This is a genomic window from Enterobacter cloacae complex sp. IR5403 (genome assembly GCF_049238705.1).
GTDB lineage: Bacteria > Pseudomonadota > Gammaproteobacteria > Enterobacterales > Enterobacteriaceae > Enterobacter > Enterobacter hormaechei_C.
Window position 1 is genome coordinate 226,859 of the sequence record NZ_JBMKHP010000005.1, and the last position, 56,440, is coordinate 283,298.

The 56,440-nt window shown below is 56.6% G+C and carries 55 protein-coding genes and 4 tRNA genes (2 of these 59 cut by a window edge); 39 read left to right on the forward strand and 20 right to left on the reverse strand.

The window, feature by feature from the left end:
* The 6 genes from wecG to ACOTW6_RS09885 all read left to right on the forward strand — a co-directional run.
* On the forward strand, window positions 1-339 hold the 3' portion of the coding sequence (gene wecG, locus ACOTW6_RS09860) for a lipopolysaccharide N-acetylmannosaminouronosyltransferase (protein WP_032104528.1). It extends 402 nt beyond the left edge of the window; the window shows 339 of its 741 coding nt (coding positions 403-741); its start codon lies beyond the left edge, outside the window; it ends in the stop codon at window positions 337-339.
* A 197-nt stretch (window positions 340-536) separates the two neighbouring features.
* On the forward strand, window positions 537-1,922 hold the full coding sequence (gene thrP, locus ACOTW6_RS09865) for a bifunctional threonine/serine APC transporter ThrP (RefSeq protein WP_047050403.1): 1,386 nt from the start codon (window positions 537-539) through the stop codon (window positions 1,920-1,922).
* A gap of 102 nt (window positions 1,923-2,024) precedes the next feature.
* Window positions 2,025-2,101, forward strand: a tRNA-Arg gene (locus ACOTW6_RS09870).
* Between the two features lie 67 nt (window positions 2,102-2,168).
* A tRNA-His gene (locus ACOTW6_RS09875) sits at window positions 2,169-2,244 on the forward strand.
* 21 nt (window positions 2,245-2,265) lie between these two features.
* Window positions 2,266-2,352 (forward strand) — tRNA-Leu (locus ACOTW6_RS09880).
* A 44-nt stretch (window positions 2,353-2,396) separates the two neighbouring features.
* Window positions 2,397-2,473 (forward strand) — tRNA-Pro (locus ACOTW6_RS09885).
* 537 nt (window positions 2,474-3,010) lie between these two features.
* Here the strand turns inward: ACOTW6_RS09885 and hemY are convergent.
* Genes hemY through hemC form a run of 4 tightly spaced genes read right to left on the reverse strand, consistent with a single transcriptional unit; the run spans window position 3,011 to window position 7,105 of the window.
* The gene (hemY, locus tag ACOTW6_RS09890; RefSeq protein WP_213789129.1) at window positions 3,011-4,210 is read right to left on the reverse strand and encodes a protoheme IX biogenesis protein HemY; all 1,200 of its coding nucleotides are present in this window, start codon (window positions 4,208-4,210) and stop codon (window positions 3,011-3,013) included.
* Window positions 4,211-4,212: 2 nt separating this feature from the next.
* On the reverse strand, window positions 4,213-5,406 hold the full coding sequence (gene hemX, locus ACOTW6_RS09895) for a uroporphyrinogen-III C-methyltransferase (protein ID WP_015570012.1): 1,194 nt from the start codon (window positions 5,404-5,406) through the stop codon (window positions 4,213-4,215).
* Between the two features lie 20 nt (window positions 5,407-5,426).
* Window positions 5,427-6,167, reverse strand: coding sequence for a uroporphyrinogen-III synthase (gene hemD, locus ACOTW6_RS09900; protein WP_213789116.1), 741 nt, complete (start codon window positions 6,165-6,167; stop codon window positions 5,427-5,429).
* A complete protein-coding gene (gene hemC / locus ACOTW6_RS09905; protein ID WP_023305227.1) occupies window positions 6,164-7,105 on the reverse strand; it encodes a hydroxymethylbilane synthase in 942 nt (313 codons plus the stop codon). The genes hemD and hemC overlap by 4 nt, the downstream gene beginning before the upstream one ends.
* A 349-nt stretch (window positions 7,106-7,454) precedes the next feature.
* On the opposite strand from hemC, the gene cyaA reads away from it, so the two are divergent.
* Window positions 7,455-9,998, forward strand: a complete 2,544-nt coding sequence (cyaA, locus tag ACOTW6_RS09910; RefSeq protein ID WP_017383591.1) for a class I adenylate cyclase — start codon at window positions 7,455-7,457, stop codon at window positions 9,996-9,998.
* Window positions 9,999-10,182: 184 nt separating this feature from the next.
* Here the strand turns inward: cyaA and cyaY are convergent, their stop codons facing one another.
* A complete protein-coding gene (gene cyaY, locus ACOTW6_RS09915) occupies window positions 10,183-10,503 on the reverse strand; it encodes an iron donor protein CyaY (protein ID WP_003860816.1) in 321 nt (106 codons plus the stop codon).
* A 135-nt stretch (window positions 10,504-10,638) separates the two neighbouring features.
* Between cyaY and lptM the strand changes: the two genes are divergently transcribed.
* From lptM to corA, 8 genes are all read left to right on the forward strand, one after another.
* Complete coding sequence (lptM, locus tag ACOTW6_RS09920) at window positions 10,639-10,842, forward strand: LPS translocon maturation chaperone LptM (RefSeq protein WP_003860815.1); 204 nt, start codon at window positions 10,639-10,641, stop codon at window positions 10,840-10,842.
* A 35-nt stretch (window positions 10,843-10,877) separates the two neighbouring features.
* Window positions 10,878-11,702 carry a diaminopimelate epimerase gene (dapF, locus tag ACOTW6_RS09925; RefSeq protein WP_017383590.1) on the forward strand — a complete coding sequence of 275 codons (825 nt, stop codon included), beginning with the start codon at window positions 10,878-10,880 and terminating at the stop codon, window positions 11,700-11,702.
* On the forward strand, window positions 11,699-12,406 hold the full coding sequence (locus ACOTW6_RS09930) for a DUF484 domain-containing protein (protein WP_121478485.1): 708 nt from the start codon (window positions 11,699-11,701) through the stop codon (window positions 12,404-12,406). The genes dapF and ACOTW6_RS09930 overlap by 4 nt, the downstream gene beginning before the upstream one ends.
* On the forward strand, window positions 12,403-13,305 hold the full coding sequence (gene xerC, locus ACOTW6_RS09935; RefSeq protein ID WP_017383588.1) for a tyrosine recombinase XerC: 903 nt from the start codon (window positions 12,403-12,405) through the stop codon (window positions 13,303-13,305). Before ACOTW6_RS09930 ends, xerC begins: the two co-directional genes overlap by 4 nt.
* Window positions 13,305-14,021 carry a 5-amino-6-(5-phospho-D-ribitylamino)uracil phosphatase YigB gene (yigB, locus tag ACOTW6_RS09940; RefSeq protein WP_015570005.1) on the forward strand — a complete coding sequence of 239 codons (717 nt, stop codon included), beginning with the start codon at window positions 13,305-13,307 and terminating at the stop codon, window positions 14,019-14,021. The genes xerC and yigB overlap by 1 nt, the downstream gene beginning before the upstream one ends.
* 79 nt (window positions 14,022-14,100) lie before the next feature.
* Window positions 14,101-16,263, forward strand: coding sequence for a DNA helicase II (uvrD, locus tag ACOTW6_RS09945; protein ID WP_017383586.1), 2,163 nt, complete (start codon window positions 14,101-14,103; stop codon window positions 16,261-16,263).
* A 149-nt stretch (window positions 16,264-16,412) separates the two neighbouring features.
* On the forward strand, window positions 16,413-16,469 hold the full coding sequence (gene ysgD, locus ACOTW6_RS09950; RefSeq protein ID WP_212743980.1) for a YsgD/CorL family protein: 57 nt from the start codon (window positions 16,413-16,415) through the stop codon (window positions 16,467-16,469).
* Between the two features lie 150 nt (window positions 16,470-16,619).
* A complete protein-coding gene (corA, locus tag ACOTW6_RS09955; RefSeq protein ID WP_003860807.1) occupies window positions 16,620-17,570 on the forward strand; it encodes a magnesium/cobalt transporter CorA in 951 nt (316 codons plus the stop codon).
* Between the two features lie 83 nt (window positions 17,571-17,653).
* Here corA and rarD read toward each other — a convergent pair whose 3' ends face one another.
* Together rarD and yigI are read right to left on the reverse strand one after the other, a co-directional pair.
* Window positions 17,654-18,550: an EamA family transporter RarD gene (gene rarD, locus ACOTW6_RS09960; protein WP_017694744.1), complete on the reverse strand. Its 897-nt coding sequence runs from the start codon at window positions 18,548-18,550 to the stop codon at window positions 17,654-17,656.
* Between the two features lie 51 nt (window positions 18,551-18,601).
* Window positions 18,602-19,069 (reverse strand): acyl-CoA thioesterase YigI, encoded by a 468-nt coding sequence (yigI, locus tag ACOTW6_RS09965; protein ID WP_006812366.1) that lies wholly within the window; start codon window positions 19,067-19,069, stop codon window positions 18,602-18,604.
* 160 nt (window positions 19,070-19,229) lie between these two features.
* Here yigI and pldA point away from each other — a divergent pair, with 160 nt between their 5' ends.
* The 3 genes from pldA (at window position 19,230) to rhtC (ending at window position 22,701) form a co-directional block, all read left to right on the forward strand.
* Window positions 19,230-20,099: a phospholipase A gene (gene pldA, locus ACOTW6_RS09970; RefSeq protein WP_003860803.1), complete on the forward strand. Its 870-nt coding sequence runs from the start codon at window positions 19,230-19,232 to the stop codon at window positions 20,097-20,099.
* A 90-nt stretch (window positions 20,100-20,189) separates the two neighbouring features.
* A complete protein-coding gene (gene recQ, locus ACOTW6_RS09975; protein WP_213789117.1) occupies window positions 20,190-22,019 on the forward strand; it encodes an ATP-dependent DNA helicase RecQ in 1,830 nt (609 codons plus the stop codon).
* Between the two features lie 61 nt (window positions 22,020-22,080).
* Entirely contained in the window at window positions 22,081-22,701 is a 621-nt protein-coding gene (gene rhtC / locus ACOTW6_RS09980; protein ID WP_006179256.1) for a threonine export protein RhtC, read from the forward strand.
* Here rhtC and rhtB read toward each other — a convergent pair.
* Entirely contained in the window at window positions 22,698-23,318 is a 621-nt protein-coding gene (gene rhtB, locus ACOTW6_RS09985) for a homoserine/homoserine lactone efflux protein (protein ID WP_006812363.1), read from the reverse strand. The genes rhtC and rhtB overlap by 4 nt on opposite strands.
* A gap of 111 nt (window positions 23,319-23,429) precedes the next feature.
* On the opposite strand from rhtB, the gene pldB reads away from it, so the two are divergent.
* From pldB to ACOTW6_RS10000, 3 genes are all read left to right on the forward strand, one after another.
* The gene (pldB, locus tag ACOTW6_RS09990) at window positions 23,430-24,422 is read left to right on the forward strand and encodes a lysophospholipase L2 (RefSeq protein ID WP_015570002.1); all 993 of its coding nucleotides are present in this window, start codon (window positions 23,430-23,432) and stop codon (window positions 24,420-24,422) included.
* Window positions 24,423-24,453: 31 nt separating this feature from the next.
* On the forward strand, window positions 24,454-25,254 hold the full coding sequence (gene yigL, locus ACOTW6_RS09995; RefSeq protein WP_015570001.1) for a sugar/pyridoxal phosphate phosphatase YigL: 801 nt from the start codon (window positions 24,454-24,456) through the stop codon (window positions 25,252-25,254).
* Between the two features lie 82 nt (window positions 25,255-25,336).
* Window positions 25,337-26,236, forward strand: a complete 900-nt coding sequence (locus ACOTW6_RS10000) for a carboxylate/amino acid/amine transporter (protein ID WP_213789118.1) — start codon at window positions 25,337-25,339, stop codon at window positions 26,234-26,236.
* On the opposite strand, the gene metR is transcribed toward ACOTW6_RS10000, so the two are convergent.
* Window positions 26,124-27,077 (reverse strand): HTH-type transcriptional regulator MetR, encoded by a 954-nt coding sequence (metR, locus tag ACOTW6_RS10005; protein WP_213789119.1) that lies wholly within the window; start codon window positions 27,075-27,077, stop codon window positions 26,124-26,126. The genes ACOTW6_RS10000 and metR overlap by 113 nt on opposite strands.
* A 116-nt stretch (window positions 27,078-27,193) precedes the next feature.
* On the opposite strand from metR, the gene metE reads away from it, so the two are divergent.
* Window positions 27,194-29,455, forward strand: coding sequence for a 5-methyltetrahydropteroyltriglutamate--homocysteine S-methyltransferase (gene metE / locus ACOTW6_RS10010; RefSeq protein WP_213789120.1), 2,262 nt, complete (start codon window positions 27,194-27,196; stop codon window positions 29,453-29,455).
* Between the two features lie 85 nt (window positions 29,456-29,540).
* Here the strand turns inward: metE and ACOTW6_RS10015 are convergent, their stop codons facing one another.
* Window positions 29,541-30,347: a dienelactone hydrolase family protein gene (locus ACOTW6_RS10015; RefSeq protein ID WP_213789121.1), complete on the reverse strand. Its 807-nt coding sequence runs from the start codon at window positions 30,345-30,347 to the stop codon at window positions 29,541-29,543.
* Window positions 30,348-30,606: 259 nt separating this feature from the next.
* Here ACOTW6_RS10015 and udp point away from each other — a divergent pair, with 259 nt between their 5' ends.
* From udp to tatD, 9 genes are all read left to right on the forward strand, one after another.
* Window positions 30,607-31,368 (forward strand): uridine phosphorylase, encoded by a 762-nt coding sequence (gene udp, locus ACOTW6_RS10020; RefSeq protein ID WP_003860792.1) that lies wholly within the window; start codon window positions 30,607-30,609, stop codon window positions 31,366-31,368.
* 139 nt (window positions 31,369-31,507) lie between these two features.
* On the forward strand, window positions 31,508-32,965 hold the full coding sequence (gene rmuC, locus ACOTW6_RS10025) for a DNA recombination protein RmuC (protein WP_023315189.1): 1,458 nt from the start codon (window positions 31,508-31,510) through the stop codon (window positions 32,963-32,965).
* A gap of 66 nt (window positions 32,966-33,031) precedes the next feature.
* The gene (gene ubiE, locus ACOTW6_RS10030) at window positions 33,032-33,787 is read left to right on the forward strand and encodes a bifunctional demethylmenaquinone methyltransferase/2-methoxy-6-polyprenyl-1,4-benzoquinol methylase UbiE (protein WP_003860790.1); all 756 of its coding nucleotides are present in this window, start codon (window positions 33,032-33,034) and stop codon (window positions 33,785-33,787) included.
* A 13-nt stretch (window positions 33,788-33,800) separates the two neighbouring features.
* Window positions 33,801-34,406, forward strand: a complete 606-nt coding sequence (ubiJ, locus tag ACOTW6_RS10035; protein ID WP_003860788.1) for a ubiquinone biosynthesis protein UbiJ — start codon at window positions 33,801-33,803, stop codon at window positions 34,404-34,406.
* Window positions 34,403-36,043 (forward strand): ubiquinone biosynthesis regulatory protein kinase UbiB, encoded by a 1,641-nt coding sequence (gene ubiB / locus ACOTW6_RS10040; protein WP_017694740.1) that lies wholly within the window; start codon window positions 34,403-34,405, stop codon window positions 36,041-36,043. Before ubiJ ends, ubiB begins: the two co-directional genes overlap by 4 nt.
* 76 nt (window positions 36,044-36,119) lie before the next feature.
* Window positions 36,120-36,374, forward strand: coding sequence for a Sec-independent protein translocase subunit TatA (gene tatA, locus ACOTW6_RS10045; protein ID WP_003860787.1), 255 nt, complete (start codon window positions 36,120-36,122; stop codon window positions 36,372-36,374).
* A gap of 3 nt (window positions 36,375-36,377) precedes the next feature.
* Complete coding sequence (gene tatB / locus ACOTW6_RS10050) at window positions 36,378-36,920, forward strand: Sec-independent protein translocase protein TatB (protein WP_213789122.1); 543 nt, start codon at window positions 36,378-36,380, stop codon at window positions 36,918-36,920.
* A gap of 2 nt (window positions 36,921-36,922) precedes the next feature.
* A complete protein-coding gene (gene tatC, locus ACOTW6_RS10055; RefSeq protein WP_015569997.1) occupies window positions 36,923-37,693 on the forward strand; it encodes a Sec-independent protein translocase subunit TatC in 771 nt (256 codons plus the stop codon).
* 41 nt (window positions 37,694-37,734) lie between these two features.
* Window positions 37,735-38,517, forward strand: coding sequence for a 3'-5' ssDNA/RNA exonuclease TatD (tatD, locus tag ACOTW6_RS10060; RefSeq protein WP_213789123.1), 783 nt, complete (start codon window positions 37,735-37,737; stop codon window positions 38,515-38,517).
* Here the strand turns inward: tatD and rfaH are convergent.
* Complete coding sequence (gene rfaH, locus ACOTW6_RS10065) at window positions 38,514-39,005, reverse strand: transcription/translation regulatory transformer protein RfaH (RefSeq protein WP_213789130.1); 492 nt, start codon at window positions 39,003-39,005, stop codon at window positions 38,514-38,516. The two genes, tatD and rfaH, sit on opposite strands and share 4 nt — an antisense overlap.
* 169 nt (window positions 39,006-39,174) lie before the next feature.
* On the opposite strand from rfaH, the gene ubiD reads away from it, so the two are divergent.
* From ubiD to ACOTW6_RS10080, 3 genes are all read left to right on the forward strand, one after another.
* Entirely contained in the window at window positions 39,175-40,671 is a 1,497-nt protein-coding gene (ubiD, locus tag ACOTW6_RS10070; protein ID WP_213789124.1) for a 4-hydroxy-3-polyprenylbenzoate decarboxylase, read from the forward strand.
* Between the two features lie 39 nt (window positions 40,672-40,710).
* Window positions 40,711-41,412 carry an NAD(P)H-flavin reductase gene (fre, locus tag ACOTW6_RS10075; RefSeq protein WP_003860778.1) on the forward strand — a complete coding sequence of 234 codons (702 nt, stop codon included), beginning with the start codon at window positions 40,711-40,713 and terminating at the stop codon, window positions 41,410-41,412.
* 215 nt (window positions 41,413-41,627) lie between these two features.
* A complete protein-coding gene (locus ACOTW6_RS10080; RefSeq protein WP_062933150.1) occupies window positions 41,628-43,247 on the forward strand; it encodes an ABC-F family ATP-binding cassette domain-containing protein in 1,620 nt (539 codons plus the stop codon).
* Between the two features lie 38 nt (window positions 43,248-43,285).
* Here ACOTW6_RS10080 and ACOTW6_RS10085 read toward each other — a convergent pair whose 3' ends face one another.
* Window positions 43,286-43,573, reverse strand: a complete 288-nt coding sequence (locus tag ACOTW6_RS10085) for an HTH-type transcriptional regulator (RefSeq protein ID WP_003860776.1) — start codon at window positions 43,571-43,573, stop codon at window positions 43,286-43,288.
* Between the two features lie 330 nt (window positions 43,574-43,903).
* Between ACOTW6_RS10085 and ACOTW6_RS10090 the strand changes: the two genes are divergently transcribed.
* Together ACOTW6_RS10090 and cspE are read left to right on the forward strand one after the other, a co-directional pair.
* The gene (locus ACOTW6_RS10090) at window positions 43,904-44,614 is read left to right on the forward strand and encodes a DUF3053 domain-containing protein (protein WP_017383576.1); all 711 of its coding nucleotides are present in this window, start codon (window positions 43,904-43,906) and stop codon (window positions 44,612-44,614) included.
* 243 nt (window positions 44,615-44,857) lie between these two features.
* Window positions 44,858-45,070 carry a transcription antiterminator/RNA stability regulator CspE gene (cspE, locus tag ACOTW6_RS10095; RefSeq protein WP_003860775.1) on the forward strand — a complete coding sequence of 71 codons (213 nt, stop codon included), beginning with the start codon at window positions 44,858-44,860 and terminating at the stop codon, window positions 45,068-45,070.
* Window positions 45,071-45,128: 58 nt separating this feature from the next.
* On the opposite strand, the gene ghrB is transcribed toward cspE, so the two are convergent.
* From ghrB to ACOTW6_RS10125, 6 genes are all read right to left on the reverse strand, one after another.
* Window positions 45,129-46,103: a glyoxylate/hydroxypyruvate reductase GhrB gene (gene ghrB, locus ACOTW6_RS10100; RefSeq protein WP_121478492.1), complete on the reverse strand. Its 975-nt coding sequence runs from the start codon at window positions 46,101-46,103 to the stop codon at window positions 45,129-45,131.
* A gap of 27 nt (window positions 46,104-46,130) precedes the next feature.
* A complete protein-coding gene (locus ACOTW6_RS10105) occupies window positions 46,131-47,411 on the reverse strand; it encodes an MFS transporter (protein WP_017694735.1) in 1,281 nt (426 codons plus the stop codon).
* Between the two features lie 117 nt (window positions 47,412-47,528).
* Window positions 47,529-48,467, reverse strand: coding sequence for a sugar kinase (locus ACOTW6_RS10110; RefSeq protein WP_121478493.1), 939 nt, complete (start codon window positions 48,465-48,467; stop codon window positions 47,529-47,531).
* A gap of 3 nt (window positions 48,468-48,470) precedes the next feature.
* The gene (locus ACOTW6_RS10115) at window positions 48,471-49,220 is read right to left on the reverse strand and encodes a sugar phosphate isomerase/epimerase family protein (protein ID WP_090280560.1); all 750 of its coding nucleotides are present in this window, start codon (window positions 49,218-49,220) and stop codon (window positions 48,471-48,473) included.
* A 102-nt stretch (window positions 49,221-49,322) separates the two neighbouring features.
* Window positions 49,323-50,339, reverse strand: coding sequence for a LacI family DNA-binding transcriptional regulator (locus ACOTW6_RS10120; protein WP_015569988.1), 1,017 nt, complete (start codon window positions 50,337-50,339; stop codon window positions 49,323-49,325).
* 179 nt (window positions 50,340-50,518) lie between these two features.
* Complete coding sequence (locus ACOTW6_RS10125; RefSeq protein WP_022650190.1) at window positions 50,519-51,181, reverse strand: OmpA family lipoprotein; 663 nt, start codon at window positions 51,179-51,181, stop codon at window positions 50,519-50,521.
* Between the two features lie 122 nt (window positions 51,182-51,303).
* Between ACOTW6_RS10125 and ACOTW6_RS10130 the strand changes: the two genes are divergently transcribed.
* Window positions 51,304-53,673 carry a molybdopterin guanine dinucleotide-containing S/N-oxide reductase gene (locus ACOTW6_RS10130; protein WP_213789125.1) on the forward strand — a complete coding sequence of 790 codons (2,370 nt, stop codon included), beginning with the start codon at window positions 51,304-51,306 and terminating at the stop codon, window positions 53,671-53,673.
* Here the strand turns inward: ACOTW6_RS10130 and ACOTW6_RS10135 are convergent.
* Together ACOTW6_RS10135 and tag are read right to left on the reverse strand one after the other, a co-directional pair.
* Complete coding sequence (locus tag ACOTW6_RS10135) at window positions 53,642-54,082, reverse strand: N-acetyltransferase (RefSeq protein ID WP_213789126.1); 441 nt, start codon at window positions 54,080-54,082, stop codon at window positions 53,642-53,644. The genes ACOTW6_RS10130 and ACOTW6_RS10135 overlap by 32 nt on opposite strands.
* The gene (tag, locus tag ACOTW6_RS10140; RefSeq protein WP_121478496.1) at window positions 54,060-54,641 is read right to left on the reverse strand and encodes a DNA-3-methyladenine glycosylase I; all 582 of its coding nucleotides are present in this window, start codon (window positions 54,639-54,641) and stop codon (window positions 54,060-54,062) included. Before tag ends, ACOTW6_RS10135 begins: the two co-directional genes overlap by 23 nt.
* 160 nt (window positions 54,642-54,801) lie before the next feature.
* Here tag and ACOTW6_RS10145 point away from each other — a divergent pair, with 160 nt between their 5' ends.
* Complete coding sequence (locus ACOTW6_RS10145) at window positions 54,802-55,344, forward strand: hypothetical protein (RefSeq protein ID WP_062933156.1); 543 nt, start codon at window positions 54,802-54,804, stop codon at window positions 55,342-55,344.
* Between the two features lie 237 nt (window positions 55,345-55,581).
* Window positions 55,582-56,440, forward strand: partial view of an L-lactate MFS transporter gene (locus ACOTW6_RS10150; RefSeq protein WP_023295746.1) — the 5' portion only. It continues 344 nt past the right edge of the window; the window shows 859 of its 1,203 coding nt (coding positions 1-859); the start codon lies at window positions 55,582-55,584; the stop codon falls past the right edge of the window.

Sequence of the window (56,440 nt, forward strand, 5' to 3'; positions counted from 1 at the left end):
AACATCGTGGGCAGTCAGGATGGCTATTTCAGGCCGGAAGATCGCCAGGCGTTATATGAGCGCGTGCGCGACAGCGGGGCGAAAATTGTCACTGTCGCCATGGGGTCGCCGCGCCAGGAAATTCTGATGCGCGATTGCCGTCTGGTCAGCCCGGATGCGCTCTATATGGGCGTTGGCGGCACCTACGACGTCTTTACCGGCCACGTTAAGCGTGCGCCCAAAGTCTGGCAAAACCTGGGGCTGGAGTGGCTCTACCGCCTGCTTTCTCAACCGACGCGTATCAAACGACAGATTCGTCTGCTGCGCTACCTCGCCTGGCACTACACCGGGAAAATGTAATCAATATGCAGCGCGTTCTGCTGTTCGCGCTGCAACTCCCCCTGCAAAGCTGCTGAATTTCTGTGCAATGCATTCATTTTTTTAATGCATTGTTTGCCATTTGCCAGAATTTAAGAAACCATTCGCTCCGTATTTCAGTACCCCTCAAAACAATACCCGGCAATAAGTCGGGAAACAGCAAACACAACCGAGGAATTATGGCAGAGAAAAAACCGGAGCTTCAGCGTGGGCTGGAAGCTCGACATATTGAATTGATCGCGCTGGGCGGGACTATCGGCGTTGGCCTGTTTATGGGCTCGGCAAGCACGCTGAAATGGGCGGGGCCTTCCGTCCTGCTGGCGTATATTATTGCCGGACTGTTCGTCTTCTTCATCATGCGCTCAATGGGCGAAATGTTGTTTCTGGAGCCGGTAACGGGCTCTTTCGCCGTTTACGCCCACCGTTATATGAGCCCGTTCTTTGGCTATCTCACGGCCTGGTCGTACTGGTTTATGTGGATGGCCGTCGGGATTTCGGAGATCACAGCCATCGGGGTCTACGTGCAGTTCTGGTTCCCGGAGATGGCCCAGTGGATACCCGCGCTCATCGCCGTAGGGCTGGTGGCGCTGGCGAACCTTGCCGCCGTTCGCCTTTACGGTGAAATCGAGTTCTGGTTTGCGATGATCAAAGTCACCACCATTATCGTGATGATTGTTGTGGGTCTGGGCGTCATCTTCTTTGGTTTCGGTAACGGCGGGCACGCGATTGGTTTCGGTAACCTGACCGGGCACGGCGGCTTCTTTGCCGGCGGCTGGAAAGGCTTCCTGACGGCGCTCTGTATCGTTGTCGCCTCCTATCAGGGCGTTGAGCTGATCGGCATTACCGCCGGTGAGGCGAAAAACCCGCAGGTCACGCTGCGTAGCGCGGTAGGCAAGGTGCTGTGGCGTATCCTGATTTTCTATGTGGGCGCGATCTTCGTTATCGTGACCATTTTCCCATGGAACGAGATCGGCACCACCGGCAGCCCGTTTGTCTTAACCTTCGCTAAGATTGGCATCACGGCGGCAGCCGCCATTATCAACTTTGTGGTGCTGACGGCGGCGCTTTCCGGCTGTAACAGCGGGATGTACAGCTGCGGGCGTATGCTTTACGCGCTCTCGCAAAACAAACAGCTGCCGGCGGTGATGGGTAAAGTCTCCCGCGTGGGTGTACCGGTGGCGGGCGTAGCGGTGTCGATTGTGATTCTGCTGATTGGTTCTTGCCTGAACTACATCATCCCGAATCCGCAGCGCGTGTTTGTTTACGTCTATAGCGCCAGCGTGCTGCCGGGGATGGTACCGTGGTTTGTCATTTTAATTAGCCAGCTGCGTTTCCGACAGGCGCATAAAAAAGCGATCGCCAGCCATCCGTTCCGCTCCATTCTGTTCCCGTATGCGAACTATTTGACGATGGCGTTCCTGATTTGCGTATTAATTGGAATGTACTTTAATGAAGATACCCGCATGTCGCTGTTTGTCGGGGTGATCTTCCTGGCTGCCGTCACAGCTGCATATAAACTTTTTGGCCTGGGGCGCCGTGGCTCCGCCCATAAAGTGGAGGAATAAGCGGCAAAATGTGCAAACCATAACCAAACGCGCATTTTTTTCAAAAAAGCACTAGACAGCGGGGACGGAGGTACGTAATATCCAGCCCCGCAACGGCGCTAAGCGCCCGTAGCTCAGCTGGATAGAGCGCTGCCCTCCGGAGGCAGAGGTCTCAGGTTCGAATCCTGTCGGGCGCGCCATTTTAGTCCCGGCGCTAGAGCTGCGGTGGTCTGAGAAGTAGTCAGAACCGCGTGAAAGAATACAGTGGTGGCTATAGCTCAGTTGGTAGAGCCCTGGATTGTGATTCCAGTTGTCGTGGGTTCGAATCCCATTAGCCACCCCATTATTGAAAGAGTTGTGAATTGCGAAGGTGGCGGAATTGGTAGACGCGCTAGCTTCAGGTGTTAGTGTTCTTACGGACGTGGGGGTTCAAGTCCCCCCCCTCGCACCACGACTTTTAATGAGTTGAACTAAAAATTCAAAAAAGCAGTACATCGGCGAGTAGCGCAGCTTGGTAGCGCAACTGGTTTGGGACCAGTGGGTCGGAGGTTCGAATCCTCTCTCGCCGACCAATTTTGAACCCCGCTTCGGCGGGGTTTTTTGTTTTCTGCGTTTTTTATCCTGTAGCCATTCCCCGACAATACTCTACATCCTTGTCGCGATTCAGCGACATATAAACCGTTAATATTAAAGATTTTATTATTTTACCTCTTAACCTGTCTCCTGGTGACGACAGAGCACCGTCTTTAGCGCAATGTTGTATGGCGTAAGGCGGCTCTTAACAGCATAATTTCCTTTTATCTTAAAATGTTGCGCGATGTAAAAGTTCTTCGTGTAAACCTGGCACATTACATGCAATAATATGCGTGTAGATGCTCATTCCATCTCTTATGTTCGCCTTAAGGCCTCATAAACTCAGGAATGACGCAGAGCCGTTTACGGTGCTTATCGTCCACTGACAGATGTCGCTTCGGCCTCATCAGACACCATGGACACAACGTTGAGTGAAGCACCAAATATGTTGTCTTACAGACCTGTTTTAACGCCTGCTTTTATAGCAGGCGTTTTTTTATGGGCGTAAAAAAGGAGGCCATCTGGCCTCCTGTTAATTACTGCTGCGTTCCGTTATTTTGCAACGTCAATAACAGCCCATCACGGCGCATGGCTGCGGCCTCTTCCGGCTTGTGCTGCTTGTCCAGCGAATCAGCAAGCCAGGCGTAATCAAATGCGTCCGGACGTTGCTTCAGCGCGGCGCGGAAGGCGAGACTCGCCTCCTGCCACTCGCCGTGTTTCATCAGAGACTGGCCCAGCGTACTCCACAGCAGCGGACGATCGCCCACGGTTTTGATCTGCTGGCGTAGCGCTTTTTCAATTTGTTCTGGATTGTTGGTTTTCAGACGCGGAATGACCATCACCAGGCGGTCATCATACTGTCGCTTGAGACCGTCGAGGAGGATCTCCTGCGCGGTGTCATGGTCGTCACACTCAATCAGATGTTCTGCCATCGCTACCTGAAGAGGAACCTGCTGGCGCGTTTTGCGGCTCTGGTTTTTCCACCAGGTTTTCAGGCCGTCGCTGCCGAGATCGGCGCGCGCCTGATCCATCAGGCCAATCCAGGCCAGACGCTGAAGTTCATCACGATGTTCATCATCGTCCACGTCGGCTTTCGCCATGGAAGGGATGATGTCCAGCAGCGAGCCCCAGGCACCGGTCCGAATGTATGCCTGCTCAGCCAGACGCAGCACTTCCGGGTGACGAGGAGTAATTTCCAGCAGACGGTCAACGCCGTGACGGGCGGCATGGTTTTCATTGCGTGCCAGTTGCAAACGAACGCGGGTGATCTCAACCGGAATCGGATCCTTAGTAGAGAGCTCAGACGCGCGTTCAAGATGCTGATTGGCGCGGGCCTCATCGCCTCGCTGTTGCGCCGCTTCAGCGGCCAGCAGATAGTTAACAACCGGCTGTTCTGCATGGTCGGCATTTTTCGACATCAGCTTTTCAACCTGCTGATAGTCGCCTTCGGCCAGCTTCAGCAATGCCTGCTCGGTCTGCTTACGGGCGCGACGGCGCTTACGGCCAACGAACCAGCCGCGCGTATGTACGCCGGTACGGAAAATACGACGCAGGAGCCACTCCACTGCCAGCAGAACGACCACACCCAGGATCAGGATAATCACCAGCCCTGTTACGCTGGTTTCGATATTGTAGTTATCGGTCTGGATCAATACATAACCCTGGTGACCCGCGAGCATCGGCCCCAGTACAATCCCGGCGATCAGCAGGATGAAGAGTAAGAAGACTTTTAGCATCATTACTCTCCTTGCGGCGCGCTTTCAGGCGCTGGCGCGGCGGCAGGTGCTTCAGCCGGACGCTCTGCCGGAACGCCCGGCTGGGCCAGCAGGTTACGCACGCGCGTCTGCATGAGCTTCTCCAGAATCGGCTGGCTTTCCAGCTTGTCCGGCACGTTCATGGTGATGTTTTGCTGGCTCAGCTTGTCGATATCCTCAAGGAACGCGGTCGTGGTGGCGTCATTGGTATCGTAGTAAGCACGTACCCAGGTTGAAACGTTATCCAGCGCCTGTTTGTAGGTCTCTTCCTGGTGACGCGGTACGGCCTGGGCAGCCACCAGCAGGCGGGAACGAATGTTTTCGCGCAGATAGACGTCCTGGTTCGGCGCCAGCAGCGGCACGGCAGTTTCATCGCGGCGGCGAATGGTAATAAAGCTGTCCATAAAGTTCTGCCAGCTCTTTTGCAGGTTGATACGCCATTCGCTCAGGGAGCTGGACAGCTCGGTACCGTCGGAATCCATCGGGGAGTCATCGTCGTTGTTATCGGCCAGCTGAAGGTTATCAATCTGGTTCGAGAGCTGATTCACCTTAAGGATGATACCGTCGTAGTCGACCTGAGAAACCGCAGACAGGCTGGCGATATCTTCCGTAATAGCGCGGCGTGCGTTGATGAGGCTCGGATCGTTCATGTCAGCCAGGCTTGCGTCGGCGCTTTTCAGCAGCGCGGCGGCGGTGGTGACATCCTGATCGCTCCAGAGCTTGCGCCCGGCCAGTTTCACCAGAAAATCGGCCTGTGAGAGTAGCCAGGTTTTGGCATCGGTTCCTGAAATTGTGGCGACTTTTTCCTGCACTTCGCTCAGCTGTTTGGTCAACTCTTCACGTTTGCTGTTCGCGTCGGCGAGGGCGGCAGCCTGCTGTTTGATCACGCCTTCCAGCTCAGCTTTTTGCGTCTCCTGCGCTTTCTGTAGGGCAGTGATTTGGTTAACCAGCGCGTCGCTGGTGGCCGTCTGGTTGGTGCCTTGTTTCTTCACCAGTCCGTAGAGACCCACGCCTGCGGCCAGCGCAATCGCGATGGCAATCACGCTCAGCGTGAGGCTGGTTTTGTTGCTGCCGTTTTTCTTCTCAACGGTTGTGTCTGTCGTCTCTGGCTGTGACGTGGTGTCCACAGTCTCCCTGGTCTCTTCAACCACGGCGGAGGATTTTTCGTGTTCCGTCATTATGGCTTCCCATTTGAGAGTTATTGTAATGCGCGCAGCAGCGCATCGTTGTCGGCGTTTTCAGCGATCCGAATATCCTGCCAGCCCAGTTCCCGGGCGTGGTTCGCCAGACGCTCACTGACGACCAGAAGCCGACAGCGGAGTAACCAGTTTTCGCGATACCAAAGCGGAATCAGCGACCAAAGCTGTTGTAACATTTCACCGCTGGTGACCACTAGCGTATTAATGCCGCGCGCGTGCCAGCGCATTGCTTCTTCCGCGCCATCATAGTGTTTCGCACAGCGCTGATAGCACTCCACAAACGTCACGTCTGCGCCGCGTTCGCGCAGCGTCTCGCCCAGCAGTTCGCGGCCACCGTTGCCGCGCAAAATGAGCGCGCGCTTTCCGGCAATGGTTTGTAATTCAGGTAATTGTAGCAAGACTTCGCTGATTTCCCGATCTAACGGGTAACGAACATCGATTCCGCTCGCGGTATGTAAGGCCAGCGCCGTGGTGCGCCCGATGGCGAAATAGCGGGGGGCGTGAGGCCAGATAACGCCCTGTTGTTGCAACTGCGCATGGGCAAACTCCACGGCATGCTGCGACAGCGCAAAGAGCAGATCGCCTTCCTGCAAGAGACGCATCTGGTCAGCGAGCGTAGGCAGCTCGCGACCGGGGGAGAATTCAATTAGCGGAAAACTCCAGGCCACCTGCCCCAGTGCGCGCAGACGGCTCACTAACTGCTCTCCTGCGGGAGAAGGGCGGGTGACAAGTATGCTCATGCAGGGGGCTCTCCGTTATAGACCTCGGCCAGAATTTCACGCGCGCCGTTATTCAGCAGCTCTTCCGCCAGCGATACGCCAAGCGCCTCGGCATCTTGCGGTTTGCCGCGACGTTCACCGCGAACCATCTGTGAGCCGTCCGGCGCGCCAACCAGTGCACGCAGCCACAGCTCACCGTCAGTTAATTCAGCATAGCTGCCAATTGGCACCTGACAGCCTCCTTCGAGGCGAGTATTCATCGCGCGCTCGGCTTTTACGCGAACGGCGGTATCGTCATGATTCAGCGGCGCGAGCAGTGCCTGAGTGCGCGCATCATCCAGACGACACTCAATGCCGACGGCGCCCTGGCCGACGGCGGGCAGCGACAGCTCCGGCGGCAACGCCACGCGAATGCGTTCTTCCAGCCCCAGGCGTTTCAGGCCCGCAACCGCAAGAATAATGGCATCGTAGTCGCCGTTATCCAGCTTGCCAAGGCGTGTGCCGACGTTCCCACGCAGCGAACGGATCACCAGATCCGGGCGACGTTCAGCCAGCTGACACTGGCGGCGTAAACTTGACGTGCCGACCACGCTGCCTGCCGGCAACGCATCAAGTGAGTCATAGCGGTTAGAGACAAACGCATCGCGCGGATCCTCGCGCTCGCAGATGGTCACCAGCCCCAGCCCTTCCGGGAACTCAACGGGCACATCCTTCATCGAATGCACGGCGATATCGGCGCGGTTCTCAAGCAATGCCAGCTCCAGCTCTTTGACAAACAGACCCTTTCCGCCCACTTTGGCCAGCGGCGTATCAAGAATGACATCGCCACGCGTGACCATTGGCACCAGCTCAACGCGTAATCCGGTGTGGCAGGCTTCCAGGCGCTGCTTAACATAATGTGCCTGCCAGAGCGCAAGAGGACTTTGGCGTGTGGCAATTCTCAAAACATTGTCTAACATGCTTGTTACCGTCATTATCAATCGCTAACCATCCTAACATTGTTGACACTCGGATGGCAGTTTTACGGTTGATGAAGAGTGAGAGGGACAGGGCGGCGTATTCGTCAGCCATCGCCGTATTCAGGAATTTACACGTACAGAACGGTGCTACACTTGTATGTAGCGCATCTTTCTTTACGGTCAACCGGCAAGGTGTTAAATTGATCACGTTTTAGACCATTTTTTCGTCTGTACCACCAGAAAAGCAAAAGGCGAAAAAGGGTAACGGTTATTTTTTGAAATACTGCGGGTCCGCTGCTTTTTCTGTTCTGACTGGCGTGCGACACCCGGAAACATCAGGCGATACGTCTTGTACCTCTATATTGAGACTCTGAAACAGAGACTGGATGCCATCAATCAATTGCGTGTGGATCGCGCGCTTGCTGCCATGGGCCCTGCTTTCCAGCAGGTATACAGTCTACTGCCGACATTGTTGCACTATCACCATCCGCTAATGCCGGGTTACCTCGATGGTAACGTTCCCCAGGGCATTTGCCTCTTCACGCCTGATGAAACCCAACAGCACTACCTGACTGAACTTGAACTCTACCGTGGTATGCCGCCGCAGGATTCGCCGAAAGGCGAGCTGCCGATTACCGGGGTTTACTCCATGGGCAGCACGTCATCGGTTGGGCAAAGCTGCTCTTCTGACCTGGATATCTGGGTCTGCCATCAGTCCTGGCTCGACAATGAAGAGCGCCAGCTGTTGCAGCGTAAATGCAGCCTTCTGGAGAGCTGGGCGGCGTCGCTCGGCGTGGAAGTGAGCTTCTTCCTGATTGATGAAAACCGTTTCCGCCATAACGAAAGCGGCAGTCTGGGTGGTGAAGACTGCGGCTCGACTCAGCACATCCTGTTGCTGGATGAGTTTTACCGTACTGCCGTTCGCCTGGCCGGGAAACGTATTCTGTGGAATATGGTGCCGTGCGATGAAGAAGAGAATTATGACGACTACGTCATGTCGCTTTACTCGCAGGGCGTTCTGACGCCAAACGAGTGGCTGGATCTGGGTGGCCTGAGCTCCCTGTCCGCCGAAGAGTACTTTGGCGCAAGCCTCTGGCAGCTCTATAAGAGCATTGATTCACCGTACAAAGCGGTGCTGAAAACCCTGCTGCTGGAAGCTTACTCCTGGGAATACCCCACGCCGCGCCTGCTGGCGAAAGATATCAAACAGCGTCTGCACGACGGGGAGATCGTCTCCTACGGGCTTGATGCCTACTGCATGATGCTGGAGCGCGTCACCGAATACCTGACAGCCATTGAGGACGCCACGCGTCTTGACCTGGTGCGTCGATGTTTCTATCTCAAAGTCTGTGAAAAACTGAGCCGCGAACGCGCCTGCGTGGGCTGGCGTCGTGAAGTCGTCAGCCAGTTAGTCAAAGAGTGGGGATGGGACGAAGAGCGTCTCGCCATGCTCGACAACCGCGCCAACTGGAAGATCGATCAGGTGCGTGAGGCGCACAACGAACTGCTTGATGCGATGATGCAGAGCTACCGCAACCTGATCCGCTTTGCCCGCCGTAACAACCTTAGCGTTTCTGCCAGCCCACAGGATATCGGGGTGCTGACCCGTAAACTGTACGCCGCGTTTGAAGCATTGCCGGGCAAGGTAACGCTGGTTAACCCACAGATTTCGCCTGACCTGTCTGAACCGAATCTGACCTTTATCTACGTGCCGCCGGGCCGCGCGAACCGCACCGGGTGGTATCTGTACAACCGTGCGCCAAGCATGGATTCGATCATCAGCCATCAGCCGCTGGAATATAACCGCTACCTGAACAAGCTGGTGGCCTGGGCCTGGTTTAACGGCCTTCTCACCTCACGCACCCGGTTGTTTATCAAAGGCAACGAGGTGGTCGATTTAGCCAAGTTGCAGGAGATGGTGGCGGATGTCTCGCACCACTTCCCGCTGCGTCTGCCTGCGCCGACGCCAAAAGCGCTCTACAGCCCGTGTGAGATTCGCCATCTGGCGATCATCGTCAACCTGGAATACGACCCGACGGCGGCCTTCCGCAATCAGGTCGTTCACTTTGACTTCCGCAAGCTGGACGTCTTTAGCTTTGGCGAGCAGCAAAACTGCCTGGTGGGCAGCGTGGATCTGCTGTACCGCAACTCGTGGAACGAAGTGCGTACCCTGCACTTCAACGGCGAGCAGGCGATGATCGAGGCGCTGAAAACGATCCTCGGCAAGATGCATCAGGACGCCGCGCCGCCGGACAGCGTGGAGGTGTTCTGCTACAGCCAGCACCTGCGCGGCCTGATTCGTACCCGCGTGCAGCAACTGGTGTCTGAGTGCATCGAACTGCGTCTCTCCAGCACCCGTCAGGAAACCGGGCGCTTTAAAGCGCTGCGCGTCTCCGGCCAGACCTGGGGGCTGTTCTTTGAGCGCCTGAACGTGTCGGTGCAGAAGCTGGAGAACGCCATTGAATTCTACGGCGCGATTTCACACAACAAACTGCATGGCTTGTCGGTTCAGGTGGAAACCAACCACGTTAAGCTGCCGCAGGTGGTGGATGGCTTTGCGAGTGAAGGGATTATTCAGTTCTTCTTCGAAGAGTCGGGCGATAACGCCGGGTTTAACATCTACATTCTGGATGAAACCAACCGTGCCGAGGTGTATCACCACTGTGAAGGCAGCAAAGAGGAGCTGGTGCGCGACGTCAGCCGCTTCTATTCGTCCTCGCACGATCGCTTTACCTACGGCTCAAGCTTTATCAACTTCAACCTGCCGCAGTTCTACCAGATTGTGAATGTGGATGGGCGAGCGCAGGTGATCCCGTTCCGTACGCAGGCGATTACCCCTGCGGCGCCCGCTAACCAGGAAACTGCGCCGCTGTTGCAGCAGTATTTTTCCTGAGGCTTTTCGCCGGGTGGCGCTATCGCTTACCCGGCCTACGGTTTGAGCCGTTGTTGCCGGGTTGCGCTGACGCTTACCCGGCCTATGTTTGAGCCGCTGTTGCCGGGTGGCGCTATCGCTTACCCGGCCTACGGTTCGAGTCGTTGTAGGCCCGGTAAGGCGTAGCCGCCACCGGGCAACGAAACTACCTGAAACTCACGTCCTCGCCCGCCTGCGCCGTCGCCGCCTGCTCCAGCAGATCCCAGAACGTTTCGCCGCTGCGATCGCAGACCCACTCGTCACCTTTCAGATCAAAGTGATAACCGCCCTGTTTCGCCGCCAGCCACACCTGGTGAAGCGGCTCCTGACGGTTAATAATAATCTTGCTGCCGTTTTCGAAGCTTAAGGTCAGGATCCCGCCGTTGATTTCACAATCGATATCGCTGTCGCCGTCCCAGTCGTCGATACGCTCTTCGATGGTCATCCACAGGGTATCGGCAAGGCGATGAAATTCACTGTCGTTCATGGTTTTATTCCTGTTTTTCGTGATGGCGGCAGTATAACGCTAAATAATTCCCGTTGCAGGAAAGCGGCAAACTCTTGCTTTTGTGTCTTCTCCTGCGATGATAGAAACAGATTTGAACTTACGGGCAACCTCTACATGAAAAACGTCTTCCGAACGCTTGTCGTTCTTGTCACTCTGTTTAGCCTGACCGGCTGTGGACTGAAGGGACCACTGTACTTCCCGCCAGAGGATAAAAACGCACCACCGCCGACAAAACCGGTGCAAAGTGGTATCGAGTCATCTACGCCGGATACCAACGATCGCGGCAATAACGGCGGCCCGACTCAGGTCAATCTCTGACAATTACGTTCTGTACCCGCGCAATGGAGCAAATGATGCAGTTCTCTAAAATGCATGGCCTTGGCAACGACTTTATGGTCGTCGACGCGGTAACGCAGAATGTCTTTTTCTCCCCGGAACTGATCCGTCGTCTGGCGGATCGACACGTGGGCGTGGGGTTTGACCAGCTGCTGGTGGTGGAGCCGCCTTACGATCCTGACCTGGACTTTCACTACCGCATTTTTAACGCCGACGGCAGCGAAGTTTCCCAGTGCGGCAACGGCGCGCGCTGTTTTGCCCGCTTTGTTCGGCTGAAAGGGCTGACCAACAAGCGCGATATCCGCGTCAGCACCGCCAATGGCCGGATGGTGCTCAGCGTCACCGACGACGAACTGGTGCGCGTGAACATGGGCGAGCCGAACTTCGACCCCTCTGCCGTGCCGTTTCGCGCCAACAAAGCGGAAAAGACCTATATTATGCGTGCCGCCGAGCAGACAGTATTGTGCGGCGTCGTCTCGATGGGTAACCCGCACTGCGTGATTCAGGTGGATGATGTGCAAACCGCGGCGGTTGAAACGCTCGGCCCGGTGCTGGAAAGCCACGAGCGCTTCCCGGAGCGGGCGAACATCGGTTTCATGCAGGTGGTGAAGCGTGAACACATTCGCCTGCGGGTTTACGAGCGCGGCGCGGGCGAAACCCAGGCCTGCGGAAGCGGTGCCTGTGCGGCGGTGGCCGTCGGTATCTCACAGGGGTTACTGGCAGAAGAGGTTCGCGTGGAATTACCGGGCGGTCGGCTTGATATCGCCTGGAAAGGAGCGGGTCATCCACTGTACATGACTGGCCCGGCGACACATGTTTATGACGGGTTTATCCATCTATGAAGCAACCAGGGGAAGAACTGCGGGAACCTGTAACGGAGCTGGACGACAGCGCCGTTGTGGATTACCTGCTGCACAATCCTGAGTTTTTTATCCGCAATGCACGCGTCGTCGAACGGATGCGCGTGCCGCATCCGGTTCGCGAGACCGTGTCGCTGGTTGAATGGCACATGGCGCGCTCGCGCAACCACATCAATCAGCTCGAAGAGAACATGACGTTGCTGATGGAGCAGGCCAGCAATAACGAAAGCCTGTTCTACCGTCTTCTGCACCTTCAGGCACGTCTGGCTTCCGCGCACAGTCTCGAAGATTTCCTCAACCGCTTCCACCGCTGGGCGCGCGAGCTGGGGCTGGCAGGCGCGACGATCCGTCTCTTCCCTGACCGCTGGCGCATTGGCGCGCCGTCCGGGTTTACCCATCTGGCGCTGAGCCGTCAGGCGTTCGAACCGCTGCGCATTCAGCGTCTGGGCCATGAGCACCACTATCTGGGGCCGCTTAACGGGCCAGAACTGCTGGTGGTGCTGCCGGAAGCCAAAGCTATCGGCTCGGTGGCGATGTCGCTGATGGGGCGCGATGGTGACCTGGGCGTGATGTTATTTACCAGCCGCGACGCGCATCATTATGAACAGGGGCAGGGCACGCAACTGTTGCAGGAGATCGCCCTGATGCTGCCTGAGCTGCTGGAGCGCTGGATTGAGCGCGTATGACGGACGGACTGCTCGCCACTGACGTCAACCGCTTTCTGCGCTATCTGGGTGTGGAACGCCAGCTCAGCCCTATTACGCTGCTCAACTATCAGCGTCAGCTTGATGCCATCATGCAGCTTGCCGATGAAATCGGCCTGAAAAGCTGGCAACAATGTGACGCCGCCACGGTACGCGGGTTCGTCGTGCGTAGCCGTAAAAAAAATCTCAGCCCGGCGAGCCTGGCGCTCCGGCTCTCTGCCCTGCGCAGTTTCTTCGACTGGCTGGTCAGTCAGGGCGGTCTGAAAGCCAACCCGGCGAAAGGGATCGCCACGCCGAAAGCCCCGCGCCATCTGCCGAAAAATATCGACGTCGACGACGTAAACCGCCTGCTGGATATCGATCTTAACGATCCGCTGGCCGTGCGCGACCGCGCGATGCTGGAGGTGATGTACGGCGCGGGCCTGCGTCTCTCTGAGCTGGTGAACCTCGACTTAAAGCACCTCGATCTGGAATCCGGCGAGGTGTGGGTAATGGGCAAAGGCAGCAAAGAGCGCCGCCTGCCGATTGGCCGCAACGCGGTCTCCTGGATTGAGCACTGGCTGGACCTTCGCGGGCTGTTTGGCGCCGACGAAGATGCGCTGTTCCTGTCGAAACTCGGCAAGCGGATCTCGGCGCGTAACGTGCAGAAGCGCTTTGCGGAGTGGGGCATTAAGCAGGGGCTGAACAGCCACGTTCACCCCCACAAGCTGCGCCACTCCTTTGCGACGCACATGCTGGAATCAAGCGGCGACCTGCGCGGCGTACAGGAGCTGCTTGGTCATGCGAATCTGTCGACCACCCAAATCTATACCCACTTAGACTTCCAACACCTTGCCTCGGTGTATGACGCGGCGCATCCACGCGCCAAACGGGGGAAATAATGCGTTTTTACCGCCCACTTGGTCAGATCTCAGCCCTGACGTTTGATCTTGATGACACCCTTTACGACAATCGTCCGGTGATCCTGCGTACCGAGCAGGAGTCGCTGGCGTTTGTGCAAAACTACCATCCTGCGCTGAAAGCGATGCAGAACAAAGACTTCCAGAAGCTGCGTCAGTCCCTGCGGGAAACCGAGCCGGAAATTTACCATGACGTGACCGAATGGCGCCGCCGTGCGGTTGAGCAGGCGATGCTCAATGCCGGCCTGAGCGCGCAGGACGCGGCCACGGGTGCCGAAGCGGCCATGGAAAACTTCGCCAAATGGCGCAGTCGGATCGACGTGCCGCAGGAGACCCACGACACGCTGGCGAAGCTCGCCGAAAAGTGGCCGCTGGTGGCCATCACCAACGGCAACGCTCAGCCTGAACTGTTTGGTCTGGGGAACTATTTTCAGTTCGTGCTGCGCGCGGGCCCGCACGGACGCTCGAAGCCGTTCAACGATATGTATCATCTGGCAGCGGAAAAACTGGATTTGCCGCTCGGTGAGATCCTGCACGTGGGCGACGACCTGACCACGGACGTCGCCGGGGCGATCCGCTGCGGCATGCAGGCCTGCTGGATCAAGCCGGAAAATGCCGATCTGATGACTACCCCGGATAGCCGTCTTCTGCCGCACGTGGAAATTTCACGGTTGGCATCCCTCACGACGCTGATATAATCATCAATTGTTCTGTATAAATTAACAGGGTTTTGGCGAATGGAAACATTTGCCTGCCCGACATGACGTGACGGTGCCAATGGACGTTTCTTACCTGCTCGACAGCCTTAATGATAAACAGCGTGACGCGGTTGCCGCCTCGCGTACAAACCTGCTGGTACTGGCTGGAGCGGGCAGTGGTAAGACGCGCGTGCTGGTTCACCGTATCGCCTGGCTACAGAGCGTGGAGAACTGCTCGCCGTACTCGATTATGGCCGTGACGTTCACCAACAAGGCGGCGGCGGAGATGCGCCACCGTATCGCACAGCTGATGGGCACCAGCCAGGGCGGCATGTGGGTTGGCACCTTCCACGGCCTGGCGCACCGCCTGCTGCGCGCGCACCATATGGACGCTAACCTGCCGCAGGATTTCCAGATCCTCGACAGCGAAGATCAGCTGCGCCTGCTGAAACGCCTGATCAAGGCGATGAATCTCGATGAGAAGCAGTGGCCGCCGCGTCAGGCGATGTGGTACATCAACGGTCAAAAAGACGAAGGGCTGCGTCCGCATCATATTCAGAGCTTCGGTAACCCGGTCGAGCAGACCTGGCAGAACGTCTACAAGGCCTATCAGGAAGCGTGCGATCGCGCCGGTCTGGTGGATTTCGCCGAGCTGCTGCTGCGCGCCCACGAGCTGTGGCTGAACAAACCGCATATCCTGCAACACTACCGTGAACGCTTTACCAACATCCTGGTGGACGAATTCCAGGATACCAACAACATCCAGTACGCCTGGATCCGCCTGCTGGCCGGGGATACCGGCAAAGTGATGATCGTTGGCGATGACGATCAGTCTATCTACGGCTGGCGCGGCGCGCAGGTGGAGAACATCCAGCGCTTCCTCAACGATTTCCCCGGCGCGCAAACCATCCGTCTGGAGCAGAACTACCGTTCTACCAGCAACATTCTGAGCGCGGCCAACGCCCTGATTGAGAACAACAACGGGCGCCTGGGTAAAAAGCTGTGGACCGATGGCGTAGACGGCGAACCGATTTCGATTTACTGCGCCTTCAACGAGCTCGACGAAGCCCGCTTCGTGGTGAACCGCATTAAAACCTGGCAGGAGAACGGCGGCGCGCTGGAGCAGTGTGCCATTCTCTATCGCAGCAACGCCCAGTCGCGCGTGCTGGAAGAGGCGCTGTTGCAGGTGAGCATGCCGTACCGCATTTATGGCGGCATGCGCTTCTTCGAACGTCAGGAGATCAAAGATGCGCTCTCGTATCTGCGTCTGATTGCCAACCGTAACGACGATGCGGCGTTTGAGCGCGTGGTGAACACGCCGACGCGCGGCATCGGCGATCGTACGCTGGACGTGGTGCGTCAGGCCTCGCGCGATCGTCAGCTCACGCTGTGGCAGGCGTGCCGCGAGCTGTTACAGGAAAAAGCCCTCGCCGGACGCGCCGCCAGCGCATTGCAGCGCTTCCTGGAGTTAATCGACGCGCTGGCGCAGGAAACCGCCGACATGCCGCTGCACGTCCAGACCGACCGGGTGATCAAAGATTCCGGCCTGCGCACCATGTACGAGCAGGAAAAAGGCGAGAAGGGCCAGACCCGTATTGAGAACTTAGAGGAACTGGTGACGGCAACGCGCCAGTTCAGCTACAACGAAGAAGACGAAGACCTGATGCCGTTGCAGGCATTCCTCTCTCACGCCGCGCTGGAAGCGGGGGAAGGGCAGGCGGATACCTGGCAGGATGCGGTTCAGCTGATGACCCTGCACTCCGCAAAAGGTCTGGAGTTCCCGCAGGTGTTCATCGTCGGGATGGAAGAGGGGATGTTCCCGAGCCAGATGTCGCTGGATGAAGGCGGGCGTCTGGAAGAGGAGCGTCGTCTGGCCTACGTGGGCGTGACCCGTGCGATGCAGAAACTGACCCTGACCTACGCGGAAACCCGCCGCCTGTACGGGAAAGAGGTATATCACCGTCCGTCGCGCTTTATCGGCGAACTGCCGGAAGAGTGTGTGGAAGAGGTGCGCCTGCGCGCCAGCATCAGCCGTCCGGTCAGCCATCAGCGTATGGGCTCGCCGATCTCTGAAACCGACACCGGTTACAAGCTGGGCCAGCGCGTGCGCCACTCGAAGTTTGGCGAAGGCACCATCGTCAACCTGGAAGGCAGCGGCGAGCACAGCCGTTTGCAGGTAGCGTTCCAGGGGCAGGGGATCAAATGGCTGGTGGCAGCCTATGCCAAGCTGGAAAGTGTGTAACTTTCAGAAAAATATCACTATTTTGTAATAATCTGCTAGCCTTATACGTTGAAGGTCAATTAATGCCCTTCAGCGTTCCGTTGCGTGTTGACGCCACAGTTATTGCTGGCGTAACATGCGCGCACGATTACGCTAAGAGGACATTCGCCTTGGACACACCCAGTAGATACTGGCTCAATTCCCTGTCATCCAGGAACAACTCCTAAGGCTATCTCCTCTTGCTGATGGCCTTAGTGGTTGTCAGCGACTGCATCATTCCCGTCGCGCTGAGTCAGGCTGTTTAATGGTCTGAAACCCAATTTGTTTCTGTGTGCCCACCGAACTGTCCGATATTTTTTGCATTGGGAGTCCCGGTCATGTTGAGCGCATTTCAACTCGAAAATAACCGACTGACTCGGCTTGAAGCCGAAGAGTCACAGCCCCTCATTGATGCCGTATGGGTGGATCTGGTCGAGCCGGACGACGATGAGCGCCTTCGCGTACAATCTGAACTGGGGCAAAGCCTGGCGACACGCCCGGAACTGGAAGACATCGAAGCATCCGCCCGTTTTTTTGAAGACGAAGACGGCCTGCACATTCACTCCTTCTTCTTTTTCGAAGATGCCGAAGACCACGCGGGGAACTCTACCGTGGCGTTTACCATCCGCGATGGCCGCCTGTTCACCCTGCGCGAGCGCGAACTGCCTGCGTTTCGTCTCTACCGTATGCGCGCCCGCAGCCAGGCGATGATGGACGGCAACGCCTATGAGCTGCTGCTGGATCTGTTCGAAACCAAAATCGAACAGCTGGCGGATGAAATCGAAAACATCTACAGCGACCTGGAAAAGCTGAGCCGCGTGATCATGGAAGGCCATCAGGGCGATGAGTACGACGAAGCGTTGTCCACGCTGGCAGAGCTGGAAGATATCGGCTGGAAGGTGCGTTTGTGTCTGATGGATACCCAGCGCGCGCTGAACTTCCTGGTGCGCAAGGCACGTCTGCCGGGCGGTCAGCTGGAGCAGGCGCGTGAGATCTTACGCGATATCGAATCCCTGCTGCCGCACAACGAATCCCTGTTCCAGAAGGTCAACTTCCTGATGCAGGCGGCGATGGGCTTTATCAACATCGAGCAGAACCGCATCATCAAGATCTTCTCGGTGGTGTCCGTGGTGTTCCTGCCGCCGACGCTGGTGGCGTCCAGCTACGGGATGAACTTTGAGTTTATGCCGGAACTGAAGTGGAGCTTTGGCTACCCGGGGGCGATTATCTTTATGATCCTCGCCGGGCTGGCGCCGTACCTGTACTTTAAGCGGAAGAACTGGCTGTAAAAATCTGGCGGGTGGCGCTGCGCTTACCCGCCCTACGATCGAATTCCCTCTCCCTGTGGGAGAGGGTTAGGGTGAGGGCAACATCACAGCCCTTTGCGTACCCTGCGCTGGGTATAAATCGCATCCGCAACGAAAATCGCCAGCGCCACCCAGATAAAGGCGAACGTCACCATCTTATCCGCACCCGGCACCTCGCCGTAAAACACCACCGCCAGCAGGAACATCAGCGTCGGGCCAATGTACTGGAAGAAGCCCAGCGTGGAGAGGCGCAGACGCGTTGCCGCGCCGGTGAAGCACAGCAGGGGGATCGTCGTGACCACGCCCGCGGCCATCAGCATCAGGTTCAGCGACCATGGGTTGCTGCCCATGTGGCTGGTGGCGCTGTCGGCAATACCGAACAGGTAGATCGCGGCGACAGGCAGCAGCCACAGGGTTTCAAACAGCATTCCTGTCTGCGCTTCCACGGCAATTTTTTTACGCACTAGGCCGTAGAAGGCAAAGCTGAACGCCAGCCCAAGGGCGATAACCGGCAGTGAGCCGAAGGTCCACAGCTGTACCAGCACGCCGCAGAAGGCCAGAATCACCGCTACCCACTGCATCCGGCGAAAGCGCTCGCCGAGGAAAATCATCCCCAGCAAAATATTGACCAGCGGGTTAATAAAGTAGCCCAGGCTGGCTTCGAGCATGTGATGATTATTCACCGCCCAGATAAACAGCAGCCAGTTTCCACCAATCAGCACCGCAGAGAGGGCGAGCAGGAAGACCTTCTTCGGGGTTTTCAGCAGCGTTTTGACGCCTGACCACTGACGGCTGATACTCATCAGCGCAATCATGAAGAAAAAGGACCAGATGACGCGGTGAGTGAGGATCTCGTCCGCCGGGACATAGGCGATAAGTTTGAAGTACGCCGGTGCGATACCCCAAATAAAATAAGCGGCAAGGGCGAGTAAAACGCCCTGCCGCGTCTGTTTAGCATCCATCGGGAAAATCCGTTACAAAAAAGTGAAGTAATTTTACCCGAATTTGCCGTCTCAACCCACCATATAAGTGGCGGTTGCGCTGGCGATATAAACCTGCTCCTCGTTATGCAGCTCAACGCGGGCGACGGCAACTTTATTCCCGGCGCGCAGCAGGCTGCTGGTGCAGGTGAAGCGGTTTCCGCGTCCCGGACGAAGATAGTCGACGCGTAAATCGATGGTGCCCATGCGCGACAGGCGCTGGCGTAACTCATCTTCGTTGATGGTGTCATGGCGCGTCAGCGTGCTGCCCACGCACACCAGACCGGCCGCCACGTCCAGCGCGGAGGCAATGACCCCGCCGTGCAAAATGCTTTGCGCCCAGTTACCGACCATCATTGGCTGATTATTGAAACTCAGCTGAGCGAAGTCTTTTTCGTATCGCTCCAGCTCAAGACCCAGTGCACGGTTGAACGGCATGTGGTACACAAAAATCTCGCCCACGAGCTTTAAGGTTTCTTCGGCGGTGAGTGTGGCTGACATCTGACGTGGCATCCTTGTTGTTAACAAAATGTTGATTTTATGCTTCAGGATAAAGGAATGCCACTTTAAGAAACGAGGAAGCGGAAGTTATCGCAGAAGTCTGTAGAATGCCCGGACAAAACTATTCATTAAATGTCACCATTTCAGGAGAACACCACCGATGCGGACGTATCTGGGTTGGTTACTGGCGGCGGTTGCGCTGCCCCTCACAGCATATGCGCAGGAAGCGACGATCAAAGAGGTGCATGATAAACCTGCCGTTAAGGGCAGCATCATCGCCAATATGCTTCAGGAGCATGACAATCCGTTCACGCTGTACCCGTATGACACAAACTACGTGATCTACACCCAGACCAGCGATCTCAACAAAGAGGCGATAAGCTCCTATAACTGGTCTGATAATGCGCGTAAAGATGAGGTGAAGTTCCAGCTCAGCCTCGCCTTCCCGTTCTGGCGCGGCATCCTGGGGCCGAACTCGGTGCTTGGCGCGTCTTACACGCAGAAGTCATGGTGGCAGCTCTCCAACAGCGGGGAATCTTCACCGTTCCGCGAAACTAACTATGAACCGCAGCTGTTCCTCGGTTTCGCCACCGATTATGAGTTTGCAGGCTGGACGCTGCGAGACGTGGAGGTGGGCTATAACCACGATTCCAACGGTCGTTCCGACCCAACCTCACGCAGCTGGAACCGCATCTATACGCGTCTGATGGCGCAGAACGGCAATTTCATGGTGGAAGTGAAGCCGTGGTACGTGGTGGGCAGCACCGATGACAACCCGGATATCACCAAATACATGGGCTACTATCAGCTTAAAGTGGGCTATCAGCTGGGTGACGCGGTGCTGAGCGCTAAAGGCCAGTACAACTGGAATACTGGCTATGGCGGCGCAGAGCTGGGCCTGAGCTACCCGGTGACGAAACACGTTCGTCTCTATACTCAGGTGTATAGCGGGTATGGCGAATCGCTGATCGACTACAACTTCAACCAGACCCGTGTCGGTGTGGGCGTGATGCTGAACGATATTTTCTAAGCTGCTCGAATGTTTTTGCGTTAAACGTTGAAGTTTCTCTCTCAGGCGCTGAAAATAGCGCCTGTTTCATTTCTGGCATATGGGGTTAACGTGGCGCAGGCGGAAGTATTGAATCAGGAATCGCTGGCTAAACAGGTTTTGCATGAAACCTTTGGCTACCAGCAGTTCCGTCCTGGCCAGGAAACCATCATTGAAACCGTGCTGGAAGGCCGCGATTGCCTGGTGGTCATGCCGACCGGCGGCGGTAAATCGCTCTGCTATCAGGTGCCCGCGCTGGTGCTTAATGGCCTGACGGTTGTGGTATCGCCCCTTATTTCCCTGATGAAAGATCAGGTCGACCAGCTGCTTGCCAACGGCGTGGCGGCGGCCTGTCTGAACTCGACGCAGACCCGCGAGCAACAGCAAGAGGTGATGGCCGGGTGTCGTACCGGGCAGATCCACCTGCTGTATATCGCGCCAGAACGCCTGATGCTGGACAACTTCCTCGATCATCTGGCGCACTGGAATCCGGTGCTGCTGGCGGTGGATGAAGCGCACTGTATCTCCCAGTGGGGGCACGATTTCCGCCCGGAATATGCCGCGCTTGGCCAGCTTCGTCAGCGCTTCCCCGAGCTGCCGTTTATGGCGCTTACCGCCACGGCGGATGACACCACGCGTCAGGACATCGTTCGCCTGCTGGGGCTGAACGACCCGTATATTCAGGTCAGCAGCTTCGACCGCCCGAACATCCGCTATATGCTGATGGAGAAGTTCAAGCCGCTGGATCAGCTCTTACGCTACGTGCAGGAGCAGCGCGGTAAGTCCGGCATCATCTACTGCAACAGTCGTGCGAAGGTGGAAGACACCGCCGCGCGTTTGCAAAACCGTGGCTTTAGCGCCGCGGCCTATCACGCCGGGCTGGAGAACCATATCCGCGCCGACGTGCAGGAGAAATTCCAGCGCGACGACCTGCAAATCGTGGTCGCAACGGTGGCGTTCGGGATGGGGATCAACAAGCCCAACGTGCGCTTTGTGGTGCATTTCGACATTCCGCGCAATATCGAATCCTACTATCAGGAAACCGGCCGCGCCGGGCGTGACGGCCTGCCTGCGGAAGCGATGCTGTTTTACGATCCGGCGGATATGGCGTGGCTGCGCCGCTGTCTGGAAGAGAAACCGCAGGGGCAGTTGCAGGATATCGAACGCCACAAGCTTAACGCGATGGGTGCTTTCGCCGAAGCGCAAACCTGCCGTCGTCTGGTGCTGCTCAACTACTTTGGTGAAGGGCGTCAGGCGCCGTGCGGCAACTGCGATATCTGCCTCGACCCGCCGAAGCAGTACGATGGCCTGATGGACGCGCGCAAAGCGCTCTCGACTATCGGACGCGTGAACCAGCGCTTTGGGATGGGCTACGTCGTTGAAGTGCTGCGCGGGGCTAACAACCAGCGTATCCGCGATATGGGTCACGACAAGCTGCCGGTTTACGGCATCGGGAAAGACCAGAGTCATGAGCACTGGGTGAGTATCATCCGCCAGCTGATCCATCTCGGCTTTGCCACGCAAAATATTGCCCAGCACTCTGCGCTTCAGCTGACCGAAGCGGCGCGACCGGTCCTGCGTGGCGAGGTTGAACTGAAGCTCGCCGTTCCGCGCGTCGTCGCCCTGAAGCCGCGCGTGATGCAAAAATCCTACGGCGGTAACTACGATCGCAAGCTGTTCGCCAAGCTGCGTAAGCTGCGTAAAGCCATTGCCGATGAAGAGAACATCCCGCCATACGTGGTGTTCAACGACGCGACGCTGATCGAGATGGCCGAGCAAATGCCGCTCAGCGCCAGTGAGATGCTCAGCGTCAACGGCGTCGGCACGCGTAAGCTGGAGCGCTTCGGTAAAGAGTTTATGGCGCTCATCCGTTCCCACGTTGATGGTGATGATGAGGAGTAGTCAGCCGGGCGAAAAAGTGCCAGGATGGTGACTCACTGTATTATTTCCCCGCGAGCTAATTATGTTAATGCTATTTCTCACCGTGGCGTTAGTGCACATCGTTGCGCTGATGAGCCCTGGCCCTGACTTTTTCTTCGTGTCGCAAACGGCCGTCAGCCGCTCCCGCAAAGAGGCGATGATGGGTGTGCTCGGTATTACCATGGGCGTCATGGTCTGGGCGGCGGTTGCGCTGCTCGGTCTGAACCTGATCCTGGCGAAAATGGCGTGGCTGCATAACATCATCATGGTTGGCGGCGGTCTGTACCTGTGCTGGATGGGCTACCAGATGCTGCGCGGGGCGCTGAAGAAAGAAGAGAAAAAGCCGGAAGAGCCAAAGGTCGAGCTGGCAACGGGCGGCCGTAGCTTTGTGAAAGGGCTGCTGACCAACCTGGCGAACCCGAAAGCGATTATCTACTTCGGCTCGGTGTTCTCGCTGTTTGTGGGGGATAACGTCGGCGCGGGCGCGCGCTGGGGGATCTTCCTGCTGATCGTTGTTGAGACGTTCGCCTGGTTTACCGTTGTGGCAAGCCTGTTTGCCTTACCGGCGATGCGTCGCGGCTACCAGCGCATCGCGAAATGGATCGACGGCTTTGCCGGCGCGCTGTTCGCCGGCTTCGGCATTCATCTCATCATTTCTCGCTAAGCATGACGCGCTGACGCAAGCAGCGCGCCAACCAGCATAAACAGCGAACCAAAGACTTTGTTCAGGGCCTTCATCTGCTTAGGCCCTTTGATCCACGCCGCAATTCGCTGCGCCAGCGTCGCGTAACCAATCATCACAATGATATCGACAATAATGGTGGTCGCGCCCAGCACCACGTACTGCATCACCTGTGGCTGATGGGGCACGATAAACTGCGGGAACAGGGCGGCGAGGAACACGATGCTTTTCGGGTTCGTCAGGTTCACAAACACCGCACGCTTAAACAGGTGCCCGCGCGTTTGCGTCCGGGAGAGCGTATGCAGATCAATCGAGCCTGCGGCGCGCCACTGCTGAATACCCAGCCAGATAAGATACGCTGCGCCAGCCCATTTCAGCACCTCGAAGGCCAGCACCGAACGGGAGAACAGCGTGCCCAGACCAATCCCCACCAGCACAATATGAATGCCAAGCCCGGTCTGTAAACCGGCGATTGACGCCGCCGCGCCGCGATAGCCGTGATTAATGGAGGTGGTCATGGTGTTGATTGCGCCCGAGCCAGGTGAAAGGCTGAGGATGATGGATGTCAGCAGGTAAGCGAACCACCACTCGAAGGTCATTTGAAACTCCCGGATCGTCTGTTTTTATGCCACAATACGCTATTGTTGAGTCATTTTGTGACCGGTGACGAAAAAAACGATATTCCCTGAATTACGGGGGGTGGAAACCCAATGTTTCAGCAGAAAAAGGACTGGGAAACACGAGAAAACGCATTTGCTGCTTTCTCCATGGGGCCGCTGACCGATTTCTGGCGCCAGCGTGAGGAAGATGAGTTTATGGGCGTCGGGGAAATCCCGGTACGCTTCGTTCGTTTCCGTGATGAAAAAAATGACCGGGTGATTGTGGTCTGCCCCGGGCGCATCGAAAGCTATATCAAATATGCCGAGCTGGCGTATGACCTGTTCCATCTGGGCTTTGATGTGTTAATTATCGACCATCGCGGGCAGGGGCTTTCCGGCCGGATGTTGCCGGATACCCATCGCGGCCACGTGGATAACTTCAGCGATTACGTCGACGATCTGGCCGCGTTCTGGCAGCAGGAAGTGCAGCCCGGACCGTGGCGCAAGCGTTATATTCTTGCCCACTCCATGGGGGGCGCGATCTCGACGTTGTTTTTGCAGCGCCATAAACACCAGTGCGATGCCATTGCGCTGACCGCGCCGATGTACGGCATTGTGATACGTTTTCCTGACTGGATGGTGCGCCATCTTCTCGACTGGGCTGAGGGCCATCAGCGCATTCGAGAAGGCTATGCCATCGGAACAGGACGCTGGCGGGCATTGCCGTTTGCCATCAACGTGTTAACCCACAGTCGGCAGCGTTATCGCCGCAACCTGCGCTTTTATGCCGATGAACCGCGTCTGCGGGTCGGCGGCCCCACCTGGCACTGGGTACGGGAAGGTATTCATGCCGGTGAGCAGGTGCTGGCGGGCGTAGGCGATGATGACACGCCGACGCTCCTGATCCAGGCGGAAGAAGAGCGTGTGGTGGATAACCGCATGCATGACCGCTATTGTGAACTTCGCGCCGCTGCGGGCCATCCCTGTGAAGGGGGTAAACCGCTGGTCATCAACGGTGCGTACCATGAGATCCTTTTTGAAAAGGACGCTATGCGCTCAGTCGCGCTCAACGCCATTGTTGAATTTTTCAACAGGCATAACTGATTATTGTTTTCCACCAGAGGTTGAAATCCCTATGTACCAGGTTGTTGCATCTGATTTAGATGGCACGCTGCTTTCCCCTGACCACACCCTGTCGCCTTATGCGAAAGAGACCTTAAAACTCCTGACTGCCCGTGGCGTGAACTTTGTGTTCGCCACTGGCCGCCACCACGTGGACGTGGGGCAGATCCGCGATAACCTGGAGATCAAGTCGTACATGATCACCTCCAACGGTGCGCGCGTACATGACACGGACGGCAACCTGATTTTTACCCACAATCTCGATCGCGACATCGCCACCGATTTGTTCGGCATCGTGCATAACAACCCGGATATCGTCACTAACGTTTACCGCGACGACGAGTGGTTTATGAACCGCCACCGCCCGGAAGAGATGCGCTTCTTCAAGGAAGCCGTATTCCAGTACTCACTGTACGAGCCGGGTCTGCTGGAGCCGGAAGGGATCAGTAAGGTGTTCTTCACCTGTGTAAATCATGAGGAATTACTGCCGCTGGAGCAGGCGATCAATGCCCGCTGGGGCGACCGCGTTAACGTCAGCTTCTCCACGCTGACCTGTCTGGAAGTGATGGCGGGCGGGGTGTCCAAAGGTCACGCGCTGGAAGCGGTAGCGAAACGGCTGGGTTTTGATCTGAAAGACTGTATCGCCTTTGGCGATGGCATGAACGATGCCGAGATGCTCTCCATGGCGGGTAAAGGCTGCATCATGCAGAACGCGCATCAGCGCCTGAAAGATCTGCACCCGGAGCTGGAAGTGATCGGCACCAACGGCGATAACGCCGTGCCTAAGTATCTGCGTAAACTGTTCCTTGAATAATCTTCAATTGATTGTTTATTGTTCAGATGTCAACTAAAGAGTTCGCTACAATGCCTCTCCTTCTTTCTGAGAGACAAGCATTGTGGCGCTACTCATTATCACCACTATCCTGTGGGCCTTCTCCTTTAGTCTGATTGGCGAATACCTTGCCGGATCGGTCGACAGCTACTTCTCAGTGCTGATGCGCGTGGGGCTGGCGGCGCTGGTGTTCCTGCCGTTCCTGCGTACCCGCGGGCAGTCGCTAAAAACCATTCTGCTGTACATGCTGGTAGGCGCGATGCAGCTCGGCATCATGTACCTGTTCAGCTTCCGGGCCTACGTTTACCTGTCCGTCTCGGAATTTCTGCTCTTCACCGTGCTGACGCCGCTCTACATCACGCTGATTTATGACTTGCTCAGCAGACGCCGCCTGCGCTGGGGATATCTGCTGAGCGCTGCGCTGGCAGTCATTGGCGCGGCGATTATTCGCTATGACAAGGTAAGCGATCACTTCTGGACCGGGCTGATGTTCGTCCAGCTGGCCAATATCAGCTTCGCCATCGGGATGGTGGGTTATAAACGCCTGATGGAGACCCGCCCGATGCCGCAGCATAACGCGTTTGCGTGGTTCTATATGGGCGCGGCGATTGTCGCGGTAGCGGCATGGTTTATGCTCGGCAACTCGCAAAAGCTGCCGACCACCTCCGTGCAGTGGAGCGTTCTGGTCTGGCTGGGCGTGGTGGCGTCGGGGCTGGGCTACTTTATGTGGAACTACGGCGCTACGCAGGTAGACGCCGGAACGCTGGGGATCATGAACAACGTGCACGTACCGGCGGGGCTACTGGTGAACCTCGCCATCTGGCAGGAGCAGCCGCACTGGCCAAGCTTCCTTATTGGGGGAGCGGTGATCCTGGCTTCACTGTGGGTCCATCGCCGCTGGGTCGCTCCGCGCTCCGCACAAACGGAAGATGGTCGCACGCGTGGTTCCGCGCTGAGCGAATAAACGCTTCCGTAATCGGCTGACGCTGCTCGCCGTCGCGCACGGCGGCGTACAGCCGGCTCCACAGTCCTTCCCCCAGGGTTTTGGTGACCACCAGACCCTGGCGTTCAACCGTCTCGACCACCCAGTGCGGCAGCGCCGCAATCCCCATTCTGGCCGCCACCATCTGAATTAACAGCAGCGTGTTATCCACGCTTTTCAGCTGTGGGCTGATGCCCGCGGGTTGCAGGAAATGGCGCCAGATATCCAGACGACTGCGCTGTACCGGGTAAATCAGCAGCGTCTCCGTTGCCAGATCTTCCGGCGTGATGCGCGTTTTGGCGGCCAGCGGATGGTCCGGGGCCAGCACCAGACGCACCTCAAAATCAAACATTGGCGAATAGTGCAGACCGCTGCGCGGCAAAATATCTGAGGTCATCACCAGATCCAGCTCACCCTGCTGAAGCGACGGCTGCGGATCAAACGTGACGCCGGATTTGAAGTCCATCTCCACCTGCGGCCACTTCTGGCGGAAGTTCTCAAGCGCGGGGGTCAGCCACTGAATACAGCTGTGACACTCAATGGCGATGCGCAGGGTGGTCTGCTGCGGCTCGTTGCAGGACTGCAACGCGCTGGCAATCTGCGGCAGCACCTGGTTCGCCAGCTGAAGCAAAATTTCGCCCTGCGGCGTAAAGCGCAAAGGCTGGCTCTTACGCACAAAAAGACGAAAGCCGAGGCGTTGTTCCAGATCGCTGAACTGGTGAGAAAGGGCAGACTGAGTCTGGTGCAGCGTGGCCGCTGCCGCCGCAAGAGAACCGCAGTTCCGCAACGCTTGTAGCGTTTTCAGGTGTTTTATCTCGATCATGAAAGTCCTTCACTTCGCCATGAACATTTTGCGCTTGAGGAATATACAGTACCTGCCAATTATAGAAGTGTAAACATCTGGACGTCTAAATAACGAATTTCTACAAGGGGTATGCCATGACAATCCGCACTCACACTCTCGGTTTCCCTCGCGTTGGCCTGCGTCGCGAGCTGAAAAAAGCGCAAGAAAGCTACTGGGCGGGTAACGCCACCCGCGAAGAACTGCTGGCCGTGGGACGCGAGCTGCGCGCGCGTCACTGGGAGCAGCAAAAACAGGCGGGCGTAGACCTGCTGCCGGTGGGCGATTTCGCCTGGTACGACCATGTTCTGACCACCAGCCTGCTGCTTGGCAACGTGCCGGCTCGTCATCAGAACAACGATGGATCGGTGGATATCGATACCCTGTTCCGCATCGGCCGTGGCCGCGCGCCAACGGGTGAGCCAGCGGCAGCGGCGGAAATGACCAAGTGGTTTAACACCAACTATCACTATATGGTGCCGGAGTTCGTTAAGGGCCAGCAGTTCAAACTGACCTGGACCCAGCTTCTGGATGAAGTGGACGAAGCGCTGGCGCTGGGTCACCAGGTGAAACCCGTGCTGCTGGGGCCGGTCACCTACCTGTGGCTGGGCAAAGTGAAAGGTGAGCAGTTCGACCGCCTCAGCCTGCTGAATGATATTCTGCCGGTTTATAAGCAGGTGCTGATTGAACTGGGTAAGCGCGGTATTCAGTGGGTGCAAATCGATGAACCGGCGCTGGTGCTTGAGCTGCCGCAGGCGTGGCTGGATGCCTTCAAACCGGCGTATGACGCGCTCACGGGCCAGGTGAAGCTGCTGCTGACCACCTATTTCGAGGGCGTAACGCCGAACCTCGACACCATTACCGCGCTGCCGGTTCAGGGTCTGCACGTTGACCTCGTTCACGGCAAAGACGATGTGGCAGAGTTGCACAAGCGTCTGCCTGCGGAGTGGCTGCTCTCTGCCGGTCTGGTGAATGGTCGTAACGTCTGGCGTGCCGATCTCACCGGGAAATATGCACAAATCAAGGACATTGTCGGTAAACGTGAATTGTGGGTAGCCTCTTCCTGTTCCCTGCTGCACAGCCCGATCGACCTGAGCGTGGAGACCCGACTCGACCCTGAGGTGAAAAGCTGGTTTGCCTTCGCCCTGCAAAAATGTGAGGAGCTGGCTCTGCTGCGCGACGCGTTGAACAGCGGCGACACGGCAGCGATTACCGACTGGAGTGCTCCGATCCAGGCGCGCCGTCACTCGACGCGCGTGCATAACCCGGCAGTGGAAAAACGTCTGGCGGCCATCACTGCCCGGGACAGCCAGCGCCAGAGCCCGTATGAAGTGCGCGCCGAAGCCCAGCGTGCGCGCTTTAACCTGCCCGCGTGGCCGACCACAACCATCGGCTCCTTCCCGCAGACTACCGAGATCCGCGGCCTGCGTCTGGACTTCAAAAAGGGCAATCTGGATGCGAATCACTACCGCACCGGCATTGCGGAGCACATCAAACAGGCGATCGTCGAGCAGGAACGTCTGGGTCTGGACGTGCTGGTGCACGGCGAGGCCGAGCGTAACGATATGGTGGAATACTTCGGTGAACACCTGGACGGCTTCGTCTTTACCCAGAACGGCTGGGTGCAAAGCTACGGCTCCCGCTGCGTGAAGCCGCCGGTGGTGATCGGCGACGTCAGCCGCCCGGAAGCGATCACCGTGGAGTGGGCGAAGTATGCCCAGTCTCTGACCGACAAACCGGTAAAAGGCATGCTGACGGGGCCGGTGACCATTCTCTGCTGGTCGTTTCCGCGTGAAGATGTCTCCCGGGAAACCATCGCCAAACAGATCGCCCTGGCGCTGCGTGATGAAGTGGCGGATCTGGAAGCGGCGGGGATTGGCATTATTCAGATCGACGAACCGGCGCTGCGTGAAGGCCTGCCGCTGCGTCGCAGCGACTGGGATGCTTATCTGACGTGGGGCGTGGAGGCGTTCCGCCTCAACGCGGCCGTCGCGAAGGACGACACGCAGATCCACACCCACATGTGTTACTGCGAATTTAACGACATCATGGACTCGATTGCCGCGCTCGACGCCGATGTGATCACCATCGAGACCTCGCGTTCAGACATGGAGCTGCTGGAGTCGTTCGAAGAGTTTGACTACCCGAACGAAATCGGGCCGGGCGTGTACGACATTCACTCTCCTAACGTGCCGAGCGTGGAGTGGATTGAAGCGCTACTGAAAAAAGCGGCCCAGCGCATCCCGGCGGAACGTCTGTGGGTAAACCCGGACTGCGGCCTGAAAACCCGCGGCTGGCCTGAAACCCGCGCGGCGCTGGCGAACATGGTGCAGGCGGCGCAGAATTTGCGTCAGGCGTAGTCGTGCTGGATTGCCGGGTGGCGCTATCGCTTACCCGGCCTACCTGTAGGCCCGGTAAGGCGCAGCCGCCACCGGGCTTTTTGTATTACGCTTTCTTCCCGCCATACTGACGAAACCACGCCAGCATTCTCTGCCAGCCATCTTTCGCGGATTCTGCGTGATAGCTCGGACGATAATCGGCATTAAACGCGTGTCCCGCATCCGGGTACACCACGATCTCCGCCGTCGCGTTTGCCGCCCGCAGCGCGTGGCGCATGGTCTCGACGGTATCAAGCGGAATGCCGGTATCCTGGCCGCCATACAGCCCTAACACCGGGGCATTGAGATCGGTGGCGATATCAACCGGATGCTTCGGCGAGTTCAGGGTCTTTTCACCCACCAGTTTACCGTACCAGGCCACAGCGGCTTTCAGCTGCGGATTGTGCGCGGCATACAGCCAGCTAATGCGTCCGCCCCAGCAGAAGCCGGTCACCATCAGACGGTGCGGGTCGCCACCGTTGCGCGCCGCCCAGCTGGCAACGTGGTCGAGATCGGCCAGCACCTGCGCGTCCGGGACTTTGCTGACCAGGTTGCTGAACAGCGTCGGGATGTCGCTGTAATCATTCGGATCGCCCTGACGGAAGTAGAGTTCCGGCGCAACGGCCAGGTAACCTTCCAGCGCCAGACGGCGGCAGAGGTCGCGAATATGTTCATGAACGCCAAATATTTCCTGCACCACGATCACGATGGGCAGCGGGCCATCGGCAGATTTTGGCCGCGCGTGGTACGCTGGCATGTTCTCCCCCTGGGAGGGAATGGAGGTCTCGCCTGCGGTAATGGCTTCTTCAGGGGTTGAGACGATGGTTGAAGCGTGCGGGGCCGCAGCAGGTGCAAAACCGGTTTTTTCAGTCATGGCATTCTCCGTACCAATGAATGGATTAGCGCAAAGATAAATATAGACACCAGGTTAACAACCCACAGTGCCTTATAGCGTCTATCTTTTGTGCAGCACCCGGCGATATAACTTGTTAATGTGATGTGAATCACTATTTTATGGAAATTAACTGCAATCATTTTCATTCATGGTGAGGTGTGTCACGAAATGATGCGCATTGCTTCTGTAAAGTACCGTTTTACTTCTTCTGACAAACCGACCCACAGAGGAGTCACCTATGTCTAAGTCTGATGTTTTTCATCTCGGCCTCACTAAAAACGATTTACAAGGGGCTACGCTTGCTATCGTCCCCGGCGATCCTGAGCGTGTGGAAAAGATCGCCGCGCTGATGGATAAGCCGGTTAAGCTGGCAGCCCATCGCGAATTCACCACCTGGCGCGCAGAGCTGGACGGTAAAGCGGTGATCGTGTGCTCTACCGGTATTGGTGGCCCGTCTACCTCTATCGCCGTTGAAGAGCTGGCGCAGCTGGGCATTCGTACTTTCCTGCGTATCGGCACCACCGGCGCCATTCAGCCGCACATCAACGTAGGCGACGTGCTGGTTACCACCGCATCCGTGCGTCTGGACGGGGCAAGCCTGCACTTTGCACCGATGGAATTCCCGGCAGTGGCCGATTTCGAATGCACCACCGCGCTGGTTGAAGCCGCGAAGTCCGTGGGCGCCACCACCCACGTGGGCGTAACTGCCTCTTCCGACACCTTCTACCCGGGCCAGGAGCGTTATGACACCTTCTCTGGTCGCGTGGTGAGTCGTTTCAAAGGCTCCATGGAAGAGTGGCAGTCGATGGGCGTCATGAACTACGAAATGGAATCTGCAACGCTGCTGACCATGTGCGCAAGCCAGGGTCTGCGTGCCGGTATGGTGGCGGGCGTAATCGTCAACCGGACTCAGCAGGAGATCCCGAACGCTGAAACCATGAAGCAGACTGAAAGCCATGCGGTGAAAATCGTGGTTGAAGCGGCGCGCCGCCTGATCTAATTCTCTCTTCAGTGCTAAAAGGCCGACATACTCGGCCTTTTCTTTTTGCGTAACGCCTCGCAGGAAAACCCTTTCAAACTGGACGTTCATACAGCACAATTCTATTTTGTGCGGGTTAGACGTGGATGCAGGGGGCATTGTGGATATCTCAATCCTGGTTTATGCGGTAGTTGCGCTGGTGAGCGTGGGGATTGGCTGGCTCATTTCCGGCTACCAGCATGCGCAGCAGAAAGCCGAACAGCTGGCAGAGCGCGAGGAGATCGTCGCTGAACTCAGCGCGACGAAACAACAGCTTGCGCTGAGTGACCACTGGCGCGACGAGTGCGAACTGCTCAATAACGAACTGCGCAATCTGCGTGATATCAACACCTCGCTGGAGGCCGATCTCCGGGAAGTGACCACCCGCCTTGAATCCACCCAACTGCACGCCGAAGACAAAATCCGTCAGATGATCAACAGCGAGCAGCGTCTTAGCGAGCAGTTTGAGAACCTCGCGAACCGCATTTTCGAGCACAGCAATCGCCGCGTGGATGAGCAGAACCGCCAGAGCCTGAACAGCCTGCTGACGCCCCTGCGTGAACAGCTGGACGGCTTTCGCCGTCAGGTACAGGACAGCTTTGGTCAGGAGGCCCGCGAGCGCCACACGCTGGCGCATGAAATTCGTAATCTCCAGCAGCTGAATGCGCAGATGGCGCAGGAGGCGGTTAACCTGACGCGCGCACTGAAAGGTGATAACAAAGCGCAGGGAAACTGGGGCGAAGTGGTCATGACGCGCGTGCTGGAGGCCTCTGGTCTGCGCGAAGGATACGAATACGAAACGCAGGTCAGCATTGAGAACGATGCGCGCTCGCGGATGCAGCCGGATGTCATTGTTCGTCTGCCGCAGGGCAAAGATGTGGTTATCGACGCCAAAATGACGCTGGTGGCCTATGAGCGCTACTTCAACGCGGAAGATGACTACACCCGCGAAACAGCGTTGCAGGAGCACATCGCCTCCGTGCGTAACCATATCCGTCTGCTGGGCAGAAAAGATTATCAGCAGTTGCCGGGGCTGCGATCGCTGGATTATGTGCTGATGTTCATTCCGGTTGAGCCAGCCTTCCTGCTGGCGCTCGACAGACAGCCTGAGCTTATCACCGAAGCGCTGAAAAATAACATTATGCTGGTCAGCCCCACCACGCTGCTGGTGGCGTTACGTACCATTGCCAACCTGTGGCGCTATGAGCACCAAAGCCGTAACGCGCAGCAGATTGCCGATCGCGCCAGCAAGCTGTACGACAAAATGCGGCTGTTTGTGGACGATATGTCCTCGGTGGGGCAAAGCCTCGATCGCGCGCAGGATAACTACCGCCAGGCGATGAAAAAACTCTCCTCCGGGCGCGGCAATTTGCTGGCGCAGGCGGAGGCGTTTCGCAGCCTGGGGGTGGAAGTTAAACGCGAGATTAATCCGGAACTGGTGGAGCAGGCTACGGCTCAGGACGAAGAGTTTCGTCTGCGTGAAGGCGACGGTGAGCAAAATAGCCGCAATGAAGACAATGGTTTAGCGGCAAGTTTATCCCCCGAAGCACAGCCGGCGCGTTTCTTTCACGGTGGTTGAAACGTAGGGCAAATGCGCCCAATCTGTTACACTTCACGAACATTTGACTGATTAGCAGGCTCTGAGATGGTTGACGATTCACAAGACACAACGCACTTTGGCTTTCAGACTGTCGCCAAAGCGCAGAAAGCTGACATGGTGGCCCACGTATTTCATTCCGTGGCGGCGAAGTACGATGTGATGAATGATTTGATGTCATTCGGCATTCATCGCTTGTGGAAGCGCTTCACTATTGATTGCAGCGGCGTGCGCCGTGGACAAACGGTGCTGGATTTAGCCGGAGGCACAGGGGATCTGACCGCTAAATTCTCCCGTCTGGTTGGCGAAACCGGCCGCGTGGTGCTGGCGGATATCAACGACTCCATGCTGAAAATGGGACGCGAAAAGCTGCGTAATATCGGTGTGGTAGGCAACGTTGAATATGTTCAGGCCAACGCCGAAGCGCTGCCGTTCCCGGATAATACGTTCGACTGCATCACCATCTCTTTCGGTCTGCGTAACGTGACCGATAAAGATAAAGCGCTGCGCTCCATGTACCGCGTGCTGAAGCCGGGCGGCCGACTGCTGGTTCTCGAGTTTTCTAAACCGATTATCGACCCGCTGAGCAAAGCTTACGATGCCTATTCCTTCCACGTTCTGCCGCGCATCGGCGAGCTGGTGGCAAACGATGCAGAAAGTTACCGTTATCTGGCCGAATCCATCCGAATGCACCCGGATCAGGACACGCTGAAAGCGATGATGCAGGATGCGGAGTTTGAAAACGTGGAATACTTCAATATGACGGCGGGTGTCGTCGCGCTGCATCGTGGTTACAAGTTCTGAGTGGAGGATTCCCGTGCCCATTAAACCCTTAGTCACCGCAGGCATCGAGAATGTACTGAATGCCTTTCTGTATCGCGCACCGGCGCTGAAAACCGCACGTCAGCGGCTTAACGGAAAGGTGCTGCGCATCGTTTTAAAGGAGTTCTCGACGCCGCTTGTGCTGGTCTTCAGCGAACGCCAGCTTGACGTTCTGGGGGAGTGGGAAGGCGAGGCGGACTGCTCGGTGATTACGCACATGAGCGTATTGCCAAAACTGCGTGACCGTCAGCAGATGACGGCGCTTATTCGCAGCGGTGAGCTGGAGGTCGAGGGCGATATTCAGGTGGTACAGAACTTCGTTGCACTCAGCGATCAGGCTGAATTCGACCCGGCGGAACTGCTGGCGCCCTATATCGGTGACATCGCGGCTGAAGGTATAAGCAAAACGCTGCGCACGGGTTCCGCTTTCCTGCGTAAAGGTCTGCTCCGTCAACAGCGCTATGCTGCCGAGGTGCTGACCGAAGAGTGGCGTATGGCGCCGGGGCCTTTAGAAGTCGCCTGGTTTGCAGAAGAGACCGCGGCAGTTGAGCGCGCAGTTGATGCGTTAACCAAACGGCTGGAAAAACTGGAGGGCAAATGACGCCTGGTGAAATTCGGCGCCTCTATTTTATCGTTCGCACCTTTTTGAGCTACGGGCTCGACGAGCTTATCCCCAGAATGCGTATCACCCTGCCGCTTCGGCTTTGGCGTCGCACGCTGTTCTGGATGCCGAATCGCCATAAGGATCAGGAACTGGGCGCACGCCTGCGTCTTGCGCTACAGGAGCTGGGACCGGTCTGGATCAAGTTTGGACAGATGCTCTCAACACGTCGCGACCTTTTCCCACCACAGATTGCCGATCAGCTCGCGCTTTTGCAGGACCGCGTCGCTCCGTTTGACGGAGAGAGAGCGAAGAAACAAATCGAAGAAGCGATGGGCAATATCCCCATCGAGACCTGGTTTGACGATTTCGATATTCAGCCTCTGGCCTCTGCCTCTATTGCGCAGGTTCACACCGCGCGCCTGAAGGAAAATGGCAAAGAGGTGGTCATCAAAGTGATTCGTCCGGATATCCTGCCGGTTATCAAAGCAGACATGAAGCTGATTTATCGCCTGGCTCGCTGGGTGCCGCGTCTGTTGCCGGATGGCCGCCGTCTGCGTCCGCTGGAAGTGGTTCGGGAATACGAAAAAACGCTGATTGATGAGCTTAACCTGCTGCGTGAATCGGCGAACGCCATTCAGCTGCGTCGAAACTTTGAAGACAGCCCGATGCTGTATGTTCCTGAAGTCTATTCTGACTATTGCAGTCAGAACATGATGGTGATGGAACGTATCTACGGTATTCCGGTCTCGGACGTGGCGGCGCTGGAAAAACAGGGTACGAACATGAAGCTGCTGGCCGAACGTGGCGTGCAGGTCTTCTTTACTCAGGTTTTCCGCGACAGCTTCTTCCATGCAGACATGCATCCAGGCAACATTTTCGTCAGCTATGAGCACCCGGAAGATCCGAAATACATTGGCATCGACTGCGGTATTGTCGGCTCGCTGAATAAAGAGGATAAGCGTTATCTCGCCGAGAACTTTATCGCTTTCTTCAATCGCGACTACCGTAAGGTGGCCGAGCTGCACGTGGATTCAGGCTGGGTTCCGCCAGATACCAACGTGGAAGAGTTTGAATTTGCGATCCGCACCGTCTGTGAGCCGATTTTTGAAAAGCCGCTCTCGGAGATCTCTTTCGGGCACGTCCTGCTCAACCTGTTCAATACCGCACGCCGTTTCAATATGGAAGTGCAGCCGCAATTAGTTTTACTCCAGAAAACATTACTTTACGTTGAGGGCGTAGGCCGCCAGCTCTATCCTCAGTTAGACTTGTGGAAAACCGCGAAACCGTTCCTCGAATCCTGGATTAAGGATCAGGTCGGTATTCCAGCCCTGGTTCGCTCGCTTAAAGAGAAAGGCCCGTTCTGGATTGAAAAAATGCCTGAAATTCCTGAACTGGTTTACGACAGTTTGCGTCAGAGCAAGAACCTTCAGCACAGCATGGATAAAATCGCGCACGAGCTTCAATCCAGTCGCGTGCGTCAGGGGCAGTCCCGCTATCTCTTCGGAATTGGCGCGACGCTGCTGATAAGCGGCACGTTGCTGTTGATCAATCGTCCGGACTGGGAAATGATGCCAGCCTGGATTATGGCTGCCGGTGTGGTTGTCTGGCTTGCTGGCTGGAGAAAAACGCGCTGAATTAGCGTCGCTATCGAGGGATTGCATACGTATAATGCGATCTGACTAATTAATCATCTATCACTGGGGAACACGCATGGGTGGTATCAGTATCTGGCAGTTAGTGATCATTGCCGTCATCGTTGTGCTGCTGTTTGGCACGAAAAAACTCGGATCGATTGGTTCCGACCTGGGCGCGTCAATCAAAGGCTTCAAGAAAGCCATGAGCGATGATGAGAATAAGCAGGAAAAAACCAGTCAGGATGCTGATTTTACCGCTAAATCCATCGCCGATAAGCAGGACGAAGCCAAAAAGGAAGAGGCAAAACGTCACGATAAAGAGCAGGTGTAATTCGTGTTCGACATTGGTTTTAGTGAGTTACTGCTGGTCTTTGTGATTGGTCTGATCGTGTTGGGGCCGCAGCGTTTACCCGTTGCGGTGAAAACCGTCGTGGGCTGGGTGCGGGCGCTTCGCTCGCTGGCAACTACCGTGCAGAACGAACTGGCGCAGGAGCTGAAGCTTCAGGAATTTCAGGACAGCCTGAAAAAGGTTGAAAAGGCGAGCATGGACAACCTGACGCCGGAGCTGAAAGCATCAATGGATGAGTTGCGCGAAGCGGCTGAATCCATGAAGCGCTCTTACAGCATTAACGATCCTGAGAAGGCGAGCGATGAAGCAAACACCATCCACAATCCGGTGGTGAAGGGTAGCGAAGAGCAGCGCGAGGGTGTAACGCCTTCCAGCGCGGAGCATCAGGCTGCTTCGCCAGAGCAATCGCCGCAGGAGCCCGAAGTGAAAAAGCAGGTGCCGCCGGAAGAGCCCGTGGTCAAAACGGCTGAGGTAAAACCCGCCGCGCCCGTTTCCGAATCATCCCCCTCGTCGAGTGATAAAGCGTAAACATGGCAGTAGATGATACTCAACCGCTTATTACGCACCTCATTGAGCTGCGTAAGCGCCTGTTAAACTGCATTATTGCGGTTTTCCTCATTTTTTTATGTCTGGTCTATTTTGCCAACGATATCTATCAGGTGGTTTCCGCGCCGCTGATTAAACAGATGCCGCTGGGCGCGACGATGATTGCAACGGACGTTGCCTCGCCGTTCTTTACCCCGATCAAGCTGACCTTCTGGGTGTCGTTGATTGCCTCTGCGCCGGTCATTTTGTATCAGGTCTGGGCATTTGTGGCGCCCGCGCTGTACAAGCATGAACGCAAGCTGGTTATTCCGCTGCTGGTGTCCAGTTCGCTGCTGTTTTATATCGGCATGGCGTTCGCCTACTTCGTTGTCTTCCCGCTGGCCTTCGGCTTCCTGACGCATACCGCGCCGGAAGGGGTGCAGGTGTCGACGGACATCGCCAGCTACCTCAGCTTCGTGATGGCGCTGTTTATGGCCTTTGGTGTCGCCTTCGAGGTCCCGGTCGCGATTGTCCTGCTCTGCTGGGTCGGCGTGACCACGCCTGACGATCTGCGTAAGAAGCGCCCGTACATCCTGGTGGGGGCGTTTGTCGTAGGTATGCTGTTAACGCCACCGGACGTCTTCTCGCAAACCTTACTGGCGATACCTATGTACTGCCTGTTTGAAGTCGGCGTGTTCTTCGCTCGTTTCTACGTCGGAAAGGGGCGTACACGGGACGAAGAAGACGAGCCGTCTGAAGAGACCACTAAAGAATAAAACCAACCGCCCGTCAGGGCGGTTGTCATATGGGGATACGTATGTTCGATATCGGGCTTAACCTGACCAGCGCCCAGTTTGCGAAAGACCATGATGAGGTGGTGGCGCGCGCCTTTGCCGCCGGCGTGGGTGGGCTGCTACTGACGGGAACGAATCTGCATGAGAGTGAGCAGGCACGGCAGCTGGCGCAACGCTATCAACACTGCTGGTCCACCGCAGGCGTGCATCCTCATGACAGCAGCCAGTGGACGCATGAAAGCGCTGAGGCGCTTCATCGTCTGGCACAAACGCCAGAAGTGGTTGCCATTGGCGAATGCGGGCTTGATTTCAACCGTAACTTCTCAACGCCTGAAGAGCAGGAGAAGGCATTTACCGCCCAGCTCGCGCTGGCAGCAGAGCTGGAGATGCCGGTGTTTATGCACTGTCGCGATGCGCATGAACGTTTTATGGCGCTACTGGAACCCTGGCTGGAGAAACTGCCGGGCGCGGTATTGCACTGCTTTACGGGCTCCCGTCAGGAAGCGCTGGATTGCCTGAACCGCGGGCTGTATTTGGGTATCACGGGCTGGGTCTGCGATGAGCGTCGTGGGCTGGAGCTGCGTGAGCTGTTACCTGTTATCCCGGCCGATCGTTTGCTGCTGGAAACGGATGCGCCGTATCTGTTGCCCCGGGATATGCAGCCCAAACCGCAATCACGACGTAATGAACCGGCCTACCTGGGGCATATTGCTGAGCGAGTGGCGCACTGGCGCGGAGAAGATGCGCAGTGGCTGGCAGCACAAACCGATGATAACGTGCGTCGTCTGTTCGGCGTGCAGTTCTAAACTTTGCGGAAATCGGTGTTTTTAACGCTCTGCAACACCTCTTTGTTCAGCAGGTTGAGCAGCAGCATGGAGCGCGCTTCACCGTCCGGCTCAGCGAAGATGGCCTGTAAGCCTTCAAAGGCGCCTTCGGTGATCACCACGCTGTCGCCAGCATAAGGGGTTTCCGGATCGGTCATATCTTCAGGCTGCTGGTAGACAGAGAGCTGATGAATAACCGATGACGGTACTCTTGCCGGATGGGCGCCAAAACGCACAAAATGGCTGACGCCGCGCGTGGCGCTGATCGTCGTGGTGTGGATCACTTCGGGGTCGAACTCGACGAACAGGTAATTCGGGAACAGAGGCTCACTGACGGTCGTGCGTCTTCCACGCTGCATTTTTTCAAGCGTGATCACGGGTGTCAGGCAGTTAACAGACTGACGTTCAAGATGTTCCTGCGCGCGCTGAAGTTGCCCGCGTTTGCAATACAGTAAATACCAGGCCTGCATAATCACTCTTCCCATTGTTCGGGGCGCAAGCATACCAAAACCCTGGCGGGATCGCTAAGGTGATTATAATGGCGAAAAAGAGAGTAAGTCGTGGAAGTTCACGCTAATTTAACAAAATTACAGCATCACGCGGTCTTACGCCGTATAATGAAGCGCTTACAGAGAGGCCATGATTAACTGCATGAAATACCACGATCTACGCGACTTCCTGGCGCTGCTGGAAAAGCAGGGCGAACTCAAACGCATTACGCTTCCTGTTGATCCGTATCTGGAAATGACAGAAATCGCTGACCGCACCCTGCGCGCGGGCGGCCCGGCGTTGCTGTTTGAAAACCCAAAAGGCTACGCCATGCCGGTGCTGTGCAACCTGTTTGGCACACCTCGCCGCGTGGCGCTGGGGATGGGGCAGGAAGATGTCACGGCGTTGCGTGAAGTGGGCAAACTGCTGGCCTTTCTGAAAGAGCCGGAGCCGCCAAAAGGGTTCCGCGACCTGTTCGACAAGCTGCCGCAGTTTAAGCAGGTGCTGAACATGCCCACCAAACGCCTGCGCGGTGCGCCGTGCCAGCAAAAAGTGCTGGAAGGCGATGCGGTGGATCTGACCAACATTCCCATCATGCAGTGCTGGCCTGAAGATGCCGCACCGCTGATCACCTGGGGCCTCACCGTGACGCGTGGGCCGCATAAAGAGCGTCAAAACCTCGGCATTTACCGCCAGCAGCGGATTGGCAAGAACAAGCTCATCATGCGCTGGTTGTCCCATCGCGGTGGGGCGCTGGATTTCCAGGAGTGGTGCGCGGCCCATCCGGGCGAACGCTTCCCGGTTTCCGTCGCGCTGGGTGCCGATCCGGCAACCATTCTGGGCGCGGTGACGCCTGTTCCAGATACGCTGTCTGAATATGCCTTTGCAGGGCTGCTGCGCGGCACCAAAACCGAAGTGGTGAAGTGCATCTCCAATGACCTGGAAGTACCGGCCAGCGCAGAGATCGTGCTGGAAGGTTACATTGAACAGGGCGAGCTGGCACCCGAAGGGCCGTACGGCGACCACACCGGCTATTACAACGAAGTGGATAACTTTCCGGTGTTCACCGTCACGCACATTACCCAGCGTGAAGATGCGATTTATCACTCAACCTACACTGGCCGTCCACCGGATGAACCGGCGGTGCTTGGCGTGGCGCTGAACGAAGTGTTCGTGCCGATCCTGCAAAAGCAGTTCCCGGAAATTGTTGATTTTTATCTGCCGCCGGAAGGGTGTTCGTATCGCCTGGCGGTGGTGACGATGAAGAAGCAGTATGCCGGTCACGCTAAGCGCGTGATGATGGGCGTATGGTCTTTCCTGCGCCAGTTTATGTATACCAAGTTTGTGATTGTCTGCGATGATGACGTCAATGCCCGCGACTGGAATGACGTCATCTGGGCCATCACCACGCGTATGGATCCGGCGCGTGATACGGTGTTAGTGGAAAACACGCCAATTGATTATCTGGACTTTGCCTCGCCGGTTTCCGGCCTTGGCTCAAAAATGGGACTGGATGCCACGAACAAATGGCCTGGCGAAACCGACCGTGAATGGGGGCGCCCGATCGAAAAAGATCCTGCCGTGACCGCGCGAATTGACGCGATCTGGGACGAGCTGGCCATAATGAATAACGGTAAGGCAGAATAAGACCGTTTAGCCCTATAGACTTCCCGACAGAGAGAGCGAATGACAACCTTAAGCTGTAAAGTGACGTCGGTAGATGCTATTACCGACACCGTATATCGCGTCCGTTTGGTTCCTGAAGCGGCATTCTCATTCCGTGCCGGTCAGTACCTGATGGTCGTGATGGACGAGCGTGATAAGCGTCCTTTCTCTATGGCCTCAACGCCAGCAGAGAAGGAATTTATTGAGCTGCATATTGGTGCGTCTGAGCTTAACCTGTACGCGATGGCCGTGATGGACCGCATCCTGAAAGAGCGTGAAATAGTGGTCGATATTCCTCATGGCGAGGCCTGGCTGCGTGAAGACGAAGACCGTCCGCTGATCCTGATTGCCGGTGGCACGGGCTTCTCTTATGTCCGCTCTATTCTGCTGACCGCGCTGGCGCGTAATCCAAATCGCGATATCACCATCTACTGGGGCGGCCGTGAAGAGAAGCACCTTTACGATCTGTCTGAGCTGGAAGCGCTGAGCGTAAATCATCCAAACCTGCGCATTGAGCCGGTTGTCGAGCAGCCGGAAGAGGGCTGGCGCGGGCGTAGCGGTACGGTGCTGACTGCGGTATTGCAGGATCACGGGACGCTGGCCGGGCACGATATCTACATTGCCGGTCGCTTTGAAATGGCAAAAATTGCCCGCGACCTGTTCTGCAACGAGCGTGACGCGCGGGAAGATCGTCTGTTTGGCGATGCGTTTGCGTTTATCTGATTGAGAGACCCGCTTCGGCGGGTTTTTACGCTCGGGCAATAGCCTGGTGAAAATTTAACCTTGAAATGGGCGGCGCATTGCCGTTATTCTTGTTCCCGTTAAATTTCGCCCTCAGGAGCGCCCCCCAAAAATGAACAAACACGACTGATGAATTTCGATCCTTGCTCAACGCACCGCGTCGGCAGGGGATGTTTTGATTTCATTCAGGAGTGCTTATGGCTCATTTTGCGCAGTCCCCCTCTTTTATTTTGCATCAGGTCACCTGTCAGTTTGCGACGGGCGATATCCTTTTTGGTCCACTGAATCTTTCTCTGGATGCGTCAGTGTACGCGCTGGTTGGCCGCAACGGCAGCGGTAAAACACGCCTTCTGCGGCTGCTGGCAGGGGTTGATGAACCCGCCAGCGGTCATATTGAGCGCTTTGGTACACACGTCTATGTGGCGCAACAGCAGGATATTTCTGCGGATACCACGCTTGCCGGACTGCTTGGTTACGACGCGATCTTTGCGGCGCGCACGCGCATCGACAGCGGTCATTATGAACCCGACGATCTCGACACGCTCGACGGTTACTGGGATCTGGCTGAACGGCTGAGCCAGGCTTTTATCGCTGCAAAACTTCCCCCTTTTGACCCGAATAAACGCGCGGCAGAACTGAGCGGCGGCGAGCGCATTCGTGCTTTGCTGTGCAGCGCATTCACCGCAGATGCTGATTACCTGCTGCTGGACGAACCGACCAACCACCTCGACAGGCAAGGCCGCGTGTGGTTCTACGAGCAGCTTTCCCGGTATCAGGGCGGGGTACTGGTGGCCTCTCACGACCGTGAGTTGCTGGCCCAGGTACCGCGTATCCTTGAACTGAGCGCGTTGGGCTTGCGCAGCTACGGGGGGAATTATGCTGACTATCGAACCCAGCGTGATGCTGAGCAACTGGCTGCCCGCGCCGCGCTGGAGCATGCTGCCACCGAGCGCAAGCGTACCCGCGCCCGTATGCATAAAGAGCATGACGACAGCCTGCGGCGTTCAGCCAAAACGCTTCGCACGGTCGACAGCCTTAACATCGCCTCGTTTGAACGGGTCAAATACAAAGGGGCGGCGAAAGAGCGTATTGGTTCCTGGAAAAAACAGCATAGCGATCAAAATCATGCTCTGAACGCTGCGGTCAACCAGGCACGCGAGCGGGTTGAAGAGGATCACGTGGTGATGTTTACCCTGCCGGGCAGTGAAATCCCGGAAGGAAAACAGGTGCTGGTGCTGGAAGAACTGGTGCTTCCGCACGTGCCTGTCTCCCCGATAAACTGGCGAATGGATGGCCCGATGCGCGTGGCGCTACGCGGGCCGAACGGCTGTGGAAAATCCACGCTGTTGAAAGTGATGTTGGGCGAAACCGCCCCTGTTACGGGAACCTGTAAGGTCTCCGTCAGGTGTGCTTATCTCGATCAGCATCTTTCCCGGCTGGATCTGTCGCAGTCGGTGATGAAACACCTTAGCCTGGGCAATACGCCGCTCGAAGAGGGGGCGCTGCGTACCCGTTTAGCGCAGCTTCAGCTGGGCGCAGAGAAAGTGACACTACCACTGGCCGAACTGAGTGGCGGCGAGCGCCTGAAGGCCGCGCTGGCCTGCGTATTGTGGCGTGAAGCGGCAACGCAGCTGTTGCTTCTGGATGAGCCGACCAACCATCTTGATCTGGCCTCTGTTCAGGCCATTGAAGCGGCCTTAGCCGATTACCCCGGCGCGCTGCTGGTGGTGTCGCATGATGAAGCCTTTCTGGCAGGGCTGAAGCTGACGCATGAACTGGTATGGGAAGAGACGGGATGGCGATGTGAAAGCCTGTAAACACAAGCCCCCGCAAGGGCGGGGGCAAACAAACTTTATCAGGCTAACTGCTTGCGAAGGTCAGGGTTTGCCTGGATCAGGCGCATCAGCTTTAGCTCGGCTGGGGTAGGTTTTTCACGTTTTGACTCCCACTCCAGCACCATCGCTACGCTGACACCCATCGCTCTTGCGAATTCATCTGTTTTCAGGCCCGATCCTTTGCGTAAACGCTCAAATTCACTAAAAGGATTGGACTTTTGATTCAGGGTAACCGTCGGCGGTACATCTTTAAAAATAATCTGTTCCAGGCTGCTCAGCAGCTCAAACTCAGGATCTTTTAATTCCATTGAGAACTCCTCATAAATCACACATCGGGATCATGAACATCAGAGAGCCTGTTAAGAATAGTCCCTAAACCAGACACAGGATCGTCACGGCTGTGATTAATTGTGCGATAACGATCGCTTTACGCGTTTCAGCTATATGGATAGTTATGCTAATTACCTGATTAGTCATATGTAGGGATGCACAGGTATTTTTTTGTAAATAGTCAGTACAAAAACGGGAATACCCGTTTTGCATGAAAACTCTATCTTGCAAGGCTGACCTGGACTATCCTTGTCAGCGTTGGGCACGCGTGTGCCGGTGTGCGCTTTTTGGGTGAAAGGAGTAATAAAATGGCGACAGGAAAGTCCTGCTCTCGCTGGTTTGCGCCTATTGCGGCGTTGTTGATGGTTGTTAGCCTGAGTGGGTGTTTCGATAAAGAAGGCGATCAGCGCAAAGCGTTTATCGATTTTTTACAGAATACAGTGATGCGTAGCGGCGAGCGTTTACCAACGCTGACTGCGGATCAGAAAAAACAGTTTGGTCCATTCGTGTCGGATTACGCCATTCTGTATGGCTATTCACAGCAGGTAAGCCAGGCGATGGATTCCGGTATTCGCCCGGTAGTGGATAGCGTGAATGCTATTCGCGTTCCACAGGATTATATGACCCAGCGCGAACCGCTGCGCCAGTCAAATGGCGCGCTTGGGGTACTGAGCCAGCAGCTGCAAAATGCCAAAATGCAGGCTGATGCGTCGCGTTCCGCGTTGAAGCAGGGCGAGGATCTCAAACCGGTCTATGACCAGGTGTATGAGAAAGTCGTGACCAAGCCGTCAAACGCCTTGCAACCGCTGATCCCGGCGGCGCAGGTCTTTACTCAGCAGCTGGTTCAGGTGGGTGACTTTATTAGTGAACAAGGTACGCAGGTGAGCTTCGTCTCTAACGGTATCCAGTTCCCGACCTCCCAGCAGGCGAGCCAGTATAACGCGCTGATCGGGCCGCTCGCGTCCCAGCATCAGGCCTTTAGCCAGGCCTGGAGCGCAGCGGTCGCTGCTACGGAATAAGAAAAACCCCCGCTTCGGCGGGGTTTTTTTTATGCTTGATGAAAATAACGCTTGTCATTCATCTACCACATCGGTATAACTATGTTCGTCGGTTTGTTACACAGACCTAAAGCAGTTTAGTAAAGCAGTCCAGATTGTTATCCATAGATACCCTTCGTAGTGACCCTTCCTTCATCGCTTAAAAATCTGTAACGCAATCCATCAAGCCGGAAGGCACAATATATTTTTAATAAGGTAATTTCTATGTCTGCTAAAATGACTGGTCTGGTAAAATGGTTCAACGCTGATAAAGGTTTCGGCTTCATCACTCCTGACGATGGCTCTAAAGACGTGTTCGTACACTTCTCTGCTATCCAGAACGATGGCTACAAATCTCTGGATGAAGGTCAGAAAGTTTCCTTCACCATCGAAAGCGGCGCTAAAGGCCCAGCAGCTGGTAACGTTGTAAGCCTGTAAGCTTCCAGCCCAGTAGCACAAAATTCAAAAACCCGCCTTCTGGCGGGTTTTTTCGTTTCTACTGTTGTATCTGCGGGTTAACGCAGTTCTTATCCACTTTACCGCCGAGCGCGGCAATCAGATTATCCACGGCGGTCGCCGCCATATTGTAGCGTGTTTCATGAGTGGCAGAGCCGATGTGGGGCAGGGCGACGACGTTCGGCATGGTCAGTAGCGGAGAATCCACCGGCAGCGGCTCCTGTTCAAACACGTCCAGACCGGCGGCGTGGATCTCACCGTTTTGCAGTGCCTCAATCAGCGCCTTCTCATCGACCACCGGGCCACGACCCGCGTTGATGAAAATGGCCGATTTCTTCATCTTTTCAAACGCCGCTTTGCCGATGAGATGACGCGTTTCATCCGTCAGCGGCAGGATCAGGCAGACAAAGTCGGCTTCCCGCAACAGCGTATCAAGCTCGCAATAGCGGGCATTGAAACGTTCTTCAGCTTCACTGTGGTGACGGCGTGCGTTATACAGGATGGGCATGTTGAAGCCAAAATGCGCGCGCTGTGCCAGCGCCAGTCCGATACGGCCCATCCCAACAATCCCCAGCGTTTTGCCATGAACGTCCACGCCGAACCAGTCCGGGCCAATGCTTTTCGTCCATTCGCCCGCTTTCACGCGCTCGGCCACTTCCACCACGCGACGGGCGGTGCTGAGCACCAGCGCCATCAGCGTGTCGGCGACGGTTTCCGTCAGGGCATGCGGCGTGTGCATCAGCAGGATGTTGCGTGCGTTTAGCGCATCCACGTCGAAATTGTCGTATCCCACCGAAACGGTTGAGGTAGCACGAAGCTTCGGCATTTTCTCCAGCAGCACTGCATCCACCTTTTCGCTCGAACCCAGCAGGCCCTCGGCGCTGGCAAACGCGTCGGCGTGCTGCGCCACGGTTTCCGGGCTGAGGTTCTTTACCCGGGTAACGGTAAAGTGTTCCTCCAGGCGTTTTTGCAGATCTTCAGGCAGTGCTTTGTACAAAATGACGGACGGCTTCATGCTAATCTCCGTTGATTTTAAAAGGATTCAGGCGTGGCGTGCGCCGACGGGTAGCTGTTGATTATTAGCAGGCTTAACGATCAGAGTAAGCCATACCGAGGCAAAAAGCGCCACCCCCATAAAGATGTAAGAGGCCGACGGGCTGCCGGTGGCGCCGTTCAGATAGCCCACAAACCACGAGCCAAAGAACGAACCCAGCGCGCCCATACTGTTGATCAACGCCATCGCGCCCCCTGCGACGTTACGCGGCAGCATTTCCGGGATGATGGCAAAGAACGGACCATACGGGGCATACATGGCCGCACCCGCAATCACCAGCAGAGTGTACGAGACCCAGAAGTGGTTTGCGCCTACGGCCCAGGAGCCAATGAAGGCAAAAGCAGCGATCAGCAGCAGTGGCCAGACGAACAGCTTACGGTTTTGCAGCTTGTCCGATGCCCAGGAGACGATAATCATCGCGATGGTCGCAGCCAGGTAAGGCACGGATGACAGCCAGCCCACTTCCACCATGCCAAGGTTTTCACCGCCGCTGCGGATAATTGACGGCAGCCACAGCACAAAGCCGTACACGCCAATGCTCCAGGTAAAATACTGTGCGCACAGCAGAATAACGTTCCGGGAGCGGAAGGCTTCGCCGTAGTTACGCACCGCTTTCAGCCCCTGCTGCTCTTTATCCAGCTGCGCCTGGAGCGCGGCTTTTTCGTCCTCAGAAAGCCATTTCGCCTGGGCTGGCTTATCTTTCACCAGCACCCACCAGCAGAAGGCCCAGATAATCGCGGGAACACCTTCGATGATGAACATCTCGCGCCAGCCGAAGGACTGGATCAGATAGCCGGAAACCACCGACATCCACAGCACGGTGACCGGGTTACCGAGTATCAGGAACGTATTAGCACGTGAACGCTCAGATTTTGTGAACCAGTTACTGATGTAAATCAGCATTGCTGGCATGACGGCCGCCTCAACCACGCCGAGAATAAAGCGAATGGCCGCCAGAGCAGGTATGTTATTCACCACGCCAGTAAGCGACGCACAGGCACCCCACAAGATCAGGCAGATGAAAATGAGCTTTCGCACGCTGCGGCGTTCAGCGTAAATCGCGCCGGGGATCTGGAAGAAGAAATAGCCCAGGAAGAAGAGGGCACCCAGCAGGGAGGAGACCCCTTTGGTGATCCCAAGGTCTTCGTTGATCCCGGCGGCGGATGCGAAACTGAAGTTGGCACGATCCAGGTACGCCAGGCTGTACGTGATAAACACGATTGGCATGATGTACCACCAGCGTTTTACTGCATTGGTCGAACTGTTCATAGGCTTGCCTCTGTTGTTGAGGTTGTTGCCGCCGTTGTCTGTAGGGTACACGGTGGCTTAATTATCTGGTGCGGATTGCTGCCCTCACCCTGGTTCTCTCCCGGAGGGAGAGGGAATTTAGACGCTGAGCTCTGCTCGTGTTGGTAATCCTTCGCTGTCGCCCTGCACCTGAATCGCCAGCGAACCAATTTTGTTGCCTCGCGCCACGGCCTGCGACAGCGGTTTGCCCTCCAGCAGGGCGCTGATGACTCCGACGGCAAACCCATCGCCCGCGCCCACGGTATCGACCACGTTGTCGACTTTTACCGCAGCGACGGCGCCTTGCTCGCCGTCGGCAGTTTTGTACCATGCGCCGTCGGCACCGGTTTTCAGCACCACGGCTTTTACCCCTTTGTTGAGGTAAAAATCAGCAATGCCTTCGGGCGTGTTTTCGCCAGTGAGGATCATTCCCTCTTTTATGCCCGGCAGAACCCAGTCCGCCTGAAACGCCAGTCGGTTGAGTTTCTCAGCCATCTCCGCTTCGCTTTTCCACAGTACCGGGCGCAGGTTCGGATCGAAGGAGATCGTTTTGCCCTGCGCTTTCATTGCCGAAGCCGCGTGATCCAGTAAATCGTACGAGCTGGCCGAGAGCGCCGCCGCCACGCCGCTCAGGTGCAGGTGGCGCGCGGAGGAGAAATATGCGGCGTGATAATCATCCACGGAGAGATGGCTTGCCGCTGAGCCTTTGCGGAAATACTCCACGATGGGATCGGTTCCATTTTCAACTTTAGATTTCAGCTGAAAGCCCGTCGGGAAGCGTCCGTCGAGGGTGACGCCGGCGGCATCAATGCCCTCTTTTTTTAGCGAGTCGAGAACGAAATGACCAAAGCTGTCATTTCCCACGCGGCTTACCCAGCCGACATTCAGCCCCAGCCGCGCAAGGCCGGTAGCAACATTCAGCTCGGCGCCAGCCACGCGTTTAATGAAGTGCTCCACTGCGCTCAGCTCGCCCGTTTCGGTGGCGACAAACATCGCCATGGCCTCGCCAATAGTGATAACGTCCAGCGTCTTGTGCATGGTTTACTCCTCGCGCAGCAGGTTGACGTAATGGCGGGTAACGGCGGTGAGATCCGTCCCTTCCAGCGGAAATTCGATACCGCGTGGCGCATCGGCAGGGAGTTGATTAAGCAGATCCCGCCAGCGAGAATCGGTCTGATCCGGCGCGACGGCGCGGAACTGCGCCTTATGTGGGACTGCGGCCTTCACATGAATATAGCTCACGGCGGGAGCCAGCTGACGTGCAGCCTCTTCCGGGGAGTCGCCAACCCACAGCCAGTTGCCCATATCGAACGTCAGCGTGACCGGCAGCGCCATTACCCGGCAGGCGGCTTTGAAGCGCTGCATCGGCGCGAGCTGCCCGCAGTCGGTCTGGTCGTTTTCCACCACCAGCGTCATGCCGCTTTCATCCAGCAGTGTGCGCAGGGCTTCAAGCGGCTGTTTGTCGCTGAAATGACCCAGCGAGACTTTAAGCCACAGCGCGTTCAGGGCGCTGGCTTCGCTAAGGTAGCGCGGGAGATCCGGGTTGAGGGTGCCATCGGGCATAAACAGGGGGGCCGGGGCGGAGTAGCACGCCAGTAACCCCAGCAGTTCAATGGACTCGCCGAGCGCAGGCAGGGCCATTAACTCGTCGTTGCTGAAGAGCTCGCGGCGGATTTCAACGCCATCAGCCCCTGCGCCGGCAATAACGGGAAGCATCGCCCGTTGACCGCCTGCCTGTCGCACCTGGTCCGCGCCATACGCGGCGGTGACCACCATAATTTTCCTGCTCATTTCCTGACTCCAGAGCGTAATCGATAGTATTACGCTAGATGGAACCGGTTCCAAAGAAAAGATCGGGATGCTGAATTTATGATCGCTGTCACGAAGGGAAAATTAACGGGCAGTAGAGCCGCGAACGATCAGCTCGCCGGAAAAAACCTGCTCGCGTACGGCGTCGCGGGTGCCTTCAATGCGGCGAACCACTTGTTCAACCGCGGCATAGCCGATCTGCCAGGTGGGTTGTTTGAGGGTGGTGATGCCTACGCCAGCCAGTTCTGCCCACTCCAGTTCATCAAAGCCAAGTAAGCCGATGTCGCTGCCCCAGTGCAGGCCAATGCGTTTAAGCGAGCGGGCAACCTGAAGCGTCAGCGCCCCGTTCGCGGAGATCACCGCTTTACGCATACCCCGATGACGGGTATGGAACTGGCGCAGGGTATTATCCAGCTGCCCGGCTTCATGCAGGGGGATTTCGGCATTTTCGGCGATCACGCCGGGGTAACGCGCCAGCGTGGCACGAAATGCCGCCAGGCGGTCGCGGCGGGTGTTAACCATGCCCAGCGGTTCGCTCAGGAACAGAATGGCTTCGAAACCCTGTTCAATCAGGTGCTCGGTGGCGGTGGTGGCCGCCTGGGTGTTATCCAGCCCGACCACATCGCAGGCAAATTCCGGGATTTTGCGGTCAATAAGCACCATTGGCAGCGACGATTGTTGCAGGCGATTTAGCCCCTCTTCGCGCATCCCGACGGCATTCACCACAATCCCTTCCACCTGATAGCTGCGCAGCAGATCGAGATAATGCAGCTCCTGATCAACCTCGTTATTGGTGTTACAGACCAGCGGGGTAAAGCCTTTCTCACGGCACGCCGCTTCGATGCCGCTGAGGACGTTAACGGAATAGGGGTTGGTGATATCGGCGATGATAAGGCCAATCAGACGAGTGCGACCCCGCTTGAGACCGCGCGCCATCAGGCTGGGACGGTAGTCGAGATCGGCAATAGCCTGTTCGATTCGCGCCAGCAGCGCATCGGAAAGCAGGTGTTTCTCGCCGTTGAGGTAGCGTGAAATGCTGGTTTTACCGGTTTTGGCGGCTTTCGCCACGTCGCTGATGGTGGCCCGGGTTGGTTTGATCATCGCTGATTTCCCTGAATTTAGTGAGAATACCTTAGCGGGAAAATCTGGCGAATCAAGCTATTTGCCGGGTGGCGCTGCGCTTACCGGAGGTTGCGGTCTGATGCCTTCACCCCAACCCTCTCCCGTGGGAGAGGGCGCAAACACTAAAAACGGCAACGGGGTTGCCGTTTTGCTTTTACCTACTGCACCGGGCTTAACGTAATCTCAACGCGGCGGTTCTGCGCTTTGCCTTCCGCCGTGCTGTTGCTGGCGATCGGGTTAGCCGGACCCATGCCGCTGGTGCGGATGCGGTTCGCTTCAACGCCCTGGGTGATCAGCGAACTGGCCACGGAATCGGCGCGCTGCTGGGACAGACGCATGTTCAGATCCTGGCTGCCGGTGCTGTCGGTGTAACCAATCACGTTCACGGCGGTTTTATTGTACTCTTTCAGCACCGCGGCCACGCCGGTCAGGGTGTTCGCGCCTGCGGGTTTCAGCGTCGCGCTGCTGCTGTCAAAGGTCACGTTGTTTGGCATGTTCAGGATGATGTTGTCACCGCTGCGCGTCACGCTCACGCCCGTACCTTTCATTTTGTCACGCAGTTTTGCTTCCTGCACATCCATGTAATAACCCACGCCGCCGCCCAGGGCTGCGCCTGCCGCTGCGCCAATCAGCGCACCTTTGCCGCGATCTTTCTTGGAGGAGGAGAGTACGCCAACGCCAGCGCCCACCAGGGAACCAATACCCGCGCCAATGCCGGATTTGCCCGCTTCGCGTTCGCCGGTGTATGGGTTGGTTGTGCAGCCTGAAACAGCCAGTGCGCCGCTCACCAGAGCGGCAATAACGAGTACGCGTTTTTTCATCTTATTTCCTTAATCCTTTTTATTCTTTGCCACGACGGACGTGGCAGTGGATTATGACGTCCGGATACGGAGAAAATTCAGTGTATAACTCTGAAATTTGTCACAAACGATAAATTGCCTCAATGAAAGGCCGAAACACCTGCACGCAACCAGGAGCGCACGCTTTGAGCACCTCAACAAAAACCATTCTGACCGCCGCCCACTGGGGGCCGATGCTGGTCGAAACCGATGGCGACACTGTGCTGTCGTCTCGCGGGGCTTTGCCTTCGCGCCATCTCAACTCTTTACAGACCGTCGTTCGCGATCAGGTACACAGCAAAACCCGTGTCCGCTGGCCGATGGTGCGAAAAGGCTTTCTGGCGTCACCGGATAAGCCGCAGGGTATTCGCGGGCAGGATGAGTTCGTTCGCGTGAGCTGGGACGACGCGCTGACGCTGATCCATACCCAGCATAAACGCATTCGCGACACCTATGGCCCGTCGTCCATTTTTGCTGGCTCCTATGGCTGGCGCTCGAACGGCGTGCTGCATAAGGCTTCCACCCTGCTGCAACGCTATATGAGCCTGGCCGGAGGATACACCGGCCATCTGGGCGATTACTCGACCGGCGCGGCGCAGGCGATCATGCCGTATGTGGTGGGCGGGAATGAGGTTTATCAGCAGCAGACCAGCTGGCCGCTGGTGCTGGAGCATGCGGAGGTGGTGGTGCTGTGGAGCGCCAATCCGCTCAACACCCTAAAAATTGCCTGGAATGCGTCCGACGAGCAGGGCGTTTCCTACTTCGATGCGCTGCGCAAAAGCGGCAAGCGCATCATCTGTATCGATCCGATGCGTTCTGAAACGCTGGATTTCTTCGGCGACAGCGCCGAGTGGATCGCGCCGCATATGGGCACCGACGTGGCGATGATGCTGGGTATCGCCCACACCCTGGTGGAGAACGGCTGGCACGATACGGAATTTCTGACGCGCTGCACCACGGGCTTCGATAAATTTGCCGACTACCTGACGGGACAAGCCGACGGTATCGCCAAAACCGCAGAGTGGGCCGCGGCGATTTGCGGCGTTGATGCCGCTAAAATCCGCGAACTGGCGGCGTTATTCCATAGCCATGTCACGATGCTCATGTCCGGCTGGGGGATGCAGCGTCAGCAGTTTGGCGAGCAGAAGCACTGGATGCTGGTGACGCTCGCCGCGATGCTCGGACAGATTGGCACACCCGGCGGCGGTTTTGGCCTTTCCTATCACTTTGCTAACGGCGGCAACCCCACGCGTAAAGCCGCGGTGCTGGCTTCCATGCAGGGCTCGGTGCAGGGGGGCGTGGACGCTGTGGATAAAATTCCGGTGGCACGCATTGTTGAAGCCCTGGAGAACCCTGGCGGGTTTTATCAGCACAACGGCCAGGATCGTCATTTCCCGGATATTAAGTTTGTCTGGTGGGCGGGTGGGGCCAACTTCACCCATCACCAGGATACCAACCGCCTGATCCGTGCCTGGCAGAAACCGGAGCTGGTGGTGATCTCGGAGTGCTTCTGGACCGCGTCAGCGAAACATGCCGATATCGTTTTGCCCGCCACGACCTCGTTCGAGCGTAACGATCTCACTATGACCGGGGATTACAGCAACCAGCATATGGTGCCAATGAAGCGCGTCGTGGCTCCCCGGGATGAAGCGCGGGATGATTTTGATGTCTTTGCCGACCTGAGTGAAATGTGGGAAGCGGGCGGGCGGGAGCGATTCACCGAGGGTAAAACGGATCTGCAATGGCTGGAAACGTTTTACCAGATTGCCAGCCAGCGCGGGGCTGCGCAGGGCGTGACGCTGCCGCCATTTGCTGAATTCTGGGAGGCGAATCAACTTTTCGAAATGCCGGAAAGCGAGCAGAATGCGCGGTTTGTGCGCTTTGCTGACTTCCGTCGCGATCCGGAGAATCACCCGTTAAAAACCGAAAGCGGGAAGATTGTGATCTACAGCGAACGCATCGCCAGCTTTGGCTACGCGGACTGTCCGCCGCATCCGGCGTGGCTGGAGCCGGACGAATGGCATGGCAATGCGCAGCCGGGGCAGCTTCAGCTGCTGTCTGCCCATCCCGCCCATCGTCTGCACAGCCAGCTCAACTATTCGGCTCTGCGCGAGCAGTATGCGGTGGCCGGTCGTGAGCCGATCGCGCTGAACAGCGATGACGCAAAGGCGCGGGGGATTAACCACGGCGATCTCGTTCGAGTCTGGAACGCGCGCGGGCAGGTGCTGGCAGGCGCTGTGGTGAGTGACGGGATCCGCCCTGGCGTTTTCTGCATTCATCAGGGCGCATGGCCGGATCTGGCGCTGGACGAGGGCGGTATTTGTAAGAACGGCGCCGTAAACGTGCTGACCAAAGATCTCCCCAGCTCGAAGCTGGGGAATGGCTGCGCGGGGAATACGGCGCTGGCATGGGTGGAAAAATATGAGGGGCCAGCGCTTACCCTTACGGCGTTTGATCCGCCTGCCAGCTCATGATCCACGTCGGGTGTTGGGTATCATCCTGCCAGGCGCTGTCTTCGATGCGAAAACCCTGAGCATGATAGAAATTCACCGCCCGCACGTTTTTCTGATACACCTCCAGAGTTAAATACGGATAGTGCTGCTGAACGTGGTTCAGCAGCGCACGCCCGATCCCCTTTCCGATGAACGCCGGGGCGATAAATAGCGCCCCCACGAACTGGAACTGCATGACGCTGATAAAACCGCACAGGGTACCGTTTTCTTCCCAGACCCAGGTCTCGGCGGCGGGAAGGTATTCATCCCGCACTACCGCTTCATTCGCTTGCCAGTAACTTGCATCGATAAACGGATGCGCCTCGGTGGTGCTCTCCAGCCACAGACTCAAAAGCGGAGCGGTGTTCTCACTTTGCCATTTGCGGATCATGGTGGCCCTCCGGATGGCAGAAGCAGCCCGTAATGTGGTCATTGACCAGCCCGCAGGCCTGCATAAAAGAGTAACAGATGGTGGTGCCCACAAACTTGAAGCCGCGTTTTTTCAGCGCTTTCGACAGGGCATCTGAGGCGGGGGTCGATGTTGGGATCTCTGCAAGCGTGGCGGCCTGCGTCACCTTCGGCTCGTTATCCACAAACGACCAGACAAATGCTGAGAAGGGTTCGCCGTTTTGCTCCATCGCCAGATAAGCCCGCGCGTTACCAATAATGGCCTGAATTTTACCGCGATGGCGGATGATACCGGTATCCAGAACCAGCCTTTCCACGTCTTCGTCGGTCATGGCGGCAACCGCTACCGGATCGAACTGGTGGAAGGCTTTGCGATAGTTCTCACGCTTTTTCAGAACGGTGATCCACGACAGTCCGGCCTGCTGGCCTTCAAGGCAAATCATTTCAAACAGTTTTTTACCGTCGGTTTCCGGTACGCCCCATTCCTTGTCGTGATAATCGATATAAAACTGATCCTGGCTTACCCAGCCGCAACGTTGCATAGGTCATCTCCCTTCCTGATACGGTAAACGCAAAAATTTCAATCTGCCCGGCTTGACGTGTCTGCTAAAGAGACAATAGTTAATACAGGGCTATACGCCCTAATACCTCTTCGAACAATGACATATATCGCCGAACTCGGCTCTTTCTGGAGTCGCTTTGATGATGATAAAAAAAATCAGTGGTCGCCATGCTGCTTCTGGCCTGGTGGGTGTTTCAGCCTGCCTGCTTTTTTGTAACACCGCTTTTGCGTGGCAACAGGAATATATCGTTTCAGATGCACAAAGTAATACGACGGAACGCTATACATGGGACGCCGATCACCAACCTCGTTATGAAGATATTCTCGCGGAGCGTATTAACCATTCGCAGAATGCTGCGGGGTTTGCCCTGAACGACCCATCCGGTTCAGATGCGGAAACCGTTCTGAGCGTTGGCTGGAATTTTCCCGTGGCGGGACATTTCACCACCGGGCCCGTCATGGCGTGGCGCACTGATGGCGCTCCCCCCGTACCGGTGAATGCGTTTGAGGATACAACCACCACGCAGTCGCTTACCGATCCACTCTGGCATGCCAGCGTGAACTCGTTGGGGTGGCGTGTCGATACGCAGTATGGTGATTTACATCCCTGGGCGAAGATCAGCTATAACCAACAAGCTGAAGAAGAATATTTATATACGCTGGGATTGAGCGCCAAATTTTAAAGGTTGTTATTTTTTTAAACGCTACGATAACATATTTTATACAATGATGACGGGGTCTGGAGCGATAGTACTCACTAACAGGACAGCGCTTCATTCTCCGGCAAGGTCATTCATTCCCGCTTCCAGGCATTTCATTCCGTTTCTCCTGCATTTCATGCCATTTTACCCCTGGCGTTATGGGGTTTTGTTTATCGTGTCCTCAGCGAATTTCCTTAATTTATCTTGCAGGACACTGCCATGAACACATCAACTTATAACCGCACGCGTTGGCTGACGCTATTCGGCACCATCGTTACCCAGTTCGCACTGGGATCGGTCTATACCTGGAGCCTGTTTAACAGCGCCCTGTCTGATAAGCTCGGCGCGCCAATAAGCCAGGTGGCGTTCTCCTTCGGCTTGCTGAGTCTTGGGTTAGCAATTTCCTCTTCCGTGGCGGGTAAACTTCAGGAGCGCTTCGGCGTGAAGCGTGTAACCATGGCCTCCGGGATCTTGCTGGGCGTGGGCTTCTTCCTGACGGCATATTCCGACAACCTGATGATGCTGTGGCTGAGCGCCGGGGTGCTGGTGGGGCTGGCGGACGGCGCAGGTTACCTGCTGACGCTGTCTAACTGCGTGAAGTGGTTCCCGGAGCGTAAAGGGCTTATCTCCGCGTTTGCCATTGGCTCATATGGCCTGGGCAGCCTCGGCTTCAAATTCATCGATGCGCATCTGCTGGCCTCGGTGGGGCTTGAGAAAACCTTTATGATCTGGGGCGTGATTGTGCTGGTGATGATCCTCTTCGGCGCAACGTTGATGAAAGACGCGCCGCAGCAGGAAGTGAAAACCGTTAACGGTGTGGTGGAGAATGATTTCACCCTTGCACAGTCCATGCGTAAACCGCAGTACTGGATGCTGGCGGTGATGTTCCTGACGGCCTGCATGAGCGGTCTGTATGTCATCGGCGTGGCGAAAGATATCGCGCAAGGGATGGTAAAACTGGACGCGGCGACGGCGGCGAACGCGGTAACGGTTATCTCCATTGCTAACCTCTCGGGTCGTCTGGTGCTCGGTATCCTGTCTGACAAAATCGCCCGCATCCGCGTGATTACGCTGGGGC

Excerpts from the sequence above, each read along its gene's own strand:
- thrP (WP_047050403.1), top strand. The coding sequence starts at position 537 with ATGGCAGAGAAAAAACCGGAGCTTCAGCGTGGGCTGGAAGCTCGACAT.
- hemY (WP_213789129.1), bottom strand. The coding sequence starts at position 4,210 with ATGCTAAAAGTCTTCTTACTCTTCATCCTGCTGATCGCCGGGATTGTA.
- hemX (WP_015570012.1), bottom strand. The coding sequence starts at position 5,406 with ATGACGGAACACGAAAAATCCTCCGCCGTGGTTGAAGAGACCAGGGAG.
- hemD (WP_213789116.1), bottom strand. The coding sequence starts at position 6,167 with ATGAGCATACTTGTCACCCGCCCTTCTCCCGCAGGAGAGCAGTTAGTG.
- hemC (WP_023305227.1), bottom strand. The coding sequence starts at position 7,105 with ATGTTAGACAATGTTTTGAGAATTGCCACACGCCAAAGTCCTCTTGCG.
- cyaY (WP_003860816.1), bottom strand. The coding sequence starts at position 10,503 with ATGAACGACAGTGAATTTCATCGCCTTGCCGATACCCTGTGGATGACC.
- lptM (WP_003860815.1), top strand. The coding sequence starts at position 10,639 with ATGAAAAACGTCTTCCGAACGCTTGTCGTTCTTGTCACTCTGTTTAGC.
- dapF (WP_017383590.1), top strand. The coding sequence starts at position 10,878 with ATGCAGTTCTCTAAAATGCATGGCCTTGGCAACGACTTTATGGTCGTC.
- ACOTW6_RS09930 (WP_121478485.1), top strand. The coding sequence starts at position 11,699 with ATGAAGCAACCAGGGGAAGAACTGCGGGAACCTGTAACGGAGCTGGAC.
- xerC (WP_017383588.1), top strand. The coding sequence starts at position 12,403 with ATGACGGACGGACTGCTCGCCACTGACGTCAACCGCTTTCTGCGCTAT.
- yigB (WP_015570005.1), top strand. The coding sequence starts at position 13,305 with ATGCGTTTTTACCGCCCACTTGGTCAGATCTCAGCCCTGACGTTTGAT.
- uvrD (WP_017383586.1), top strand. The coding sequence starts at position 14,101 with ATGGACGTTTCTTACCTGCTCGACAGCCTTAATGATAAACAGCGTGAC.
- corA (WP_003860807.1), top strand. The coding sequence starts at position 16,620 with ATGTTGAGCGCATTTCAACTCGAAAATAACCGACTGACTCGGCTTGAA.
- rarD (WP_017694744.1), bottom strand. The coding sequence starts at position 18,550 with ATGGATGCTAAACAGACGCGGCAGGGCGTTTTACTCGCCCTTGCCGCT.
- yigI (WP_006812366.1), bottom strand. The coding sequence starts at position 19,069 with ATGTCAGCCACACTCACCGCCGAAGAAACCTTAAAGCTCGTGGGCGAG.
- pldA (WP_003860803.1), top strand. The coding sequence starts at position 19,230 with ATGCGGACGTATCTGGGTTGGTTACTGGCGGCGGTTGCGCTGCCCCTC.
- rhtC (WP_006179256.1), top strand. The coding sequence starts at position 22,081 with ATGTTAATGCTATTTCTCACCGTGGCGTTAGTGCACATCGTTGCGCTG.
- rhtB (WP_006812363.1), bottom strand. The coding sequence starts at position 23,318 with ATGACCTTCGAGTGGTGGTTCGCTTACCTGCTGACATCCATCATCCTC.
- pldB (WP_015570002.1), top strand. The coding sequence starts at position 23,430 with ATGTTTCAGCAGAAAAAGGACTGGGAAACACGAGAAAACGCATTTGCT.
- yigL (WP_015570001.1), top strand. The coding sequence starts at position 24,454 with ATGTACCAGGTTGTTGCATCTGATTTAGATGGCACGCTGCTTTCCCCT.
- metR (WP_213789119.1), bottom strand. The coding sequence starts at position 27,077 with ATGATCGAGATAAAACACCTGAAAACGCTACAAGCGTTGCGGAACTGC.
- metE (WP_213789120.1), top strand. The coding sequence starts at position 27,194 with ATGACAATCCGCACTCACACTCTCGGTTTCCCTCGCGTTGGCCTGCGT.
- ACOTW6_RS10015 (WP_213789121.1), bottom strand. The coding sequence starts at position 30,347 with ATGACTGAAAAAACCGGTTTTGCACCTGCTGCGGCCCCGCACGCTTCA.
- udp (WP_003860792.1), top strand. The coding sequence starts at position 30,607 with ATGTCTAAGTCTGATGTTTTTCATCTCGGCCTCACTAAAAACGATTTA.
- ubiE (WP_003860790.1), top strand. The coding sequence starts at position 33,032 with ATGGTTGACGATTCACAAGACACAACGCACTTTGGCTTTCAGACTGTC.
- ubiB (WP_017694740.1), top strand. The coding sequence starts at position 34,403 with ATGACGCCTGGTGAAATTCGGCGCCTCTATTTTATCGTTCGCACCTTT.
- tatA (WP_003860787.1), top strand. The coding sequence starts at position 36,120 with ATGGGTGGTATCAGTATCTGGCAGTTAGTGATCATTGCCGTCATCGTT.
- tatC (WP_015569997.1), top strand. The coding sequence starts at position 36,923 with ATGGCAGTAGATGATACTCAACCGCTTATTACGCACCTCATTGAGCTG.
- tatD (WP_213789123.1), top strand. The coding sequence starts at position 37,735 with ATGTTCGATATCGGGCTTAACCTGACCAGCGCCCAGTTTGCGAAAGAC.
- rfaH (WP_213789130.1), bottom strand. The coding sequence starts at position 39,005 with ATGCAGGCCTGGTATTTACTGTATTGCAAACGCGGGCAACTTCAGCGC.
- ubiD (WP_213789124.1), top strand. The coding sequence starts at position 39,175 with ATGATTAACTGCATGAAATACCACGATCTACGCGACTTCCTGGCGCTG.
- fre (WP_003860778.1), top strand. The coding sequence starts at position 40,711 with ATGACAACCTTAAGCTGTAAAGTGACGTCGGTAGATGCTATTACCGAC.
- ACOTW6_RS10080 (WP_062933150.1), top strand. The coding sequence starts at position 41,628 with ATGGCTCATTTTGCGCAGTCCCCCTCTTTTATTTTGCATCAGGTCACC.
- ACOTW6_RS10085 (WP_003860776.1), bottom strand. The coding sequence starts at position 43,573 with ATGGAATTAAAAGATCCTGAGTTTGAGCTGCTGAGCAGCCTGGAACAG.
- ACOTW6_RS10090 (WP_017383576.1), top strand. The coding sequence starts at position 43,904 with ATGGCGACAGGAAAGTCCTGCTCTCGCTGGTTTGCGCCTATTGCGGCG.
- cspE (WP_003860775.1), top strand. The coding sequence starts at position 44,858 with ATGTCTGCTAAAATGACTGGTCTGGTAAAATGGTTCAACGCTGATAAA.
- ghrB (WP_121478492.1), bottom strand. The coding sequence starts at position 46,103 with ATGAAGCCGTCCGTCATTTTGTACAAAGCACTGCCTGAAGATCTGCAA.
- ACOTW6_RS10105 (WP_017694735.1), bottom strand. The coding sequence starts at position 47,411 with ATGAACAGTTCGACCAATGCAGTAAAACGCTGGTGGTACATCATGCCA.
- ACOTW6_RS10110 (WP_121478493.1), bottom strand. The coding sequence starts at position 48,467 with ATGCACAAGACGCTGGACGTTATCACTATTGGCGAGGCCATGGCGATG.
- ACOTW6_RS10115 (WP_090280560.1), bottom strand. The coding sequence starts at position 49,220 with ATGAGCAGGAAAATTATGGTGGTCACCGCCGCGTATGGCGCGGACCAG.
- ACOTW6_RS10120 (WP_015569988.1), bottom strand. The coding sequence starts at position 50,339 with ATGATCAAACCAACCCGGGCCACCATCAGCGACGTGGCGAAAGCCGCC.
- ACOTW6_RS10125 (WP_022650190.1), bottom strand. The coding sequence starts at position 51,181 with ATGAAAAAACGCGTACTCGTTATTGCCGCTCTGGTGAGCGGCGCACTG.
- ACOTW6_RS10130 (WP_213789125.1), top strand. The coding sequence starts at position 51,304 with ATGAAAGGCCGAAACACCTGCACGCAACCAGGAGCGCACGCTTTGAGC.
- ACOTW6_RS10135 (WP_213789126.1), bottom strand. The coding sequence starts at position 54,082 with ATGATCCGCAAATGGCAAAGTGAGAACACCGCTCCGCTTTTGAGTCTG.
- tag (WP_121478496.1), bottom strand. The coding sequence starts at position 54,641 with ATGCAACGTTGCGGCTGGGTAAGCCAGGATCAGTTTTATATCGATTAT.
- ACOTW6_RS10145 (WP_062933156.1), top strand. The coding sequence starts at position 54,802 with ATGATGATAAAAAAAATCAGTGGTCGCCATGCTGCTTCTGGCCTGGTG.